49 protein-coding genes (2 of these 49 only partly in view) are annotated in these 57,671 nt (G+C 68.6%); 23 read left to right on the plus strand and 26 right to left on the minus strand.

Annotated elements, in window-relative coordinates; all coding sequences use genetic code 11:
- The 3 genes from OG972_RS10070 to OG972_RS10080 all read left to right on the plus strand — a co-directional run.
- Nucleotides 1-221: the end of a DUF4349 domain-containing protein gene (locus OG972_RS10070; RefSeq protein ID WP_266980244.1), read on the plus strand. 790 nt of this gene lie to the left of the window's left edge; 221 of the gene's 1,011 nt are visible here — the last part of the coding sequence; its start codon lies off the left edge, out of view; the stop codon is at nucleotides 219-221.
- Nucleotides 222-268: 47 nt separating this feature from the next.
- The gene (locus OG972_RS10075) at nucleotides 269-1,648 is read left to right on the plus strand and encodes an FAD-dependent oxidoreductase (protein WP_266980245.1); all 1,380 of its coding nucleotides are present in this window, start codon (nucleotides 269-271) and stop codon (nucleotides 1,646-1,648) included.
- Between the two features lie 83 nt (nucleotides 1,649-1,731).
- Complete coding sequence (locus OG972_RS10080) at nucleotides 1,732-2,223, plus strand: hypothetical protein (RefSeq protein ID WP_266980246.1); 492 nt, start codon at nucleotides 1,732-1,734, stop codon at nucleotides 2,221-2,223.
- 72 nt (nucleotides 2,224-2,295) lie between these two features.
- On the opposite strand, the gene hemE is transcribed toward OG972_RS10080, so the two are convergent.
- Complete coding sequence (gene hemE / locus OG972_RS10085; RefSeq protein ID WP_266980247.1) at nucleotides 2,296-3,369, minus strand: uroporphyrinogen decarboxylase; 1,074 nt, start codon at nucleotides 3,367-3,369, stop codon at nucleotides 2,296-2,298.
- Between the two features lie 91 nt (nucleotides 3,370-3,460).
- On the opposite strand from hemE, the gene OG972_RS10090 reads away from it, so the two are divergent.
- The 10 genes from OG972_RS10090 (at nucleotide 3,461) to OG972_RS10135 (ending at nucleotide 18,547) form a co-directional block, all read left to right on the plus strand.
- A complete protein-coding gene (locus tag OG972_RS10090; RefSeq protein ID WP_266980249.1) occupies nucleotides 3,461-4,120 on the plus strand; it encodes a DUF3000 domain-containing protein in 660 nt (219 codons plus the stop codon).
- Nucleotides 4,121-4,856: 736 nt separating this feature from the next.
- On the plus strand, nucleotides 4,857-5,519 hold the full coding sequence (locus OG972_RS10095) for a response regulator transcription factor (protein WP_024488613.1): 663 nt from the start codon (nucleotides 4,857-4,859) through the stop codon (nucleotides 5,517-5,519).
- Nucleotides 5,520-5,637: 118 nt separating this feature from the next.
- Nucleotides 5,638-6,912 (plus strand): ribonuclease D, encoded by a 1,275-nt coding sequence (locus tag OG972_RS10100; RefSeq protein WP_266980251.1) that lies wholly within the window; start codon nucleotides 5,638-5,640, stop codon nucleotides 6,910-6,912.
- A gap of 288 nt (nucleotides 6,913-7,200) precedes the next feature.
- The gene (locus OG972_RS10105) at nucleotides 7,201-8,421 is read left to right on the plus strand and encodes an acetyl-CoA C-acyltransferase (protein ID WP_266980253.1); all 1,221 of its coding nucleotides are present in this window, start codon (nucleotides 7,201-7,203) and stop codon (nucleotides 8,419-8,421) included.
- A complete protein-coding gene (locus OG972_RS10110) occupies nucleotides 8,418-10,547 on the plus strand; it encodes a 3-hydroxyacyl-CoA dehydrogenase NAD-binding domain-containing protein (protein ID WP_266980255.1) in 2,130 nt (709 codons plus the stop codon). Before OG972_RS10105 ends, OG972_RS10110 begins: the two co-directional genes overlap by 4 nt.
- A 486-nt stretch (nucleotides 10,548-11,033) precedes the next feature.
- Nucleotides 11,034-12,680, plus strand: a complete 1,647-nt coding sequence (locus OG972_RS10115; protein WP_266980256.1) for a stealth family protein — start codon at nucleotides 11,034-11,036, stop codon at nucleotides 12,678-12,680.
- Between the two features lie 9 nt (nucleotides 12,681-12,689).
- Complete coding sequence (locus OG972_RS10120; protein WP_266980258.1) at nucleotides 12,690-13,817, plus strand: DegT/DnrJ/EryC1/StrS aminotransferase family protein; 1,128 nt, start codon at nucleotides 12,690-12,692, stop codon at nucleotides 13,815-13,817.
- Nucleotides 13,814-14,836: a Gfo/Idh/MocA family protein gene (locus OG972_RS10125; RefSeq protein WP_266980260.1), complete on the plus strand. Its 1,023-nt coding sequence runs from the start codon at nucleotides 13,814-13,816 to the stop codon at nucleotides 14,834-14,836. The genes OG972_RS10120 and OG972_RS10125 overlap by 4 nt, the downstream gene beginning before the upstream one ends.
- 94 nt (nucleotides 14,837-14,930) lie before the next feature.
- Nucleotides 14,931-16,568 (plus strand): stealth family protein, encoded by a 1,638-nt coding sequence (locus OG972_RS10130; protein ID WP_266980262.1) that lies wholly within the window; start codon nucleotides 14,931-14,933, stop codon nucleotides 16,566-16,568.
- The gene (locus OG972_RS10135) at nucleotides 16,565-18,547 is read left to right on the plus strand and encodes a glycosyltransferase (protein WP_266980264.1); all 1,983 of its coding nucleotides are present in this window, start codon (nucleotides 16,565-16,567) and stop codon (nucleotides 18,545-18,547) included. Before OG972_RS10130 ends, OG972_RS10135 begins: the two co-directional genes overlap by 4 nt.
- A gap of 69 nt (nucleotides 18,548-18,616) precedes the next feature.
- On the opposite strand, the gene OG972_RS10140 is transcribed toward OG972_RS10135, so the two are convergent.
- Nucleotides 18,617-19,657 carry a hypothetical protein gene (locus OG972_RS10140; protein WP_266980266.1) on the minus strand — a complete coding sequence of 347 codons (1,041 nt, stop codon included), beginning with the start codon at nucleotides 19,655-19,657 and terminating at the stop codon, nucleotides 18,617-18,619.
- A gap of 430 nt (nucleotides 19,658-20,087) precedes the next feature.
- Here OG972_RS10140 and OG972_RS10145 point away from each other — a divergent pair, with 430 nt between their 5' ends.
- Both OG972_RS10145 and OG972_RS10150 read left to right on the plus strand, forming a co-directional pair.
- Nucleotides 20,088-21,176: an LCP family protein gene (locus OG972_RS10145; protein ID WP_266980268.1), complete on the plus strand. Its 1,089-nt coding sequence runs from the start codon at nucleotides 20,088-20,090 to the stop codon at nucleotides 21,174-21,176.
- A 38-nt stretch (nucleotides 21,177-21,214) separates the two neighbouring features.
- Nucleotides 21,215-21,625, plus strand: coding sequence for an NTP pyrophosphohydrolase (locus OG972_RS10150; RefSeq protein WP_266980270.1), 411 nt, complete (start codon nucleotides 21,215-21,217; stop codon nucleotides 21,623-21,625).
- 10 nt (nucleotides 21,626-21,635) lie between these two features.
- Here OG972_RS10150 and OG972_RS10155 read toward each other — a convergent pair whose 3' ends face one another.
- From OG972_RS10155 to ngcE, 9 genes are all read right to left on the minus strand, one after another.
- The gene (locus OG972_RS10155; protein ID WP_266980272.1) at nucleotides 21,636-23,147 is read right to left on the minus strand and encodes an amino acid permease; all 1,512 of its coding nucleotides are present in this window, start codon (nucleotides 23,145-23,147) and stop codon (nucleotides 21,636-21,638) included.
- Nucleotides 23,148-23,313: 166 nt separating this feature from the next.
- Nucleotides 23,314-25,242: a 1-deoxy-D-xylulose-5-phosphate synthase gene (gene dxs, locus OG972_RS10160; RefSeq protein WP_266980274.1), complete on the minus strand. Its 1,929-nt coding sequence runs from the start codon at nucleotides 25,240-25,242 to the stop codon at nucleotides 23,314-23,316.
- Nucleotides 25,243-25,455: 213 nt separating this feature from the next.
- On the minus strand, nucleotides 25,456-26,760 hold the full coding sequence (locus tag OG972_RS10165) for a sugar ABC transporter permease (protein ID WP_266980276.1): 1,305 nt from the start codon (nucleotides 26,758-26,760) through the stop codon (nucleotides 25,456-25,458).
- On the minus strand, nucleotides 26,757-27,545 hold the full coding sequence (locus OG972_RS10170) for an ATP-binding cassette domain-containing protein (RefSeq protein ID WP_266980278.1): 789 nt from the start codon (nucleotides 27,543-27,545) through the stop codon (nucleotides 26,757-26,759). Before OG972_RS10170 ends, OG972_RS10165 begins: the two co-directional genes overlap by 4 nt.
- A 252-nt stretch (nucleotides 27,546-27,797) precedes the next feature.
- Entirely contained in the window at nucleotides 27,798-28,913 is a 1,116-nt protein-coding gene (locus OG972_RS10175; protein ID WP_266980280.1) for a sugar ABC transporter substrate-binding protein, read from the minus strand.
- Between the two features lie 120 nt (nucleotides 28,914-29,033).
- Complete coding sequence (locus OG972_RS10180) at nucleotides 29,034-30,233, minus strand: ROK family transcriptional regulator (protein ID WP_266980281.1); 1,200 nt, start codon at nucleotides 30,231-30,233, stop codon at nucleotides 29,034-29,036.
- 201 nt (nucleotides 30,234-30,434) lie between these two features.
- Nucleotides 30,435-31,352 (minus strand): carbohydrate ABC transporter permease, encoded by a 918-nt coding sequence (locus OG972_RS10185; protein ID WP_266980283.1) that lies wholly within the window; start codon nucleotides 31,350-31,352, stop codon nucleotides 30,435-30,437.
- Complete coding sequence (locus tag OG972_RS10190) at nucleotides 31,352-32,275, minus strand: carbohydrate ABC transporter permease (RefSeq protein WP_266980285.1); 924 nt, start codon at nucleotides 32,273-32,275, stop codon at nucleotides 31,352-31,354. Before OG972_RS10190 ends, OG972_RS10185 begins: the two co-directional genes overlap by 1 nt.
- A 50-nt stretch (nucleotides 32,276-32,325) precedes the next feature.
- Entirely contained in the window at nucleotides 32,326-33,774 is a 1,449-nt protein-coding gene (gene ngcE / locus OG972_RS10195; RefSeq protein ID WP_266980287.1) for an N-acetylglucosamine/diacetylchitobiose ABC transporter substrate-binding protein, read from the minus strand.
- A gap of 502 nt (nucleotides 33,775-34,276) precedes the next feature.
- Between ngcE and OG972_RS10200 the strand changes: the two genes are divergently transcribed.
- Nucleotides 34,277-38,125: a GH92 family glycosyl hydrolase gene (locus OG972_RS10200; protein WP_266980288.1), complete on the plus strand. Its 3,849-nt coding sequence runs from the start codon at nucleotides 34,277-34,279 to the stop codon at nucleotides 38,123-38,125.
- Between the two features lie 73 nt (nucleotides 38,126-38,198).
- Here the strand turns inward: OG972_RS10200 and OG972_RS10205 are convergent, their stop codons facing one another.
- Nucleotides 38,199-38,498, minus strand: a complete 300-nt coding sequence (locus tag OG972_RS10205; protein ID WP_266980290.1) for a cupin domain-containing protein — start codon at nucleotides 38,496-38,498, stop codon at nucleotides 38,199-38,201.
- A gap of 179 nt (nucleotides 38,499-38,677) precedes the next feature.
- On the opposite strand from OG972_RS10205, the gene OG972_RS10210 reads away from it, so the two are divergent.
- Nucleotides 38,678-39,145: a hypothetical protein gene (locus OG972_RS10210; RefSeq protein ID WP_266980292.1), complete on the plus strand. Its 468-nt coding sequence runs from the start codon at nucleotides 38,678-38,680 to the stop codon at nucleotides 39,143-39,145.
- 15 nt (nucleotides 39,146-39,160) lie between these two features.
- On the opposite strand, the gene OG972_RS10215 is transcribed toward OG972_RS10210, so the two are convergent.
- Nucleotides 39,161-39,805 carry a histidine phosphatase family protein gene (locus OG972_RS10215; RefSeq protein ID WP_266990386.1) on the minus strand — a complete coding sequence of 215 codons (645 nt, stop codon included), beginning with the start codon at nucleotides 39,803-39,805 and terminating at the stop codon, nucleotides 39,161-39,163.
- A gap of 94 nt (nucleotides 39,806-39,899) precedes the next feature.
- On the opposite strand from OG972_RS10215, the gene OG972_RS10220 reads away from it, so the two are divergent.
- The 4 genes from OG972_RS10220 (at nucleotide 39,900) to OG972_RS10235 (ending at nucleotide 43,627) form a co-directional block, all read left to right on the plus strand.
- Nucleotides 39,900-40,802, plus strand: coding sequence for a helix-turn-helix transcriptional regulator (locus OG972_RS10220; protein ID WP_266980293.1), 903 nt, complete (start codon nucleotides 39,900-39,902; stop codon nucleotides 40,800-40,802).
- On the plus strand, nucleotides 40,786-40,992 hold the full coding sequence (locus OG972_RS10225) for a DUF397 domain-containing protein (protein WP_266980295.1): 207 nt from the start codon (nucleotides 40,786-40,788) through the stop codon (nucleotides 40,990-40,992). The genes OG972_RS10220 and OG972_RS10225 overlap by 17 nt, the downstream gene beginning before the upstream one ends.
- Before the next feature lie 53 nt (nucleotides 40,993-41,045).
- On the plus strand, nucleotides 41,046-41,387 hold the full coding sequence (locus OG972_RS10230) for a hypothetical protein (protein ID WP_266980297.1): 342 nt from the start codon (nucleotides 41,046-41,048) through the stop codon (nucleotides 41,385-41,387).
- A gap of 266 nt (nucleotides 41,388-41,653) precedes the next feature.
- A complete protein-coding gene (locus OG972_RS10235) occupies nucleotides 41,654-43,627 on the plus strand; it encodes an FUSC family protein (protein WP_266980299.1) in 1,974 nt (657 codons plus the stop codon).
- A 56-nt stretch (nucleotides 43,628-43,683) separates the two neighbouring features.
- On the opposite strand, the gene acnA is transcribed toward OG972_RS10235, so the two are convergent.
- Together acnA and OG972_RS10245 are read right to left on the minus strand one after the other, a co-directional pair.
- Nucleotides 43,684-46,410 (minus strand): aconitate hydratase AcnA, encoded by a 2,727-nt coding sequence (acnA, locus tag OG972_RS10240; protein WP_323135861.1) that lies wholly within the window; start codon nucleotides 46,408-46,410, stop codon nucleotides 43,684-43,686.
- Between the two features lie 322 nt (nucleotides 46,411-46,732).
- A complete protein-coding gene (locus OG972_RS10245) occupies nucleotides 46,733-47,554 on the minus strand; it encodes a hypothetical protein (RefSeq protein WP_266980303.1) in 822 nt (273 codons plus the stop codon).
- A gap of 739 nt (nucleotides 47,555-48,293) precedes the next feature.
- On the opposite strand from OG972_RS10245, the gene OG972_RS10250 reads away from it, so the two are divergent.
- Nucleotides 48,294-49,823, plus strand: coding sequence for a UDP-N-acetylglucosamine 1-carboxyvinyltransferase (locus tag OG972_RS10250; RefSeq protein WP_266980305.1), 1,530 nt, complete (start codon nucleotides 48,294-48,296; stop codon nucleotides 49,821-49,823).
- A 12-nt stretch (nucleotides 49,824-49,835) separates the two neighbouring features.
- Here OG972_RS10250 and OG972_RS10255 read toward each other — a convergent pair whose 3' ends face one another.
- The 9 genes from OG972_RS10255 to OG972_RS10295 all read right to left on the minus strand — a co-directional run bounded on the left by OG972_RS10255 (nucleotide 49,836) and on the right by OG972_RS10295 (nucleotide 56,505).
- Entirely contained in the window at nucleotides 49,836-51,113 is a 1,278-nt protein-coding gene (locus tag OG972_RS10255) for a site-specific integrase (RefSeq protein WP_266980307.1), read from the minus strand.
- A 74-nt stretch (nucleotides 51,114-51,187) separates the two neighbouring features.
- The gene (locus OG972_RS10260; RefSeq protein WP_266980309.1) at nucleotides 51,188-51,430 is read right to left on the minus strand and encodes a helix-turn-helix domain-containing protein; all 243 of its coding nucleotides are present in this window, start codon (nucleotides 51,428-51,430) and stop codon (nucleotides 51,188-51,190) included.
- Nucleotides 51,431-51,729: 299 nt separating this feature from the next.
- Nucleotides 51,730-53,271, minus strand: coding sequence for a YfjI family protein (locus OG972_RS10265; RefSeq protein ID WP_266980311.1), 1,542 nt, complete (start codon nucleotides 53,269-53,271; stop codon nucleotides 51,730-51,732).
- Complete coding sequence (locus OG972_RS10270) at nucleotides 53,268-53,648, minus strand: hypothetical protein (protein WP_266980313.1); 381 nt, start codon at nucleotides 53,646-53,648, stop codon at nucleotides 53,268-53,270. The genes OG972_RS10265 and OG972_RS10270 overlap by 4 nt, the downstream gene beginning before the upstream one ends.
- Nucleotides 53,645-54,535: a bifunctional DNA primase/polymerase gene (locus OG972_RS10275; RefSeq protein ID WP_266980315.1), complete on the minus strand. Its 891-nt coding sequence runs from the start codon at nucleotides 54,533-54,535 to the stop codon at nucleotides 53,645-53,647. The genes OG972_RS10270 and OG972_RS10275 overlap by 4 nt, the downstream gene beginning before the upstream one ends.
- Nucleotides 54,532-55,251, minus strand: coding sequence for a DNA methylase (locus OG972_RS10280; protein WP_266980317.1), 720 nt, complete (start codon nucleotides 55,249-55,251; stop codon nucleotides 54,532-54,534). The genes OG972_RS10275 and OG972_RS10280 overlap by 4 nt, the downstream gene beginning before the upstream one ends.
- Before the next feature lie 87 nt (nucleotides 55,252-55,338).
- The gene (locus tag OG972_RS10285) at nucleotides 55,339-55,689 is read right to left on the minus strand and encodes a hypothetical protein (RefSeq protein ID WP_266980319.1); all 351 of its coding nucleotides are present in this window, start codon (nucleotides 55,687-55,689) and stop codon (nucleotides 55,339-55,341) included.
- Between the two features lies 1 nt (nucleotide 55,690).
- Nucleotides 55,691-56,302, minus strand: a complete 612-nt coding sequence (locus OG972_RS10290; protein ID WP_266980321.1) for a hypothetical protein — start codon at nucleotides 56,300-56,302, stop codon at nucleotides 55,691-55,693.
- A 14-nt stretch (nucleotides 56,303-56,316) separates the two neighbouring features.
- Nucleotides 56,317-56,505 (minus strand): hypothetical protein, encoded by a 189-nt coding sequence (locus tag OG972_RS10295; RefSeq protein ID WP_266980323.1) that lies wholly within the window; start codon nucleotides 56,503-56,505, stop codon nucleotides 56,317-56,319.
- 186 nt (nucleotides 56,506-56,691) lie between these two features.
- On the opposite strand from OG972_RS10295, the gene OG972_RS10300 reads away from it, so the two are divergent.
- A complete protein-coding gene (locus OG972_RS10300; RefSeq protein ID WP_266980325.1) occupies nucleotides 56,692-57,228 on the plus strand; it encodes an SMI1/KNR4 family protein in 537 nt (178 codons plus the stop codon).
- On the opposite strand, the gene OG972_RS10305 is transcribed toward OG972_RS10300, so the two are convergent.
- Together OG972_RS10305 and OG972_RS10310 are read right to left on the minus strand one after the other, a co-directional pair.
- Complete coding sequence (locus tag OG972_RS10305) at nucleotides 57,225-57,476, minus strand: hypothetical protein (protein WP_266980327.1); 252 nt, start codon at nucleotides 57,474-57,476, stop codon at nucleotides 57,225-57,227. The genes OG972_RS10300 and OG972_RS10305 overlap by 4 nt on opposite strands.
- Before the next feature lie 140 nt (nucleotides 57,477-57,616).
- Nucleotides 57,617-57,671 carry the end of a cell division protein FtsK gene (locus OG972_RS10310; RefSeq protein ID WP_266980329.1) on the minus strand. Its footprint extends 2,168 nt past the window's final position, so only the last 55 of its 2,223 coding nucleotides appear in the window; the start codon falls outside the window, past its right edge; the stop codon is at nucleotides 57,617-57,619.

The raw sequence follows: 57,671 nt of genomic DNA on the forward strand, positions 1-57,671 counted from the left end.
GCGGCTGGCACGCGTTCGTGACCATGGTGAAGTGGATCGCGATGGCGGTGGGTGCGGCGGCGCCGTTCCTGGCGGCCGCAGCCGCGCTGCTGCTGCTCTGGCGGCTGGTGCGCACCCGGCTCACCCGGCGAGGCGCGCCCCGGGCGGCCGAGCACGCCCCCGTACCGACGGCGGCGCCCGAGCACGCCCCCGCACCTCCGGAGACTCCGTCCGCTCCCTGAGGGTCGTAGCGTGGACCCTTCGGACTCGACGCTCGAAGGGACCCGGCATGGCAGCGGAGCGACTGGTGGTCATCGGTGGGGACGCGGCGGGCATGTCCGCCGCGTCCCAGGCCCGCAGGCTCAAGGGGCCGGACGAGATGGGCATCGTCGCCTTCGAGCGCGGCCACTTCACCTCGTACTCCGCCTGCGGCATCCCCTACTGGGTCGGCGGGGACGTCGAGCAGCGGGACGACCTCATCGCCCGTACGCCCGAGGAGCACCGGGCCCGCGCCATCGATCTGCGGATGCGCACCGAGGTGACGGAGATCGATGTCGCCGGGCAGCGGGTGCGCGCGCTGGACCGGGAGACCGGCGGGACGTACTGGGCCGGCTTCGACAAGCTGGTGATCGCGACCGGTGCCCGGCCGGTGCGCCCCGCGCTGCCCGGCATGGACGCGGCCGGGGTGCACGGGGTGCAGACCCTGGACGACGGCCAGGCGCTGCTGGACTCCCTGGACCGGGCGCCCGGCCGGCGCGCGGTCGTGGTGGGCGCCGGTTACATCGGTGTCGAGATGGCGGAGGCGCTGCTGAAGCACGGCTTCGAGGTGACGGTCCTCAACCGCGGGGAGCAGCCGATGGCGACGCTCGACCCCGACATGGGGCGCCTGGTCCACGACGCGATGGACGGCCTGGGCATCACGACCGTGAACCGTGCCGGGGTCAGCAAGATCATCACTGCTGCCGACGGCCGGGTCACCGCGGTCGCCACGGAGGAGGGGACCTACCCGGCGGACGTGGTGGTGCTCGGCATCGGCGTCGAACCGGAGACGACGCTGGCCCGCGCGGCCGGCCTCCCGGTCGGCCCGCACGGTGGTCTGCTCACCGATCTGTCGATGCGGGTCGTCGGGCACGACAACATCTGGGCGGGCGGTGACTGCGTCGAGGTCCTCGACCTGGTGGCGGGCCGCACCCGGCATATCGCGCTGGGCACCCACGCCAACAAGCACGGCCAGATCATCGGCTCCAATGCGGGCGGCGGGTACGGGACATTCCCGGGCGTGGTCGGTACGGCAGTCAGCAAGGTCTGCGACCTGGAGATCGCCCGGACGGGGCTGCGGGAGAAGGACGCCCGCGCGGTGGGGCTGCGGTTCGTCACGGCGACGATCGAGTCGACGGGGCGGGCGGGCTACTACCCGGGCGCTCAGCCGATGACGGTGAAGATGCTCGCGGAGTACCGCACGGGCCGGCTGCTCGGCGTACAGATCGTGGGCCGGGACGGAGCGGCGAAGCGCGTCGACATCGCGGCGGTCGCACTCACCGCGGGGATGACGGTGGAGCAGATGACGGCGCTCGACCTGGGATACGCCCCGCCGTTCTCGCCGGTGTGGGACCCGATCCTGGTGGCGGCACGCAAGACGGTTCAGGCGGTGCGCGCGGCGGGTGTGTAAGGGCACTCCGTCATCAGGCGGACGGGCGATCACCCGTGGTCACCGGTTGCGGCGAAATGAACACGCTGAGTTAAATCGATCACATGATCCGACATTCTGTGCGTGCGCTCTGCGCCGCCTCACTCGTCATCGCCCCGCTCGTCATGAGCACCCCCGCCCACGCCGCGACGTCGTGCACGGTCAACGGCATGCCGGCTCCGGGCCCGACCGTGAACGGCACGGCCGGCAGTGACTCGATCAGGTGCTCGTCGGTCGACGCGGGCAGCTCGGTCAACGGGCTCGGCGGCAACGACACGATCGCCCTCACCGGCCCCGTCGACGGCAGCGTCAGCGGCGGCGCCGGCGAGGACTTCATCTCGGCCGGCTCGTCGTCCGCGGTCAGCGGCATCGTCTCGGGCGACGACGGCAGCGACTACCTCTCGGTGAGCGGCTCCGTGGCGCCCGGCGGGCAGGTGCTGGGCGGCAACCAGGGCGACTTCCTGCAGGTCGCCGTCAACGCTGGCACCGCCGACGGCGGTGCCGGTGCCGACTTCTGCCGGGTGAACTCCGGCAACCCGCCCATCAACTGCCCGTAGCACCCCCGAATGCACTGCTCGCCGCGGAACCCGAGGGTTTCACGGCGAGCAGGGTGCGTTTCGGCGACCGGTTCAGCGGGCCGTCTGCGTGTGGACGTACTCGACGAGCCGGGTCAGTGCGTCCGGGTCGGTCGTCGGCATCACGCCGTGCCCCAGGTTGAAGATGTGACCTTCCAGACCGGCGGCCGCGTCCAGAACCTCGCGTGCCTTCGCCTCCACCGTCGCCGTCGGCGCGAACAGCACCGCCGGGTCGAGGTTGCCCTGGAGCGCCTTGCCGGGTCCGACCCGGCGCGCACCCTCGTCCATCGGGACCCGCCAGTCGACGCCGACGACATCCGCGCCCGCCTCGCCCATCAGCCCGAGCAGTTCACCGGTGCCGACACCGAAGTGAATGCGCGGGACACCGTACGAGGCAACCGCGTCGAAGACCTTCGCGGAGGCCGGCATCACGGAGCGGCGGTAGTCGGTGGGGGCGAGCGCGCCGACCCAGGAGTCGAAGAGCTGCACGGCCGAGGCGCCCGCCTCGATCTGCACCTTCAGGAACGCACCGGTGATCTCGGCCAGCCGGTCGAGCAGCTCGGCCCAGAGCTCCGGCTCGCCGTACATCATCGCCTTGGTGCGCTCGTGGCTGCGGGACGGGCCGCCCTCCACGAGGTAGCTCGCGAGAGTGAACGGCGCACCGGCGAACCCGATGAGCGGCGTCGACCCGAGTTCCGCGGTGAGCATCCCGATGGCCTCGGTGACGTAGTGGACGTCCTCCGGTGTGAGGTCACGCAGCCGAGCCAGGTCGGCCCGGGTACGGATCGGGTCCGCGATGACCGGACCGATGCCGGGCTTGATGTCGAGGTCGATCCCGATGGCCTTGAGCGGGACGACGATGTCGCTGAAGTAGATCGCCGCGTCGACCTTGTGGCGGCGTACGGGCTGCAGCGTGATCTCCGTGACCAGCTCCGGCATCATGCAGGAGTCGAGCATCGCGATGCCCTCGCGCACCTTCAGGTACTCGGGCAGTGAGCGCCCCGCCTGACGCATGAACCAGACCGGCGTGTGCGGCACGGGCTCACGGCGGCATGCCTTCAGAAACGCCGACTCATGGGTGGCGGAGGTCTTTTTCTGCTGGCCCGAGGGGCTGTCGTTGGCGCTCACGCACAGAATCTTCGCATGAAGCGGTAAGGAGCCGAGTCCCGCAGGGTGTCCCTCCCTGCACGAGGCTCCGGTTCCGCCTACTCTTCCCCGCATGGCTCCGGCTCAGGGACAATTTTCCGAACATTCCGACAGCGCTGACGGCAAGGACAGTGCGGAGGGCAGTTCCGTCCCGCCCGCGTTCCGGTCGGCGGTGGAAGCGTTGCGCTCGGCGCGGCTCCGCCCCGAGCTGGAAGTGGAGCCGACTCGGCCGCCCCAACGCCTCGCTCCGCACGCGTACGCCGTGGAGGCGGCGGTCGTCGACGGCGAGGACGATCTCGCCGACGGCCGCCTCGTGCTGCTGCACGACCCGGCCGGGCATGACGCCTGGCAGGGCACATTCCGGCTGGTGACGCTGGTACGCGCCGAGCTGGAGCCGGAGATGGCGTCCGACCCGCTGCTGCCGGAGGTGTGCTGGTCCTGGCTGACCGGCGCGCTGGAGGCGCGGGGCCTGTCGTACGGGGAGGCGGGCGGCACGGTCACCCGCGCCGGTTCCCACTACTTCGGGGCACTGGCCGAGCGGCGCCCGGCCACCCAGATCGAGATCCGTGCGTCCTGGACGCCGCGCGAGGGGCGTGGCGGGGTGCCGGACATGGCGGCGCACCTGGCGGCGTGGGGAGATCTGCTGTGCCAGATCGCCGGTCTGCCGCCGTCGGGACCGGCCGACGCGGCGGTGGTGACACTGCCCCAGCGGCGCGGGCCGCAGGCGCCGTAGCGGGGATTGCGCGGGCGGGCTCCACGGGCCGACCCGGCGGCCCGGACCTGATGCACGGGCCGGACGCGCGGGCCGGATGCGCCATGTGGGTGCGTAGGCCGGATGCGCCGTGTGGGTGATCAGGCCGGACGCGGAGGCGGATCCGGCGTACGCCTGTTCCGTATCGCACGGATTCCGTTGTGCCGATTTCCTTCTCGCCGGTCCGGCACCGGATCCAGGACGCAGTTCCGGGCGCCGGCCGCCGGAAGGGGGTCCAGCACGCCGGTTCGGCACCCCGGCTTCTCACGCCGGCGCGGCCCGTCGCTCCGCAGCCGGACCCCGCACGCTCGATCGCGCCGCCGTAACCGCACATCCGGTCCCGCACGCCCGGTCGCGCCGCCGTACCCCCGGACACCCCCTCCTGCCTGCAGCGTCCCGCCGCCGGTGCCGTACGCCGGATCCCGGACGCTCGTCCCGGCCGCCGGAGCACGCGGCACCGGACTGCGCCGCTCGTCCCGGCGGCGGTTCCTGGCCGTGACGGTGCGTCACAGGCTTCGCACAGCTTTCGCACAGCCACCGGCATTATTTTCGTACAATCGATCACCCGTCCGATTTGCCCGAATTGTTACGCATGAAATCGTGATCTTCCTCTAAAGGAGGACGGGTCTGCTGCCGAAGAGGTCAATGACCCTTCAAGCACGGTTCGCCCCGGCTTCATCCCCGAGCCGGCCCGTCCCGCCACTCCCCAGGAGGCCTGGTGTCCGTTCTCCTAGAGCAGCCCGCAAGCCTGGTCGCCTACCGCCCGAACAAGCCGACGGCCATGGTCGTCGTGGCCGACCCCCGCGTCCGTTCCACCGTCACCCGCCACCTGTGGGCCCTCGGAGTACGTGACGTCATCGAGGCGTCGTCCATCGCGGAGGCCCGTCCCCGCGTCGGCAACCCGCGCGACATCTGTGTTGCCGACGTCCATCTGCCCGATGGTTCCGGGCTGACCCTGTTGTCCGAAACCCGAGCCGCAGGCTGGCCGAACGGCCTCGCCCTCTCGGCCGCCGATGACATCGGCGCCGTACGCAACGCCCTCGCGGGCGGCGTGAAGGGCTATGTCGTCACCGGCACGCGCACCAATATCGGCCACCCGACCCGACCCGGCGTCGCCCCCATCGGCGCCAATGCCGCCCGTATGCACCGCCGGCCCCCCGGCACCCCGAGCCACCCGGGCGGCTACCGCGAACTGTCCGGCCGCGAGGTGGAGGTGCTCCGGCTGGTTGCCGAAGGCCAGTCCAACAAGGCCATCGGCGTCTCCATGGGGCTCTCCGCCCTGACGGTCAAGAGCCACCTCGCCCGCATCGCCCGCAAGCTCGGCACCGGTGACCGCGCCGGAATGGTCGCCGTGGCCCTGCGCACGGGCATCATCCACTGACCCCCGCACGCCGGCCGGCGTGTACCGAGATACGGACCCGGCTGGTTTACATTCATCGGCGCCCGTCGACGGAACGTTCCGTCGACGGGCGCCGTACATACACAGATACCCTTGACACGTGACCGACGCCCAAGAGACCGCAGCAGACACTTCACTGCGAACCACCGGGGGCGCTCCCCCGGACGACGTCGCCCCGGCGCCGATCCCCTTGCTCGAACCTCGCGAGGGCATTCCCCCGGTGGTGACCTCCGACGACGCCCTCGCCCGGGTGGTCGCGGCCTTCGCCGCGGGCACCGGCCCCGTCGCCGTCGATGCCGAGCGCGCCTCCGGCTACCGCTACGGCCAGCGCGCCTATCTCGTGCAGCTGCGCCGCGAGGGTGCGGGCAGCGCGCTGATCGACCCGGTCGGCTGCCCCGACCTGTCGTCGCTCGGCGAGGCACTGCACGGCAGCGAGTGGATCCTGCACGCCGCCACCCAGGACCTGCCCTGTCTGCGCGAAATAGGGATGACCCCCACCGGGCTCTTCGACACGGAGCTCGCCGGGCGGCTTGCCGGATTCCCGCGGGTCGGCCTCGGCGCGATGGTCGAGAGCGTGCTCGGCTACGCGCTGGAGAAGGGGCACTCCGCCGTCGACTGGTCCACCCGCCCGCTGCCCGACCCCTGGCTCCGCTATGCCGCGCTCGATGTCGAGCTGCTGATCGATCTGCGTAACGCCCTGGAGGGGGAGCTCGACCGTCAGGGCAAGCTGGAGTGGGCGCAGGAGGAGTTCAACGCGATCGCCGCGGCGCCCCCCGCTCCCCCGCGCAAGGACCCGTGGCGCCGCACGTCCGGTATGCACAAGGTGCGCCGTCGCCGCCAGATGGCGGTCGTACGGGAGCTGTGGAACGCCCGCGACCAGGTCGCGCAGCGCCGCGACATCTCGCCCGGCAAGGTGCTCGGCGACGCGGCGATCGTCGAAGCGGCCCTCTCGCTGCCGGCCAATGTCCAGGCCCTGACCGCCCTGCCCGGCTTCGGTCACCGGATGGGACGGCGTCAGCTGGAACAGTGGCAGGCGGCCATCGACCGGGCCAAGGCGCTGCCCGAAGCCGAGCTCCCGCAGCCGGGCCAGCCTCTCGCGGGCCCGCCGCCGCCGCGTTCCTGGGCGGACAAGGACCCGGCGGCCGCCGCCCGGCTGTCGGCGGCCCGCGCCGCGGTGTCGGAGCTCGCCGAGCGGCTGCACATGCCGCAGGAGAACCTGATCACGCCGGACACAGTGCGCCGCGTCTGCTGGGAGCCGCCGAAGAGTCCGACGCCGGGCGCGGTCGAGGACGTGCTCACCTCGTACGGGGCGCGGCGCTGGCAGGTCGAACAGGTGGCGCCGCTGCTGGTCCGCGCGCTGACCGAAGCCGCCTGAGCGGTTTCCCGAGGTCGAATTCGGGCCAGGTTGCGCGGCCCGCGGCCGCGCCGTCTCGTCCATCGCCGGGCGGGCTCATCGCGAGCCCGCCCGGCGATCGGCATTTCCGGCCTGTCCGGCAATGGAGGGTGAAACGGCCGCGCGCCCGCCCCGCCCGCATGTGACCTTCGCCGCTCCCGCCGTGGGGGGTGGGCAGTCTGGTTACTCGCAAGTAGCATGAGGGAGTGCGGCACGCCTCTGGGGCGTGCTCCGCAGCAGTGCCATCCCGCACCCTGGAGGAGAGCCATCGTGCCTCGTACCATCCGGGACGTCGTCTTCGTCGACGGCGTCCGCACCCCGTTCGGCAAGGCGGGCCCGAAGGGCATCTACCACGAGACCCGCGCCGACGATCTCGTCGTGAAGGCCATCCGGGAGCTGCTGCGCCGCAACCCGGACCTGGACCCCGCCCGTATCGACGAGGTCGCCATCGCCGCGACCACGCAGATCGGCGACCAGGGCCTGACGCTGGGCCGGACCGCCGGAATCCTGGCCGGTCTGCCGCAGTCGGTGCCCGGCTACTCCATCGACCGCATGTGTGCGGGCGCCCTGACCGCCGTCACGTCGACGGCCGGTTCGATCGCCTTCGGCGCGTACGACGTCGTCGTCGCCGGTGGTGTCGAGCACATGGGCCGCCACCCGATGGGCGAGGGCGTGGACCCGAACCCGCGCTTCGTGTCGGAGAAGCTGGTCGACGAGTCCGCCCTCTTCATGGGGATGACCGCGGAGAACCTGCACGACCGGTACCCGCAGATCACCAAGCTCCGCGCCGACGAGTACGCGGTCCGCTCGCAGGAGAAGGCCGCCAAGGCGTACGCCAACGGCAAGATCCAGCAGGACCTGGTGCCGGTCTCCGTACGCCGCACCAACGCCGAGGCCGGCGAGACGGGCTGGGGCCTGGTCACCGCCGACGAGCCGATGCGTCCGGGCACCACGCTGGAGTCCCTCGCCGGTCTGAAGACCCCGTTCCGCGCCCACGGCCGGGTCACCGCCGGTAACGCCGCGGGACTCAACGACGGCGCCACCGCCTCGCTGCTCGCCGCCGAGGACGTCGCCCGCGAGCTCGGTCTCCCGGTCAAGATGCGCCTCGTCTCGTACGCCTTCGCGGGTGTCGAGCCGGAGGTCATGGGTTACGGCCCGATCCCGTCGACCGAGAAGGCCCTCGCCAAGGCCGGTCTGTCGATCGGCGACATCGGTCTCTTCGAGATCAACGAGGCGTTCGCCGTCCAGGTGCTCGCCTTCCTCGACCACTACGGCATCGCCGACGACGACGCGCGCGTCAACCAGTACGGCGGCGCCATCGCCTACGGTCACCCGCTGGCCTCCTCGGGTGTGCGTCTGATGACGCAGCTGGCCCGCCAGTTCGAGGAGCAGCCGAGCGTCCGCTACGGCCTGACCACCATGTGCGTCGGCTTCGGCATGGGCGCGACGGTCATCTGGGAGAACCCGAACTTCGACGGAGGCAACAAGTGAGTTCCACCACTGAGCTTCTGAAGGGCGCGGCCGAGCTGTTCCCGGGTGAGGTCGTCACGCAGGCGCACGTACGCCACCTCGACCTCCCGGCGGGTGCGGGCAGGTTCGCCCTCATCACGCTGGACAACGGCCTGGACCACACCAAGCCGACGACCTTCGGACCGCAGTCGCTGGCGAACCTGAACGCCGCCGTCGACCAGGTCGAGAAGGAAGCCGCCGAAGGCGCGATCACCGGGATCGGTATCACCGGCAAGCCGTTCATCTTCGCGGTCGGCGCCGACCTCAAGGGCGTCGAGCTGCTGAAGAACCGCGACGACGCGCTCGCCATCGGCAAGGGCGGCCACGACGTGTTCCGCCGCCTCTCCGGTCTCGCGGTCCCGACGTTCGCGTACTACAACGGCGCGGCGATGGGCGGCGGTGTCGAGGTCGGTCTGCACTGCTCCTACCGCACCGTCTCCAAGGCGCTGCCCGCGTTCTCGCTGCCCGAGGTCTTCCTCGGTCTGGTCCCCGGCTGGGGCGGTTGCGCCCTGCTGCCCAACCTGATCGGTGCCGACCGCGCGGTCTCGGTGATCATCGAGAACTCGCTGAACCAGAACCGTCAGCTGGGGGGCAAGCAGGTCTTCGAGCTCGGGATCGCCGACGCCCTCTTCGAGGGTGCGGACTTCCTGGAGCAGTCGCTGATCTGGACCGCGAACGTGCTGAACGGCACGGTCACGGTGGAGCGCCCCGAGATCGACCGCGGTGACGCCTGGGACCAGGCCGTCGCCCGTGGCAAGGCCATCGCCGACTCCAAGGTGCACGGCGCCGCTCCGGCCGCGTACCGCGCGCTGGAGATCATCGCCGCGGCGAAGGACGGCGACCTGAGCGCCGGCTTCGACGCCGAGGACCAGGCCCTCGCGGACCTGATCATGGGCGGCGAGCTGCGCTCCGGGATCTACGCCTTCAACCTGGTCCAGAAGCGTGCCAAGCGCCCGGCCGGTGCCCCGGACAAGTCCCTGGCCCGCCCGGTCACCAAGGTCGGCGTCGTCGGCGCCGGTCTGATGGCCTCGCAGCTGGCGCTGCTGTTCCTGCGCCGCCTGGAGGTGCCGGTCGTCCTGACCGACATCGACCAGGAGCGCGTCGACAAGGGTGTGGGCTATGTCCACGCCGAGATCGAGAAGCTGCTCGGCAAGGGCCGGATCAACCAGGACAAGGCCAACCGCCTCAAGGCCCTGGTCACCGGTGTGCTGGACAAGGCCGAGGGCTTCTCCGACGCCGACTTCATCATCGAGGCCGTCTTCGAGGAGATCGGCGTCAAGCAGCAGGTGTTCGCGGAGGTCGAGGCGGTCGCCCCGGCGCACGCGATCCTCGCCACCAACACCTCGTCCCTCTCGGTCACCGAGATGGCCTCGAAGCTGCAGCACCCGGAGCGGGTCGTCGGCTTCCACTTCTTCAACCCGGTCGCGATCCTCCCGCTGCTGGAGATCGTCCGCGGCGAGCAGACCGACGACGCCTCACTGGCCACGGCGTTCGGTGTGGCACGGAAGCTGAAGAAGACCGCGGTGCTGGTGAAGGACGCCCCGGCGTTCGTCGTCAACCGCATCCTCACCCGCTTCATGGGCGAGATCCAGAACGTCATCGACGAGGGCACCCCGGTCGATGTCGCCGAGAGGGCCATCGAGCCCCTCGGTCTGCCGATGTCCCCGCTGGTGCTCCTGGAGCTGGTCGGCCCGGCCATCGGTCTGCATGTCTCCGAGACCCTGAACCGCGCCTTCCCGGAGCGTTTCACCGTCTCCGAGAACCTCGCGGCGGTCGTCAAGGCCGGTAAGCGCGGCTTCTACGTGTACGAGTCGGGCCGGCCGGAGCTGGACCCGGAGGTCGCCGCGCTCCTCAAGCAGGGCGATGTCGTCCTGTCCGAGGAGCAGGTCCGCGACCGCGTCCTGGACGCAGTGGCGCAGGAGATCGGTCTGATGCTGGACGAGGGCGTCGTCGCCGAGGCCCAGGACATCGACCTCTGCCTGATCACCGGTGCGGGCTGGCCCTTCCACCTGGGCGGCATCACGCCGTACCTGGACCGTGAGGGCGTCTCGGAGCGGGTGAACGGCAAGAAGTTCCTGGCGCAGGGCGTGGCGAGCGTTCCGGCGTAACACGTCCGCACGCATCTGACGCACCTTCACAAAAAAGCGGACAAGAGCCGCCATGGCGGGCCATGCGATTTTGTCGTATGGCCCGCTTTTGCGCACCAAAAGTCCGGAACGTAGCCGGATCGGAATCTTTTATTGTCGACTTCAACCTTACTTTGTTGTTAATCTTCACCTCTACGACATGCTGGTTTCACTCGGCTGCACTGAACGGTGGATGCACCACCCCCACACTCCGCCGGACCGAGCGAACCAACGCGTCGCTGTCACAGGTACTGGTTGCTCGCCGAGAGGCCGAGCGGGGGGACAAGAGGTTATCGAGCGATGGGCAACCCCGAGACATCTACGCTCGTGCGCCTCTATCGGCGCCTGCTTCCGCACGCATTGCGGCAGCGGATGGTAAGGATCTTCCCGGCGGACAGCCGACTGTTCCTGCAGCACGCGTTGGCAGGTCTGGGTAGCGCGTGGCGGGGCCTGCGCAAGCACGTGAGCGTGCGACTCAGCAAGCGGCTCCGTCACGACGCGCGTCGTGCCGGCGTGCGGCTCGTCTGGTCCGGGCGCAAGGTCCGTGCCGCCGAGGTCACCGAGGGCCTCACCCCCTCCGTCGCCCGCGCCACCAACCTTCTGCGCGTCTGCGACGTTCTGGAGCGGCATGGCATTCCGCACTTCTGTGTGCGCAGCAATTCCGTCACCATGACCGCCGTCGCGGTCCCCGCGAGCGAACGCGCCCGGGCGGAGCGGGCGCTGCGGGTGAGTGCGCTCGCCGAGGGTGCGCTGCTCGCGGGCGGCACAACGGGGGGACGCCCGCTGCACGCCGATCAGCGGGGCTCCTGGTCGCAACTCGGCGAAGAATCGATTCTGCGCATCTGGTGGCTGCTCACCGACCCCACGGGACGTTGGACGCTGGGGCCCAATCACGCCTGCGTCATCGAATTCTGGGCCGAGCAGGGCGGGCTGCTCATCGCCCCCGTGCCCAATCTCACAGCCACGGCCGTCGTCGCCGCCGAGAATCCCGTACAGGTACCGGTCAGCCACTTCACCGGCCCGATCAGCGGCGCAATGGGCGCCCTGCCCCAGGTGGACACCCGTTCGGAGTTCACTCTCTCCCTCCCGGACGAGGTCACCTTCCCGGTGGACGCCGTCTACACCTGGGTCGACGGGGCCGACCCGGAGTGGATCCGCCGTCGGGCCAACGCGCTGGGCCAAACCGACTACCACGAACAAGCCATCAGTGCCGCCCGCTTCACCAGCCGCGACGAACTGCGTTACTCCCTGCGTTCACTCCACCAGTTCGCCCCCTGGCTGCGCACCATTTACCTGGTCACGGACGGGCAGGTGCCGGCCTGGCTGAACAGCGCCCACCCCGGCATCAAGGTCGTCCACCACCGCGACATCTTCACCGACCCGACCGCGCTGCCGACTTTCAACTCGCACGCCATCGAGAGCCAGCTGCACCACATTCCCGGACTCTCCGACCACTTCCTGTACTTCAACGACGACGTCTTCCTCGGCCGCAGCGTCACGCCGGGCGAGTTCTTCCACGCCAACGGGCTCTCGAAGTACTTCCCCTCGAACGCGCTGGTCCCCATGACACCGCCCTCGCCGGAAGACCCTCCGTCGGAAATCGCCGCGAAGAACAACCGCGTCGTCATCGCCGGGACGTTCGACCGGGTGCTGACCCAGAAGATGAAGCACGTGCCGCACTCGCTGCGCCGCGACATCCTCCAGGAGATCGAGGAGCGGTACGCGGCCGAGCACCGGCTGACGCAGCACTCGCACTTCCGCAGTCCCAGTGACCTGTCGATCACCTCCTCGCTGCACCACTACTACGGGCAGCAGACGAGCCGTTCCGTGACGGGAAAGATCCGCTACACCTACCTGGATCTGGCCGCGCCCAATACCGGGCGGCACCTCAACCGCTTGCTCGCCCAGCGCGATTACCACACCTTCTGCATCAACGACACGGTCGATGACCCCGATACCGCGGAAGCCCGCACGGCGATGCTCAAAACCTTCCTGGAGAGCTACTTCCCCGTACCCAGCCCCTACGAGCAACCCGGACCGGGCTCCTCGCGGCCTCCTGCGAACCAGGTCGACGCCTACCGGCCCGCGCAGTACCCAGCACCCCGACCTTTGTGAAGTGGAACGATGACTAATGACCAGCGCATGATCCGCGCAGCAGCTCCGGTGATCGGAGAGGACGAGATCGAGGCCGCCGTGCGCGTACTGCGCAGCGGCATGGTCGCCCAGGGGCCCGAGGTCGCTGCGTTCGAGGAGGAGTTCTCGAAGTTCGTCGACGGCCGGCACTGCGTCGCCGTCAACTCCGGGACCAGTGCGCTGCACCTGTCACTGATGGCGCTCGGTATCGGTCCCGGCGACGAAGTGATCGTTCCTTCCTTCACCTTCGCCGCCACCGCCAACGCTGTCCGCCTCGTCGGCGCGACCCCGGTCTTCGCGGACATCGAGCCCGACAGCTTCTGCCTCTCCCCGCAGGCCGTCGAGGCCGCGATCACTCCGCGCACTGCAGCGATCATGCCCGTGCACCTCTATGGGCACCCGGCGGCCATGGGTCCGTTCACCGCGCTGGCCGAGCGACACGGTCTCGCGATCGTCGAGGACGCCGCACAGGCCCACGCCGCCTCCCTGAACGGAACGCCGGTGGGCGCGTTCGGTGCGGCCGCCTGTTTCAGCTTCTACCCGACCAAGAACATGCACAGCCTCGAAGGCGGCATGGTCACCACCGGCGACGCCACGGTCGCCCGGACGCTGCGCCTCCTGCGCAACCAGGGCATGGAGCAGCGGTACGCCAACGAAATCGTCGGCTTCAACGTCCGGATGACCGATGTCGCCGCGGCGATCGGCCGCGTACAACTGCGCAGCCTGGACACGTGGACGCAGCAGCGCCGCGCCAACGCGGCCGCGCTCGACTCCGGTCTGCGCGGGGTCGTCACGCCGCCGGTTGCCGAGGGGGCGGAGCATGTCTACCACCAGTACACGATCCGGGTGAGTGCCGCGAGCGGCAAGGACCGAGACACCGTCTCCCGCGAGCTCCAGGAACGGGGCATCGGCAACGCTGTCTACTACCCCACCCCGGTGCACCGTCTGGCACCGTTCCAGACCGGCGAGAAGGTCCTCGGCTACGCAGCCGGGGATCTGCCCGAGACCGAGCGGGCCGCGGCGGAGGCTCTCTCCATTCCCGTCCACCCGATGCTCACGCCGCAGGAGCTCGACCGTCTGACGGCCACCGTCAACGAGGTCGTGGAGGTCCTGGCATGAGCACGCAGAAGCCGCTTCGGGCCGGGCTGATCGGTCTCGGCTCCATGGGCCGCAATCACGCCCGCGTCCTGCAGGGCCTCGATGGCGTCGAACTCGTCGCCGTGGCGGACCCGGTGGCCGCCGCGGACAGCGCCCCCACAGGCGTGCCCGTCGTGCGCTCGGTGACGGAGCTCATGGACCAGGGGATCGACTACGCGGTCGTCGCCTGTCCCACAGCCCTGCACGAGGAGGTCGCACTCGGCCTGGCCGAACGCGGCATCCACGCCCTCATCGAGAAGCCGATCGCACCCTCGGTTGAGTCGGCCGAGACGATCAGCCGAGCCTTCGACGAGCGTGGCCTGGTGGCCGGCGTCGGCCACATCGAGCGCTTCAACCCCGCCCTTCGTGAACTGCGTACGCGCCTGGATCTCGGCGAACTCGGCGATGTGTACCAGGTAGTGACGCGGCGCCAGGGACCGTTCCCGGCCCGCATCGCGGACGTCGGCGTGGTGTACGACCTGGCCACCCACGACATCGACCTGACCGCCTGGCTCACCAACAGCCGTTACGAGTCCGTGAGTTCTGCAACGGTGTCGCGCAGCGGCCGGGCGCACGAGGACATGGTGGCCTTCGTCGGGCATCTCTCCAACGGCGTGGTCACCAGCCACCTCGTCAACTGGCTGTCCCCGCTCAAGGAGCGGGTCACCATCGTGACGGGTGAGCACGGCTGCTTCGTGGCCGACACTCTCACCGCCGACCTCTGGTTCTACGCAAATGGCTCGCAGCCCACCGAGTGGGAGGGACTGCGGCAGTTCCGGGGCGTTTCCGAGGGCGATGTGACGCGATACGCGATCGTCAAGCGCGAACCGTTGCTGGTCGAGCACGAGAGTTTCCGTGACGCCGTGCTCGGCAAGGAAGCCGACATCGTGACGTTGGAGCAGGCCACCGGGACTGTCGCCGTTGCCGAGGCCGTACTCGCCGCGGCCGCGGGCAGGACCGCGATCGATCTGACGCCCGGCCAGCCGCTGGCCACCGTCTGACCCGTCCGGTGCCCGGGGTCCTGCCCGGCAGGGCCCCGGGCCCGACGGAGTCGTTCCGGCGTCTTGAGGACGCACTGATGTACTGGAGTATTCGGTGATCCACCCGATCAATGCCGCGGTCGACCGTCCGCAGCGCCCCTTGGCACCGGGCCTGCACGAAGTCCCCGTGGGCATGCACCGCCGCCTGGCGCACGTGCAGCCAGGCCTCACACCGCTCGCGGTCCGCGCCCAGCACCTCCAGCTGGTGTCCGCGGCGCTGACGCGGGCCGGCGTCGAGCACTTCGTGGTGCCCGGAACCGAGGACACCTCGTCCGCAATCGGTGTCCGGGACACCCAGAAGGGCCGGGTCGCCCAGACAATGCGGTCGCTCTTCAACGCGAGCCCCGGGTACATCCAGCGCAAAGTGCCCGTCCAGCGCACCAGTGAGTTGCTGCACCTCGGCTCCCGTGAGGCGTCCTGGCAGGGGCTGGAGACCGTCGACGTGCTGCGCGCAGTCTGGTTCCAGGCCGACCCGTCGGGCGATCTGGTGTACGGCACCGAGTACGGCTGCGACATCGAGTTCTGGCGGGAGGAGGAAGGGCGGTTGCTTCCGCCGCGGATCAACCGGGGCGCGAGTTTCCTCCCCGTGCACGGGGAGATGACCCTCGTCTCACCCCACCGCTTCTCCCGCCTCGCGCCCCCGGAGGCGGAGGTCTTGCACAAGCAGCGCCGCTGGGGCCGGAAGCCGGCACGGATCGGGCTGCCCACTCGCCAGGAGTTCGTCTGCACCGGTGCCGACGAGATCACCTTCCCCATCGACGTCGTCTACACCTGGGTGGACAGCGACGACCCGGCCTGGCAGCGCCGCCGCGCCGAGGCGTCCGGGGACGTCTTCCACGAGGAATCGGCGAGCGCCGGTCGCTACATCAACCGTGACGAGCTGCTCTACTCGATGCGCTCGCTGCACATGTACGCCCCCTGGGTACGGCACATCTTCCTGGTCACCGACGATCAGGTTCCGCACTGGCTCAATGAGGCTGCAGAGGGCATCACCGTGGTCTCGCACCGGGAGATCTTCCGGGAGACCAGTCGGCTTCCGGTCTTCAACTCCCACGCGATCAGCGCCCAGTTGCATCGCGTTCCAGGGCTTTCGGAGCACTTCATCCACTTCAACGACGATGTGTTCGTCGGCCGGCCGATCACTCCGCACGAGTTCTTCCTGCCCAACGGGGCCTCGAAGTACTACCCGGACACCGTCCGTATCCCCATGGGTCCTGTCCAGCCGGAGGACCTGCCGCACGAGGTGGCCCGCAAGAACGTCCGGGCTCTGCTCGAGGACCGGTTCGGCCGCACCATCATCGACGCGATGAAGCACACCCCCGTGCCGCTGCGACGCAGTGTCCTGGAGGAGATGGAGCGGGAGTTCGCGGAGGTGTTCCGGGCGACCGCGGCCGCGCGATTCCGCAGCCGGACCGATATCGACGTCGGCACCTGCATGTATCCGTACTACTCCTACTTCACGGGGCGCGGAGTGCCCGACACCATTCCGTACGCCTATCTTCATCTCTCCATGGTCCAGCTCTCCAAGAAACTGGACCGATTGCTCAAACGCCGGGACGCGGCCGTCTTCTGCGTGAACGACTCCTTCACCACCGAGGACGATGTGGCCGATCAGGAAGCACTGATCCACCCCTTCTTCGAAGCGTACTTTCCGCTTCCGAGTCCGTACGAGAAGTCCACAGCGTCGCGATGAAGATCGAATTCCTGATTCAGAACGCCTATGCCGCGGACGGCTCCACCCGCGCCGTGCTCAATCTCGCGGGCGCCCTCGCCGATACGCACGAGGTCCGGATCATCTCGGTGTTCCGCTGGCTCGACCGGCCTGCCATCGCACCCGCCCACGGGGTGAAGGTCGTCTCGCTGCTCGATCTGCGCGAGGGCCGTCGTCCCGACAAGCAGGACATCCGCAGGCTCACTCCGTCCCGGATCATTCCGCGTACTCAGGAGATGTCCTGGCGCTACAGCCAGCTGACGGATGACAAGGTCGAGGAGTACCTGTCCGCCACCCAGGCCCAGGTGGTGGTAGGCACCAGCCTCGAGCTGGCCGCCTACGTCGCGCGCTGGGGCCGGCCTCGAGCGCTGCGCCTGGGCCAGCTGCACCAGCTGAGCACCGTGCTGTCCCCGCAGGAGCAGAGCCGCGCCTGGGCGGGGCTCGGCCGGCTCGACGCGGTCGTGGTGCCCAGTGCCGACGAGGCCGAGGCGGTGACCAGGGCGGGGCTGCCGGGTGATATCGCGGTCTACGCACATCCCGACTGCGTACCCGATCCCCGGGTTCGTCCCGCCGACGGGCGTTCTCGAGTGGTGATGGCGGCCGGGCGCCTTGTTCCGGAGAAGCGCTTCGACCTGCTCATCCAGGCATTCGCGCAGGTCGCGGGAGTTCGCCCCGACTGGCAGCTGCGGATCTTCGGGACCGGTCCGGAGTACGGCCAGCTCCGGGCCCTGATCGCCGAACTGGACATGTACAACCACGTGTTCCTGATGATGGAGGAACCACGACTGGAGGCCCAATGGGCCGCGGCCGCCATCGCCGCCGGGACATCGGAGCGGGAGTCCTTCGGCCTGGCGCTCGCCGAGGCCATGCGCTGTGGGCTGCCCGTCGTCTCCACCGCCTGCCCCGGCGGGCCGCAGGAGATCGTCCGTCACGAGGTCAACGGCCTGCTCACCCCGGTGGACGACAGCGGCGCTTTCGCCGCCGCGCTACTGCGCCTGATCGAAGACGAACCGGGACGCCTCGCGCTGGGCCGCCAGGCGCGGGAGGATGCCCGTGCCTACGGTCCGGAGGTCTCTGCGGGACGGTTCGAGAACGTCATCAGAATGGCCCGCCGGACTCGTCGTGAGGGCCGACCCGCTGCCGAGGTCACCGTCTCCTGTGCGGTGGCTCAGAGCGGGCTGATCAACCTGCGCCTGGAGGGCGTGCGTGAGGGCCGCAACGACCTCGAACTGGTGCTGCGCAAGCGGAAGGCGGCACGCAACGAACGGCCCGTCAGGCTCCCGCTGCTGCCGGCCGACGGGCCCTTCCCGCATCTGTACGAGGCGCTCGTTCCGTCGGATCCCGGGGTTCTTGCCGAAGGCCGCTGGGACGTCCATCTGGACACCGGCGACGGCAAGCCGACAAAGGTCCGGCCGGGCACCCTGGATCTGCGTGGCTTCGGTCCGGTGGCCACCGGACCCGCCTATACCGTTGTGCAGCTTCCCTACGCCACCGAGAGCGGCCATCTCGCGCTGCGTACGTGGACCCGTGACCGGCACGCCGAGGCGACCGAGGTCTGGGTCGACGGGGGAGTCATGCATCTGCGGGGACTGCTCTACGGCTCCGACTTCGGTTCTGCGGAGCCTCTGCTGCTGATGCGCAGGCGCGGTGTCGAGGAATCGGGCTTCTGGCTGCCCGGCGTCTCCTCGGGCGGCGCCGACTTCGCTTTCTCGCTGCCCGCATCCGATCTGGCCGAGCAACTGGTGTCCCGGCACGAGCTGTGGGACCTGTGGGTGGGGCTACGCCACGACCCTGTCGTTGCGCGACTGGGCCGCTTTCTGACGGACGTGGTGGACGTGAAGAGCGTGTTCGGCTACCCCACCATGGTGGTGCCCACCGGCGAAGGCCAGCCGGTCACGGTGAAGCCGTACTACACGGCCGGCACCGAACTGTCGGTCCGGGTCTCCGAGAAGGCCGATTGACGGCGGCGCGTGAACATGACTCGTACATCGGGCGTACAGGGGAGCCGGGCGCGGACCACCGGCACCGGCTCACAGCCGGAGCCAGCCCTCCAGCGCCATTCCCTGCTGGTCGGCACGTTGCCTGGTGACCTTCATCCGGCCGTCCCTGCCGATGACCGCGACGACCAGCCGCCCGTCGCGGTCCAGAGCAAGCGCCGGGGTGCCCTCACAGGGTTCGCGGGTGTCCGCCCACCAGGCCCCGGCGGATTCCAGTTCGGTCGGGTAGGCGGTGAGGGCGAGGGTGCCTGTCTCCTCCGTCTGGGCCAGGACGGTGCAGTCGTAGCCGTCGACGAGGCACCGACTGAGGGCGAGGGGACCACGCCCCGAGTGGCCGCCCAGCGGGGCGGGCGCGATATCGGGGACGCCTGCCGTCGGGAGGCGGTAGGCCACGACCTCGCCGGACTCCTCGTCACGCCAGTAGTGGGTGACCCTGCCTTCGTAGGTCTCGGTGCCGGAGGCCGTGTCCGGCCGGGCGATGAAGACCAGATTGGGGGCGCGGTCCAGCGGGCCTCCCGGGGTCTCCTGCCGCCAGACGTACACGCCTTTGTCTGCGGGCATGAAGAGCTCGATGCGGCCGGAGCGGGTGACAACGGCGGACAGCCCCTCACGTACCCGCTTGCACGGCATGGACGTCCACTTGCCCCACACGCCGTTCGCGTCACGTCTGCGCGCGGACACTCCCCCCAGGGCATTGCGGACGAACACGTGCAGGGCGTCGGCGCCGTCGACGACGGCAACGGGGGCGCCGATGGCCGACGCCTTCGCAGCGTCCTTGCCGTGCGGGTTACCGACCGAGTGCCAGCCGGTCATCGGGCGGCCGGCCTGGTACTGGGAGGCGTAAACGATCTCGAGGGGGGACTGGGGGCTGTCGCCCGTACGCCTCAGGCCGAACAGGTCGACAAAGCCGCTCGGACCGTTGGCCACGCACGCATACGGCAGCAGCCGGGCATCGGACAGGAGGAGTTCGGGGGCCGCCCAGCCGTCGCGGCCCGTGGCGGACTCCGTCCAGCGGACGATGCCTCCGGTCCTGGCCGGGGCGTATGCAGTGAGGCGGCCATCGGGTGCGGACACCAGCCAGCCCGTCTTCAGCGGTGGCGCGGCCAGGACTTCGGAGTGCCTCGCAACGTGCTGGGCCGATGCGGCAGAGGCCCTCCCGGCAGGAACTGCGGCACGCCGACGCCCAGTACGCAAACTCATCGTTCCCCGACCGTTCTCACTGAATGCCTTCTCCGGTGCCGAACGGCGTTGGGCGGAGTCCCATGTGTCTCTATTGAGCGCCCAGTTTCGCCTTAACGGCAACAACTGGTGTCACAATAATACTCGACAGGGTCGATTTCCGAGTGATTCCTGTCGCACAATGCGACTTTGAGGCACGAATCATGCCTGGGCAGAAGCGCGGTACCCCACGGAGCGACTTCGGCACAACATGGCCCGCCCACCACCCATTCCTCCCCTCTCGCACGCGTTCTGGCGTGTCCCGACGGAAGAACTAGACGAGCCCATGACAGATCAGACCTCCGGCACCGAATCGCGCACGCCCCTTGTACCCCCGTCAAGACGAGCGCCGCGCAAGCGCCGCCGCGGCCTCAAGATCACGCTCAGCATCGTGCTCGTGCTGCTCCTCGCCGCCGGTGGCACCCTCTGGTGGCTGTACAGCAGCCTCGACGGGAACATCAAGGGCGTCGACATCAACAAGGCACTGGGCGACGACCGGCCCGAAAAGCTGCCGACCAGCGGGCAGAACCTGCTGGTCCTCGGTTCGGACTCGCGGGCCGGCGCCGAGAACAAGGAACTGGGCGGCGGCGGCAGCGTCAGCGGTGCCCGGTCCGACACCGCGATGGTGGTGCACATTCCCGAGGGCCGCACCAGGGCCGTCGCCGTGTCCATACCGCGCGACACCCTCGTCACCCGGCCCGAGTGCACGAAGGCCGACGGCTCGGCCGTACCGTCGGCGAACCGCGTGATGTTCAACTCCGTCTACTCGCAGGTCGGTCCGGCCTGTGTGGTCAAGACCGTCGAAAAGATGTCCAAGGTGCGGATCGACCACTACCTGGAGATCAACTTCGCCGGGTTCAAGGATCTGGTCGACGCGATAGGCGGCGTCACCGTCGATGTTCCGCAGGACATCCACGACACGTCGTCCGGCCTCGACCTCACCGCGGGGCCGCACAAGCTCGACGGCACCCAGTCGCTCGCGTACGTGCGCACCCGGCACGGCATCGGGGACGGCAGCGACCTCGGCCGGATCGGGCTGCAGCAGCAGTTCCTGCTGGCGCTGCTGGGCGAGGTCAAGTCGCAGGATCTGCTGAGCAGTCCGACGAACACGTACAAGATCGCCAACTCGGCGACCAAGTCGCTGACGACCGACGACGGTCTCGCCTCGCTGACGTCGCTCTCGAAGTTCGCCCGCTCCATGCAGGGCGTCGATCCTGCCTCGATGGAGACGATCATGCTCCCGGTGGCATACGACAAGGTGGATCCGAACCGGGTCGTGGCGGTGCAGCCGCAGGCCAACACGTTGTGGAAGGCGATCCGCGAGGACGCCACGATCCCGGAGTCCGCGAAGAAGTCCCCCGCCACCGGCGGATGACGGACAGCGCCGTGGTCGGTGCATGACACCCTTCGGGGATGTTGAGCGAACCGGCCCTGGTGATCGTCGACGCGGCCAATGTGGTCGGGTCGGTACCGGACGGATGGTGGCGGGACCGGCGCGGCGCGGCCGAGAGGCTGCGGGATGCGCTGGTCCCGTTCGCCGCGGACGGCCTGGACGGCTTCCCCGGTCCCGTCGAGCTGGTCCTGGTCGTCGAGGGCGCGGCCCGGGGCGTCGAATCGCGTCCCGGGGTCGGGGTGGAAGCGGCGCCCGGAAGCGGTGACGACCGGATCGTCGAACTGGTCGCCGATGCCGTGTCCCGTCCGGCAGCCCGCACCTGTGTCGTCGTCACCGCCGACCGGGAGCTGCGGCTGCGGGTGGAGGCGTACGGGGCGCGGTGCGTGGGCCCCCGTACGGTGCGGCCGGTGCCGCCGTCGCGTACCGAATGATCCACGTGAACTATGGCCGGCTGACGGGCTGGTTGATCCGGCTGTGACTGCGTCCGTACGTGAAGTAGATGATCACGCCGATGGCCATCCAGATGGCGAACCGGAGCCACGTCTCGGCCGGCAGATTGAGCATCAGCCACACCGACGCGGCCACCGAGAGGATCGGGAGCACCGGCACCCACGGGGTGCGGAACGCGCGGTGCAGATCGGGGCGGGTGCGACGCAGCACCATGACGCCCAGCGCGACGACGACGAACGCGAAGAGCGTGCCGATGTTCACCAGCGTCGCCAGCTCGTTGATGCTGGTGAAGCCGGCGACGATCGCGATGATCACGCCGAGCAGGATGGTCGGGCGGTACGGGGTGCCGAACTTCGGGTGTGTCTTGGAGAAGAACCGCGGGAGCAGCCCGTCGCGGCTCATCGCGAAGAACACCCGGGTCTGACCCAGCAGCAGGATCATGCACACCGTCGTCAGGCCGACCGCCGCGCCGAAGCTGATGAATCCGGCGTAGACGGGGTGGCCGACGGCCTTGAAGGCATCGGCCAGGGGGGCGCTCACCGACAGTTCGGTGTAGTGCTCCATGCCGGTGACCACCAGCGAGACGGCGACGTAGAGCACCGTGCAGATGAAGAGCGAAGCGAGGATGCCGCGTGGCACGTCTCGCTGCGGGAGCTTGGTCTCCTCGGCGGCCGTCGCGACGACGTCGAAGCCGATGAAGGCGAAGAAGACGACGGAGGCTGCGGTGAAGATGCCCATGACGCCGAAGTTCGTGGGCGCGTAACCGAAGATCAGCTGGATCAGCGGCGCGGTCAGTCCGGAGCCGGCCGGCTGCGGCTGCGCCGGCGGGATGAAGGGCGAGTAGTTGGCGGCCTTGATGAAGAAGAGCCCCGCGATGATCACGATCATGACAACGGCCAGCTTGATGGCGACCACGACCGTCGTGACCCGGGCGGAGAGCTTCATGCCGAGCACCAGGATGACGGTCAGGACGACCACCAGGACGAAGGCCAGAACGTCGAAGCCGAATCCTGGTGCCGCATCCGGCCCGGAGAGCACGTCGGGCATGTGCCAGCCGACGTTGTCCATCAGCGAGCGGACGTAGCCGGACCATCCGACCGCCACCACCGCCGTGCCCAGGGCGAACTCCAGCACCAGGTCCCAGCCGATGATCCAGGCGACCAGCTCGCCGAGCGAGGCGTACGAGAAGGTGTAGGCGGACCCCGCGACCGGCACGGTGGAGGCGAACTCGGCGTAGCAGAGCGCGGCCAGGGCGCAGACGATGCCCGCGGCCACGAAGGCGAGGGACGTGGCGGGCCCCGCGGTCTCCTTCGCCACCTTGCCGGTGAGGACGAAGATGCCGGTGCCGATGATGACACCCACCCCGAAGACCGTGAGGTCCAGGGCGGAGAGTGACTTCTTGAGCGCGTGCTCCGGTTCCTCGGTATCGAGGATGGACTGCTCGACCGTCTTGGTCCGGAACAGTCCGCCCTTCCTGGGTGGTGTGTCCTGCTGGGCAGTCACCGGCGTACCTCCACGCACTCGTCGTGTACGCCATGATTGGGACTTCATCGGTCGCGGGAGGCTCCGCACCGGGCGATTTCACGCAGATGGGCCGGTCGAACCACCCGTACAGGGTGGCCGACCGGCCCATCTGCCGTATCGGTCGCGGGGACCGTGCTCGAACAGGTCAGTCGCGCGCGGGTTCGATCACGGAGCGGCTGTCGGCGCCGCTGTCGTAGCGGCCGTCCAGCTTGGCGACGAGCCCGGTGACCTGACGGGCGATGTCCGGCGCGGTCAGCCCGATCTCGGCCATGACCTCCTTGCGGGAGGCGTGGTCGAGGAAGCGCGGCGGGATACCGAAGTCGCGCAGCGGTACGTCGACCCCGGCGTCGCGCAACGCCTGGGCGACGGCGGAACCGACACCGCCGGCCCGGCTGTTGTCCTCGACGGTCACGACGACGCGGTGCTGCTCGGCGAGCGGCGCCATGGCCTCGTCGACGGGCTTGACCCAGCGCGGGTCGACGACCGTCGTCGTGATGCCCTGGGCGTCCAGCAGATCGGCGATCTCCAGGCACATCGGGGCGAGCGCGCCGACGGAGACCAGGAGGACGTCCGGGCGGGCCGTGTCGGCCCTGCGGAGGACGTCCATGCCACCGACCTTGCCGACGGCCTTGACGGACGGGCCGACCGCACCCTTGGAGAAGCGGACCACGGTCGGGGCGTCGTCGACCTCGACGGCCTCACGCAACTGGGCGCGGACCTGGTCGGCGTCGCGCGGAGCCGCGATCCGCAGGCCCGGCACGCACTGCAGGATCGACATGTCCCACATGCCGTTGTGCGAGGCACCGTCGGTGCCGGTGATACCCGCCCGGTCCAGGACGAACGTGACGCCGCACTTGTGCAGCGCGACATCCATGAGGACCTGGTCGAAGGCCCGGTTGAGGAACGTGGCGTACACCGCGAAGACGGGGTGCAGTCCGCCGGTGGCGAGGCCCGCCGCGGAGACCGCGCCGTGCTGCTCGGCAATGCCGACGTCGTAGATCCGGTCCGGGAATTCCTTCTCGAATTTGGTGAGGCCGACCGGCTGGAGCATGGCCGCGGTGATCGCGACGATGTCCTTGCGCTCCTTGCCGAGCTTGACCATCTCCTCGCCGAAGACGGACGTCCAGTCGAGGCCGGAGGTGGCGATGGGGAGGCCGGTGTCGGGGTGGATCCTGCCGACGGCGTGGAAGCGGTCGGCCTCGTCGAGGAGGGCGGGGGTGTAGCCGCGGCCCTTCTCGGTGAGGCAGTGCACGATGACCGGGCCGCCGAAGCGCTTGGCCCGCTGCAGCGCGGACTCCAGGGCTTCGATGTCGTGGCCGTCGATCGGGCCGACGTACTTCAGACCGAGGTCCTCGAACATGCCCTGCGGGGCGATGAAGTCCTTCAGCCCCTTCTTGGCGCCGTGCAGCGTCTCGTACAGCGGCTTCCCGACGACGGGGGTGCGCTCCAGGATGTCCTTGCCGCGGGCCAGGAAACGCTCGTAGCCGTCGGTGGTGCGCAGGGTGGCCAGGTGGTTGGCGAGGCCGCCGATGGTCGGGGCGTAGGAGCGCTCGTTGTCGTTGACGACGATGACGAGCGGACGGTCCTTGGCGGCGGCGATGTTGTTCAGCGCCTCCCAGGCCATGCCGCCGGTGAGCGCGCCGTCACCGATGACCGCGACGACATGGTCGTCCTTCTTCAGTACCTCGTTGGCCTTGGCGAGACCGTCGGCCCAGCCGAGGACGGTGGAGGCGTGCGAGTTCTCGATGATGTCGTGCTCGGACTCGGCGCGCGAGGGGTAACCGGACAGGCCTCCCTTGCTCTTGAGCTTCGAGAAGTCCTGGCGACCGGTGAGCAGTTTGTGCACATAACTCTGGTGGCCGGTGTCGAAAAGCACCTTGTCCTTCGGCGAATCGAAGACCCGGTGCAGGGCGATGGTCAGCTCGACCACTCCCAGGTTGGGGCCGAGGTGGCCACCGGTCTTGGAAACGGCGTCGACGAGGAAGGTCCGGATCTCTCCGGCGAGCTGGTCCAGCTGCTCGGGAGTGAGCCGGTCCAGGTCACGCGGTCCACCGATGCGGGTCAGCAGAGCCACCCGTGCCTCCTTGCGTTTCGAGCTGGTCGAGCATGCCGATCCGATGAGTCTAATGTTCCGTCTGCGCGCGAGGTCATCGGGCGGCGTGTTCGGGACCGGATCGGCTGCGGACGTGCGCTTTGATGCGTACATGCCCTTTGATGCGTACGTGCCTGCGTACGTGCGTGTGCCCGGCACCGCGATGGGTGCCGGGCACACGCGCGGGTTCCGCGGTCAGGCGCGGCCCGCCGTCTTCTGGGTCTTGCGGGTGACTGCGTCGATGACGACCGTGGCGAGAAGCACACCACCGGTGATCATGTACTGGATCGGCGAGGCGATGCCCTGCAGGGCGAGGCCGTACTGGATCGAGATGATGACCAGCACACCGAGCAGCGCGTTCCAGGTGCGGCCGCGGCCGCCGAAGAGGCTGGTGCCGCCGATGACGGCCGCCGCGATGGCGTTCATCAGAAGCTCACCGCTGCCCGCGCCCTGGTTGGCGGAGGTGATCTTGGAGGCGATGAAGAGTCCGCCGATGGCGGCGAAGGTGCCGGAGATCGCGTAGACCGAGGTCCGGATCATCACCACGTTGATACCGGCGCGGCGGGACGCCTCGACGCTGCCGCCGAGCGCGAAGACCTTGCGGCCGTAAGAGGTGCGGCGCAGGACGAAGTCGGTCGCCACCAGCATGACCAGGAAGATCACCACGGCGAGCGGCAGACCCTTGTACTGGTTGAACATGATGGCGACGGCGAAGGCCACCACGGCCAGCGCGACCGTGCGCACGATGATCTCGCTGAGCGGGCGGGACGGGACGCCCACCGCCTCACGGCGACGGTTGTCGAAGAAGGACGACAGGAAGTACGCCGCCACGGCGACTGCGGCGAGGCCGTAGCCGGCCGCGACATCGCTGAAGTAGTAGCTGGTCAGCTTGGCGACCAGACCCTCGGAGTCGAGGTTGATGGTGCCGTTGGAGCCGAGGATCTGGAGCATGAAGCCGTTCCAGAACAGCAGACCGGCCAGGGTGACGGCGAAGGCAGGGACGCCGATCTTGGCGAAGACGTAGCCGTGGATCGCGCCGGCCGCTGCGCCGGTGAGGATCGCCAGGATCAGGGCCAGCCACTCGGACATGCCGTGGGTGACATTGAGCACCGCGAAGGTGGCGCCCGCGACACCGCTGACCGAGCCGACCGAGAGGTCGATCTCGCCGAGCAGCAGGACGAAGACAATGCCGACCGCGATCATGCCGGTGCCGACCATGGCGACCGAGATGTCCGAGAGGTTGCCCGCGGTGAGGAAGTTCGAGTTGAGGCTCTGGAAGATCGCCCAGATGATGATCAGGCCCAGGACGACGGGGATCGAGCCCAGGTCGCCGGCCTTCATCTTGCGCTTGAACTCGCCGAGGTATCCGGAGAGGCCCTGCTCGCGGACGAGCAGCCGGGGGTCGACAGCGGTGACGGAGCCGTCCGCCGCGGCGGGGTTCTCGGCGGGCGCGTCGGCAATCTTCGCCAGTATCGGCTTGGAGGTGTTGTCGGTGCTCACTTCTGGGCCTCCCCGTTGCGCGCCGCGCGGCGGGTCACGGCATTGTCCGTGGCGCCCGTGATCGCGGAGATGATCTCTTCCTGCGAGGTGGTCGCGACGTCGAAGACGCCGTTGTTGCGGCCCAGCCGGAGCACGGCCACCTTGTCGGCGACCGCCTTGACGTCGGCCATGTTGTGGCTGATGAGGATCACCGCGTGACCGCGCTCGCGCAGCCGCTCGACGAGGTCGAGGACCTGAGCGGTCTGCTCGACGCCGAGGGCCGCGGTCGGCTCGTCGAGGATGACGAGCTTCGGCTCACCGAGCATCGAACGGGCGATGGCCACGGTCTGGCGCTGACCGCCGGAGAGCGAGGCGATCGGGATACGGACGCTGGGTATGCGGATCGACAGCGTGCTGAGGAGCTCGCGGGAGCGGCGCTCCATCTCGACCTCGTTGAGGACTCCGAACTTACGGAGCTCCCGGCCGAGGTAGAGGTTGCCGACGACATCGATGTTGTCGCAGAGCGCCAGGTCCTGATAGACGGTCGCGATGCCCAGGTTCTGGGCGTCGTGCGGCCGGTTGATCTGGACGCTCTTGCCTTCCCACTCGATGACTCCGTCATCGATGGGGTGGACCCCGGCGATCGTCTTGACCAGCGTTGATTTACCGGCGCCGTTGTCGCCGACCAGGGCGACCACCTCGCCGGCGTGGACCTCGAGCTCTACATCGGTGAGCGCCTGAACGGCACCGAATCGCTTGGAGACCCCTCGCAACGCCAACACGGGCGTAGCGGACACGTGAACCATCTCCTTCGCCGCCTGACCGGCGGGGATGCCGCGCCGGGGGAGGGCGCGGTGGTCGAGCAGAAGAGAACAAAAGAGTGCGGAAGCGTTCCGCCCGGCGCCCCGCCCGATAGCGGGACGGTTGATGTGCGGGGCGCCGGACAGGTTTCCATGGATGCAAGTCGCCGAGGAATCAGCTGACTTGCTGCCGAAGCAGGGGCAACTCGCCTTGTGCGTAAGGCCATTGCCCGGCCGTGCTTACGGCGAGGGTGCGGCCTACTTCAGGCCGAGCTTGTCACAGGCGGCCTTGTAGTTGGCCGTGCAGATCTCGTCCAGCGTGTAGACGCCGTCCTTGAGGACGGTGTCCTTGATGTTGTCCTTGGTCAGCGAGACGACCGGGACCAGGAACGTGGGAACGCCCTTGTTGGTGGGGCTGTCGACCGTGGACGTGGCGATCGAGTCGAGCTTCTTGCCCTGGGCCAGCGCCACGGCCATCGCGGCAGCGGCCTCGCCCTCGGGGCCGTACGGCTTGTAGACGCTCATGAACTGCTCACCGGCGACGATGCGCTGCACGCCGGCCAGCTCGGCGTCCTGGCCGGTCACCGGCGGGAGCTTGGAGAGACCGGCGGCCTTGAGGGCGGTGATGATGCCGCCCGCCATGCCGTCGTTGGCGGAGTAGACGCCGTCGATCTTGCCCTTGCCGAGGGCCGAGATCGCCGCCTCCATGTTGGCGTTGGCGTTCTCCGGCTTCCACTCCTTGGTGTCGTACTCCTTGCCGACCTTGACCTTGCCGTCGAGCTCCGCCTTGGCGCCCTTCTTGAAGAGCGCGGCGTTCGGGTCGGTGATCGCGCCATTCATCATCACGATCGTGCCGCCGTTGGCCTTGGAGCCCATGGCCTCAAGCAGGGCCTTGCCCTGGACGTGGCCGACCTCTTCGTTGTCGAAGGAGGTGTAGGCGTCGATCGGGCCCTCGGCGAGACGGTCGAAGGCGACGACAGGGATGCCCGCGTCCTTGGCCTTCTTCACCGCGCCCGCGATGGCCTTGGAGTCCACCGAGTCGACGATCAGCGCGTCGACCTTGTTGGTGATCATGGTGTCGACCTGCTGCGTCTGCAGCGTGGCGTCCTGCTTGGCGTTGGCGTAGATGACCTTCGCCTTGCCGCCGGTGAGATCGCTGATCTTCTTCTCGATGATCGGCTTGTCGAACTTCTCGTACCGGGCCGTCTGGTTCTCGGGAAGGAGCAGACCGATCTTGAGATCGTTGCCCTTCTTCGCGGAGCCGGTGTCCGTGGCCTTGTCGCCGGACTCCTTGGCGCTGCCGCAAGCGGCGAGCGAGACAGCCATCGCGGTGGCGGCAACGGCAACGGCGGCACGACGCATACGCGTGTTCATTCTCGAACCTCCCTGACGAGGCCGCGACGTTGCGGCCGAGGTGGCTGGAAGTCAACTCGGCCGCGACGTCAGCGTCAAGGAGTAAATCCTTAACGAGATGACAACGGTGCCATTCGTTATCTAAGTGAAGGCAGGTGTGGCCGTGGGCAGGGCGCTCTCCAAAAGGGTCGAATCCCCCATTTCGCTCAGCACGAGAGCCAGCGCACCGAGCACCTCGGCCCGCCCGCCGAGGGCCCCCGGAAGGACCGAGAGCTGCCGGGCGGCGCTGGGGATGGCGTAGCGCGACACCGAGTCGCGGATCGGCCCGAGCACCAGCTCCCCCGCCTCGGCGAGGGAGCCGCCGAGGACCACCCGGCTGGGGTTGAGCAGGTTGCACAGGTTGGCGACGCCGCTGCCGATGTGCCGCCCGACGTCCCCGATCACCCGGCGGCAGCCCGGATCGCCCTCCCGGGCCAGCTGGACCACCCGTTCCATCGTGAGATCGGGCCCGTGGCTGGGCTGGAGCAGGGGCAGGACGTACCGCGCGGCCGTGAAGGTCTCCAGGCATCCGCGGTTGCCGCAGCGGCAGACAGGACCCGACTCGTCGAGCGTGATGTGGCCGATCTCGCCGGCCGTGCCGCCCGGCCCCCGGTAGATGTGCCCGTCGATCACCAGACCGGCGCCGACACCGCTTGCGACCTTGATGTACGCGAGGTCCTTCACCCCCCGGCCGCTCCCCCAGACCAGCTCTCCCAGCGCCCCGAGGTTGGCGTCGTTGTCGACGTACACCGGCACGCCCAGCCGTGCGGCGAGCTCCTCGCTCGGGTTGATGCCCGTCCAGCCCGGCAGGATCGACGTGGAGCCCAGCGTGCCGGACTCCACATCGATCGGACCGGGAACGCCGAGGCCCACTCCGATCACCTTGTCCGGGCCGATCCCGGTCGTCTCGATCAGCCGCTTGACCAGCTGTTCCGCCCGGCCGAAGCCCTCCGCCGATGAGGCATCCACGTCCAGCGGCTCGGACTCCTCGGCGAGCACCTGGTGGGCAAGGTTGCCGACCGCCACCCGCAGATGCGTATGTCCGAAGTCGACGCCGATCACGATGCCCGCGTCACCGCTCAGGGAGACGCTGCGGGCCCGGCGGCCGCCCGCCGAGGTGGGGGTCACCTCGACCGTGCCGCCGTCCTTCAGTTCGCGAACGATATTGGAGACCGTGGCCGCGGAGAGGCCGGTGCTTCTGGCGATCTCCGCCTGGGTGAGCGAACCCGCCATACGTACGGCACGCACGACCCGCTCAAGGTTGGCGCGATGCAGAGATGTCTGCGACCCCGGAGTCTCCATCGACTCTCTCACTCCTACCGTTTTCTCTAACATGTGAACTCTAAGCTGAGCGTTTTGGGGCACTCCCCGTCAAGACCTTGAGCAGTCCGAGCCTCGGATGAGCGGACAGGCCCCGATGGGCGCACACGAAGAACGGACGAACCGCCCGTCGGCACAGGGCCGACGGGCGGTTCGTCCGTCCATGCGGTGTTCGGCGGGCCGCTACTTCACGGCTCCCGCGGTCAGGCCCGCGACGACCTGACGCTGGAAGATGATGTAGGCCGCGAGGACCGGCAGCATCGCCATCACCAGACCGGCGAAGAGGCCGGACCAGTCACCCTTGTATCCCTGACTGGTGGCCAGTTCGACCAGGCCCTGGGAGAGCACCCGGTGATCCGGTTCGGTGTTCAGCACCGTCGGCAGCATGTACTGGTTCCACTGCCCCAGGAAGTTGAAGATACCGACGCTGATCAGGCCGGGCTTCGCCATCGGCAGCATGACCTGGAAGAACGTCCGGGTGTGCGACGCCCCGTCGAGCATCGCCGCTTCCGCCACCGAGGTCGGCAGCGTCCGGAAGAACGAGGTGAGGAAGAAGACGGTGAAGGGCAGGGAGTACGCGATGTAGACCAGGATCAGTCCGTGCACCGTGTTCAGCAGTCCCATGTTGTTCATCACGAAGAACAGCGGGACCAGCGCCAGGATGATCGGGAAGCTCATCCCGCCGATGAACAGGAAGTACAGGAAGCGGTTCCCCGGGAAGTCGAACCGCGCCAGTACGTACGCCGCCATGGAACCGAGCAGCAGCGTGCCGATGAGCGAGCCGCCCACCACGACGATCGTGTTGAAGAAGTAATCGCTCATGTGCGCCTGGCTCCAGGCGCGCGACCAGTTCTCGAAGTGCAGCTTGTCGGGCAGCGACCACGGCGTCGACAGGATCGAGTCGTCCGTCTTGAAGGACGCCATCACCGCCCAGAGCAGCGGCAGGACGACCAGGATCGCCCAGATGATCAGCACACCGTGCGAGAAGACGTTGAGGACGGAGCCCTCGCTGCTCTTCTCCTTCTTGCCGCCGGGCACGGTCACCGTCGACACGGGCACGCGGTCCGCCGCAGGCGCGGGAGGGGTGTCAGTGGTCTTCATCAGAACTCCAGCCGCTCGCGCCGGCCCAGTCGCATCACGATGGCCGCGAAGGCCATGGTGACGATGAGCAGTCCGACACCGATCGTTGTTGCGTATCCTGCCTGGCCGTCACGGAAGGCCGTCTGGTACACGTACAGCGGCAGGACCGTGGTCGAGTAGTCGGGACCACCAGGACCCACGGTCATGACCTGTACGGCCGTGAACGCCTCCACGCCGAGCGCCAGAATTCCCATGTAGACCCAGCCCGACTGCACCGTGTCCCAGAGCAGCGGCAGGGTGATCCGGAAGAACGTCGTGATGCGGTTGGCGCCGTCGAGGAGCGCCGCCTCGTAGAAGTCCTTCGGAATGGACGCCATTCCGGCGGAGAACAGGACAACGAAGAATCCGACCGTCGACCAGATCAGCACCGACATGACGCAGATGAGCGCGAGGCTCGGATCGCCCAGCCAGTCCGGCTGGATGGAGCCGAGACCGATGCCCTTCAGGGTCGAATTCAGCATCCCGTCACTGGGGTTGAACGCGAACTGGAAGAGCAGGGCGACGATCACGATCGAGAGAACCTGCGGGAAGAAATAGGCGATCTTGTAGAAGCCCGAGCCCCGCACGCCGGCGACCGTGGCGTTCTTCCGCCGCCGGCCGCCGACATTGAGCATGAAGGCGAAGAAAAGCGCGAGGCCCAGCGTCACCAGCGGCAGCAGCAGCACAAGCAACACGCTGTGCTGCAAGGACTTCCAGAAAATGTCGTCCTTCAGCATCCTGGTGTAGTTGTCGAAGCCGACCATCTTGAAGTCCGGGCTCAGACCGGTCCAGTCCGTGAAGGAATAGTAGATGGACTGGATGAACGGCCAAATGACGAAGACCGCGTACAACGCCAGTGGGGCTGCCAAGAACCCCACAATGAACCGGTACTTGCCGTGCTGCATCGTTTACCGACCCCGATCTTTCCGCGGGTGCCGCCGCTGGTGACGGTTGCTCACTGGTGCTTGTAGTGCTTGATGGACTGGTCCTTGGCCGCCGCGTCCGCGAAGGCCTGGATCTTCTGGATGGCCTCGGCCGGGGTCGCGCGGCCCGCCATCATCTCGCCGATGCCGGCAACGCCGATCTGCTCCTTCTGGAGCTTCACGTACCAGTCCTGCAGGCGCGGGTTCACCACGTTGTCGCCGGCCTTCTTCAGCGCGTCGACGCCGGCCTGCATGGCCGTGGACAGGGTCAGACCGTCGGTGCCACCGTTGAAGGCGCTGAGGGACTTGACCTGCTTGGTGAAGTTCTTCGAGGACTCCTCGGAGAGCATGATGCGCAGCTGCTCCATGCCGCCCTCGGGGTTCTTCGCCTTGGCCGGGACGACGAAGGGCTCACCGCCGGAGGCCCAGATGGTGCCGAACGGCATCTTGTCGGACGCGTCCAGGCTGGACGGCGCCGAGACCATCATCTTGAAGTCCTTGGGCGTGGTGGGCGCCGCCTCGTTCTCCACCCACGAACCGTTCGGGATGAAGAGCGCCTTGCCCTTGGTCCACGCGGTCTGCGACTGGATGTGGGTCATGCCCGGGGTGCCCTTGAGGATGTACCCCTTCTTGTACAGCTCGTAGTACGCCTCGAACGCCGCCTTGACCGCGGGGTCCTTCCAGGCGTTCGGCTCCAGGTTGTCGATCTTGTCGAGAACCTCCCGGCCACCGATCTTGGCGATGAACGGGTAGAGCGAGAACGGCAGGTAGTACGGGTACTTACCGGCGTACGTCCAGCCGGCAATGCCCTTCTTCTTCGCCTTCTCGCAGAGGGCGAGCATGTCGTCCCAGTTCTCGGGGTACTGCGCGTCGAGGTTGTCCAGCGCGGTCTGCGAGTACCAGACACCGTAGACCGTGTACGCGTAGTACATGATCCAGACCGGGTCGCCGTCGAACTGGCCCATTTCCAGGACACCGGGGCGCAGCGTGTCGCGGACCTTCTTGCTCGGGTCGTCGATGGACGGGGCGTCCATCAGCGGCGTCAGGTCGAGCAGCTGCTTCTTGCCGACGAGGACACCCATGTCCATCTGCTCGGCGCCCGAGTTGTCGATCAGGTCCGGCGGGGTGCCACCGTTGAAGCGCGGCTGCAGCTGCGACTGGATCTTCTGGGTCGCGGTGTGCTTGACCTTCGGGGCCTTCGGGAAGGCCGCGTTGTACTTCTTCTCCGCGTCGATCGCGTACTGCTGACCGAAACCGCCATCGAAGATGACGACGTCGAGGGCAGCGGTCTCATTGACGCCGAGCGGGTTCTTGGCGCTCGTCTTGCCCTTCTTGACCGAGTCGTCGGTGCCGCTGTCGCTACTCGCACACGCCGACAGGAAGCTCATTGTCGGAACGGTGATCAGACCGAGTGCGGCAGACCGCTTGATCACGTCGCGACGGCCAAGGCCCTCATTCGTGTGGCCGGAGGTGGATCCCATGCTCAAGTCCTCGCCTTCTCCAGGACTCAGGCGGTGTGTACCGGTCGCCCGTCGAAATTCGCCTCAGGCGAAGGGCCCCGCCACCGCGGTCAGTTGCGCTTGGGTCATGCTGATTTTGCAGGCTAGCCGGATGCAGTGGGGGTTTCGGGAGATCGAGCGGCGGATGCACCTCGCGGCATCCCCTCGACCGTTCCCCCGGCCCCCTTGTCCGCCCGCACGGAAAACGGCGGGGCAGACGCCGACAGGTATAGTCCACTTGCGGCCAACTGAGCAAGATCGAATGCAGCTTTGGACTGCAGTCTTTCCCGAGTTGAGACCTCGCGGATACATGGGCCCCGTGCGCCCTCGTCCGGGTGTAACGATTTCCGCAATACGGTCGATTCGCCCGACCGTTCGCGCCCAACACCCTTGACACATCCAGCCACTTGGCTCCCTACTGGATCCTGCGCATCGCTCTGACAACGTTGTCCTACGCGCACTTCCTCGGGAGGAATGGCTCGGCATGCAGCCCCGACATGGTTCTCGCAAGAGACAAAGCCGCACAGCCGCACTCATTGCGGCCTCACTGGTCCTGGTCGTGACCGCCCCGACAGCGGCCGTCGCCCAGTCGGCACATTCCCTCGAAAGGGGTGAAAAGCCCACAGCCGACCAGACGTTCACCTCCTCGTTCGAGGCAGATGAAAAGCAGCCGGACTGGCGCAATACCGTGGAGGAGGGATCTGACGGGACGAAGCGGTCGTCGGGCATCGATGGCGGCTTCTCGTCCGGAATACCGGGCAATGTCACGGACAAGGTCACGGATGTCCGCGCCAGTGACGAGAACACCGGCGGTGGTGAGGTGAAGGAGAACCTCATCGACGGGGAGTCCGCCACCAAGTGGCTGACCTTCGAGCCCACCGGCTGGCTGGAGTTCGATCTCGCCGAACCGGTCAAGGTCGTGACCTACGCGCTCACCTCGGCCAACGACTACGACGAGCGTGACCCGAGGAACTGGACGCTCCAGGGCTCCGCCGACGGCAAGACGTGGAAGGACCTCGACTCCCGGACCGACCAGTCCTTCAGCGAGCGCTTCCAGACCAAGTCGTACGACATCACGGCCGACACGGCCTATCAGCACTTCCGTCTGGACATCACGAAGAACAACGGCGCCTCGAACATCACCCAGCTCGCCGACGTCCAGTTCTCCGACGGCAACACCAGCACGCCGGCGCCCGACGAGATGCGCAGTCAGATCGACCGCGGTCCGTCCGGCTCCCCCACGGCCAAGGCCGGCGCGGGCTTCACGGGCAAGAAGGCTCTGCGCTACGCGGGCACGCACAAGGCGGACGGCCGGGCGTACTCGTACAACAAGATCTTCGACGTCGACACGGCCGTCACCCGGGACACCGAGCTCTCCTACCTCGTCTACCCGCAGATGGGCGAGACGGACCTCTCGTACCCGGCCACGCATGTGGCGGTCGACCTCGCGTTCACCGACGGCACGTACCTGAGCGATCTGGGTGCCACCGACAGCCACGGCGGTCCGCTGACCCCGCAGGGCCAGGCCGACGCCAAGCGGCTGTACGTCAACCAGTGGAACAAGGTCGCCTCGCGCATCGGCACGGTCGCGGCCGGGAAGACCGTCGACCGGATCCTGGTGGCGTACGACTCCCCCAAGGGCCCAGCGAAGTTCCAGGGCTGGATCGACGACATCAAGCTCGCCCCGAAGGCCCCGGAGAAGCGCCGGGCGCACCTGTCCGACTACGCCTCGACGGTACGGGGCACCAACTCCAGTGGCGGCTTCTCGCGTGGAAACAACTTCCCCGCCACCGCTGTCCCGAACGGCTTCAACTTCTGGACGCCGGTCACCAACGCCGCTTCGACGAGCTGGCTGTACGACTACCAGCGCGCCAACAACGACGACAACCTGCCCACGCTCCAGGCATTCAGCGCGAGCCATGAGCCGAGCCCGTGGATGGGCGACCGGCAGACGTTCCAGCTGATGCCGTCGGTGGCCAAGGACATCCCGGACGCCTCCCGCACGGCGCGCGCGCTGCCGTTCAAGCACGAGAACGAGAAGGCAAAGCCGCACTACTACGGAGTGACGTTCGAGAACGGCCTCAAGGCCGAGATGACGCCGACCGACCACGCGGCGCGGATGCGGTTCACGTACCCCGGTGACGACGCGTCCGTCGTCTTCGACAACATCTCCAACGACGGCGGACTCACTCTCGACCCGGGGACCAGCTCCTTCACCGGCTTCTCCGACGTGAAGAGCGGCCTCTCCACCGGCGCCACCCGGCTCTTCGTCTACGGCGTCTTCGACGCCCCGGTCACCGCGAGCGGCAAGCTCAAGGGCGGCGGCGGTGACGACGTGACGGGCTACCTCCGCTTCGACGCCGGCAAGGACCGTACGGTCAACCTCCGTCTGGCCACCTCGCTGATCAGCATCGACCAGGCGAAGCGGAACCTCGCCGCCGAGATTCCCGCCTCCCGCTCCTTCGGCCGCGTCGAGGACCAGGCACAGCACGCCTGGGACGACATCCTGGGCAAGGTGGAGGTCGAGGGTGCGGACGCCGACCAGCTGACGACGCTCTACTCCAGCCTGTACCGCCTGTACCTCTACCCGAACTCCGGCTTCGAGCAGGTCGACGGCAAGGACCGGTACGCCAGCCCGTTCTCGCCGCAGATCGGCCCGGACACCCCCACCCACACGGGTGCGAAGATCGTCGACGGCAAGGTGTACGTCAACAACGGCTTCTGGGACACCTACCGGACGACATGGCCCGCGTACTCCTTCCTCACGCCGGACAAGGCCGGCGAGATGGTCGACGGCTTCGTCCAGCAGTACAAGGACGGTGGCTGGATCTCCCGCTGGTCCTCCCCCGGTTACGCCGACCTGATGACCGGCACCTCGTCGGACGTCGCGTTCGCGGACGCGTACGTCAAGGGCGTGAAGTTCGACGGTGAGGCGGCGTACGAGGCGGCCCTGAAGAACGCCACGGTGGTTCCGCCGTCGTCGGGTGTGGGCCGGAAGGGGATGGAGACGTCCCCGTTCGCGGGATACGCGAACACGTCGACGCACGAGGGTCTGTCCTGGTCGCTGGAGGGCTACCTCAACGACTACGGCCTCGCGCAGATGGGCCAGGCGCTCTACAGGAAGACGAAGAAGGAGCGGTACAAGGAGGAGTCGGAGTACTTCCTGAACCGGGCTCGCAACTATGTCGAGCTGTTCGACTCCAAGGCGGGCTTCTTCCAGGGCAGGAATGCCAAGGGTGACTGGCGGGTCGCCTCCGACACGTACGACCCGCTCATCTGGGGCTACGACTACACGGAGACGAACGGCTGGGGCTACGCGTTCACGGCTCCGCAGGACAGCCGCGGTCTGGCCAACCTGTACGGCGGCCGCGACGGCCTGGCGAAGAAGCTCGACACGTACTTCTCCACCCCGGAGACGGCCGGTCCCGAATTCGTCGGCTCGTACGGCGGTGTCATCCACGAGATGACGGAGGCCCGTGATGTACGGATGGGCATGTACGGCCACAGCAACCAGGTCGCGCATCACGTCACGTACATGTACGACGCGGCGTCGCAGCCCTGGAAGACCCAGGAGAAGGTCCGCGAGGTTCTCGGCCGCCTCTACACGGGCAGTGAGATCGGCCAGGGCTACCACGGCGACGAGGACAACGGCGAGCAGTCGGCCTGGTACCTCTTCTCCTCGCTCGGCTTCTACCCCCTGGTGATGGGCAGTGGCGAGTACGCCATCGGCTCGCCGCTCTTCACGAAGACCACCGTCCACCTGGAGAACGGCCACGACCTCGTGATCAAGGCCCCGAAGAACAGCGCGAAGAACATCTACGTGCAGGGTCTGAAGGTCAACGGCAAGAAGTGGACGTCCACGTCGCTGCCGCACGAGGTGCTCGCCAAGGGCGGCGTCCTGGAGTTCGACATGGGCGCCAAGCCGTCGGCGTGGGGCACGGGCAAGAACGCGGCCCCGACGTCGATCACCCAGGACGACAAGGTGCCGTCGCCGAAGAAGGACGTCCTGAAGGGCGAAGGCGCGCTGTTCGACAACACGTCGGCCACGACGGCGACGGTGACCGGCGCGGTGGAGCTCCCGGTCGGGTCGGCGACGAAGGCGGTCCAGTACACGCTGACCTCGGGCGCCGCGGCGAAGGCGCCGACGGGCTGGGTCCTGCAGGCCTCGACGGACGGCACGACATGGAAGGACCTCGACAAGCGGTCCGGGCAGTCGTTCGCCTGGGACAAGCAGACCCGGGTGTTCTCGGTGGGCACGGCGGGAACGTACGCGCACTACCGCCTGGTGCCGGACGGTGAGGGGACGCTGGCGGAGGTGGAGCTGATCTCCTGACGGCAGCACCCTTTTCGCACCGGCGGCCGGTACCTCGCGACGTGGTACCGGCCGTCGGTGCACTCCTCGCCGGTCACCCGAGGGAGGCAGCCTTGAGCTCGATCTCGACGAAGGCCAGCCAGGCACTGCCGGTATTGACGACATCGTGCTCGCCACCGGCCGGGCGGGCGTACGACTCGCCGGCCCGCAGCCGCGACTCGGTCACCGACCCGTCGGGCGCGAAGGCACTGATGACACCGTCGACGACCGGCACGACCACATAGTCGTACGCATGGACATGGCGGCCGGTACGCGTCCCGGGCTCGAAGTCCCAGCGGGTGACCCGCACCCGGGCGTCCTCGTGCTGCACGCTCGGGCGAGCGGTTGTCGTCATCGACCTGCTCCTCACTGTTGGTTCGTACTCGTTCTCCGGGCCGCAAAAGCCCACGTCACAGGCTTGATCGCCGTGTCGCACCAGCCGAATATACGTGCCGCCACCAGCGCCGCACCGGCATGCCGGGATCCGGCAGGAGGGTCTGTTCAGGGGGCCCGCCCCTCTCCTACGCTGCCGCGATGAGCTGGATAACGGTCGTCAGCACGGTCGCAGGCGCGGTCATCGCCCTCAGTTCGGCGCTGGTGATCGAGCGCCGCCGGGATCTGCGGGAGACCAGGCGGGAGTGGCGGACGAGCCGACGGGACCTGTACAGCGCCTACTTGTCCGCTCTGGCCAAGGCGCGCAGTGAGCTCTGGTCGATCGCGCGGGACAGGTCCCGGTCCGCGGAGGAGCGCTCCCGGGCCGCCCGTGCCTGCTTCACGGACTGCTACGAACTGCGCTATCAGTTCGAGGTCTTCGCGCCACGAGCAGTCGTCGAACCTGCGCTTCTGTACTTCCGACGGGTCCGTGACCTGCGCGACGCGGTCGCCGACGGTCTCCTCCACGGAATGCCGGAGTACGAGCACCATGCGGCCCAGGTGCTGGAGGCGCTGACCCGGGTGCGGGACGCGATGCGTGCCGACATGGGGACGGACGCGATGGACTGAACGGCGTGGACCTGCTCAGGCCTGCTCGGGCGACTCCGGGACGGCGGCGTGGAAGAGACTCTCGGGCAGGGCCAGGTTCAGGGCGGTGATGACGGGCTGCCCATGCTCGGTGCCGAGCCGCGAGACGGCGCCCGTGACGAGCTGGAACATGGCGCCCCCGGCCGGAGCCAGCCCCAGATAGCGGGCGGTGAGCACGCGCAGGAAGTGGGAGTGCGCAACGAGAGCGATGTCCGCGTCCCCCACCTGTTCGGCGGCCGTCCGAACCTCGGTGAGCACGCGGTCGGCGCGCTTGCCCACCTCAGCCGGCGTCTCCCCGGGGTGCGCCTCAGGGCCGGGGGTGACGCCATCGGTCCACAGGTTCCATGAGGGCCGGGTCCGGTGGATCTCGACGGTGGTCACGCCCTCGTAGCCGCCGTAGTCCCACTCGCGCAGGTCAGGTGTGACACGGGGCGAGTCAAGGCCGGCGAGTTCGGCGGTGCGCCGGGCGCGCAGGGCCGGGCTGACCAGGGTGAGCCCGATCTTCCGGTCGGCGATCAGCGGCACGAGAGCACGGGCCTGACGCTCACCGAGGTCGGTCAGGGGCAGATCGGTGTGGCTCGTGTGCCGCCCGTTCCGGGACCACTCGGTCTCGCCGTGCCGGATAAGGATCAACTCGCCCATGGGTGCCATCCGCTCTCTGTACTGTTCGCGCCGCGTGTTGCAAAGGTTGCAAACCCGCTGATCCACGATCGCATTCCGCGCCGTCCACGATGGGGTGGCCGGTACGTCGTTTCCGAATCCGGCGACCTGGTGTCCGGCTACATTCCGCCACATGCCGCAACCCAAGGAACTGGACCCGTACACCAATCCGCGAGCCTTCTACGGCTGCGAGTTACGCCGCCTGCGCGAGGCCGCCGGGCTGTCCCAGGAGCAACTGGGCGAGCGGGTGTTCTGCTCGGGCTCGTACATCGGGCAGTTCGAGTCGGCGAATCGGCGGCCGCAGATCGACATGTCCCGCGTCTTCGACCAGCTTTTCGGTAGCGGGGAGCATCTGGAACGGTTGTGCCGTCTGGCCCGCAAGTCCAAGGTCGCAAGCTACTTCGCCGATGCTGCGGAGCTCCAGGAGCGTGCCAAGTCGATCGAGGAGTATTCGTCCTTGGTGGTGCCGGGACTTCTGCAGACCGAGGCGTACGCACGGGCTCTGACTCAGGCCGCTCAGCCGTTCACCACGTCGTCCGTCATCGAGGGGCACGTCAGGACCCGAATGGATCGGGCACAGCTGCTCGATTCCCCAACGGCTCCCATCCTGTGGGTCATTGTCCACCAGGCCGCTCTTCGCGTACTGGTGGGCGGAAGCGCCGTCATGGCTGAACAACTCACGCACCTCGCTGAGCAGAACCGGTCACGCACGCGCATCGTCGCTCAGGTGCTTCCGTTCTCCGCCGGGGCGCCCCCGTTCCTGGACACCTCGGTCACACTGATGCGCTTCACCGATGCTCCACCTGCCGTGTACACCGAAGGCGCTTACGGCGGCCAACTCATCGAGGAATCAACGGTGGTGGACCAGTTCCGTTCCGCATACGATCTGGCCAGGGCTGCCGCGCTGTCGCCGGAGGCATCCCTGGCCCTGATCGAATCGGCGGCGAAGGACTATACGACCGATGACTACCGCAGCTGATCTGACCACGGCAACCTGGCGTAAGTCCTCCTACAGCAATGGGGACGGCGGCAACTGCGTGGAGGTGGCCGACGGCGCTCCGGACCTCGCCCCCGTGCGCGACAGCAAGATCACGGACGGCCCGGTGCTCGTCTTCCGCGCGGCCGGCTGGATGTCCTTCATCAAGGGCGTCAAGAGCCGTGCGTTCTGAAGCAGTTCAGTAGGCATATCTGAGGTTCGGCCGGTCGCCGCACGGTCGTCTCCGTGATCGCGCGGGCCACCGCCACCCGGATCCGTACGCCACCGGCCACCGGTCGTCTGCCGGCCGATCCGGGCCACCACCCGCGGCGCGAGCACCCGCAGCACGCCGGAGCCGCCGCCGGGGCGCTCACCACGGCGCAGCAGGTGGGCGGGGCGCTCGGGGTCGGCGTCGTCGGCATCGTCTACTACGGCAGCCTCGCCGACGGTGTGCCGACCGCCTTCCGGCACGGGCTGATCTACCTGGTCCTGGTGGCCCTGGCGCTCGCCGGTCTCGTACAGCTGCTGCCCCGGACCGCCGCGAGGACGAAGGCCGCGCCCGTCGCACGAGAAGGAGCCCACGCATGAACCGCGGGCACCGCCCGCCTTCGCGCCGTCGCGCGCGGGGCACGGCCGTAGGGAGCCGGCGGAGCGGGTCGCCGAGGCCCATGAGCGGTGGTGGACCGAGCCGGGGGTGCCCATCTTCCGGTCGGTGCCGGGCGGTGATCACATCGCTGAAACCTCACCGTCGCCCGATCGACAAATCACCCTGTTACGGTCGCTCGTATGCGGCCGCCGTTGCCCGCCCCGACAGCCCCGGATCTGTGTCCGGCCGGTGTACGAGGAGGTCAGCCGTGCGTGTCCCGGCTCGTAGAGGTGTCCGGTCCGGCCGACGGCCCGCGCCCGCCTGGCTCGCCCACGTCGTGAGCCGGCGTGCGGCCCCTGTCCCCCGGACCGCGATGGTGCGCGGTGCGCTCGGGGCGGGGCCGCTGCTCGGTGCCGGTATCGCCACGGGACATCCGGGGCCGGGGGTCCTCGCGGCACTCGGGGCGATGCTCGCCGGGGTCAACGACCGTCCGGGGACCCGGCGCAAGGGGATGGTGGGCATCGGTTTGCCTGCCGTGGCCGGATCGCTCGGGCTGCTCGTCGGGGCCCTGGTTGCCGACAGTGCCGGGCGCTGGGCCGCGGTGCCCGTGCTCTTCCTGGTCGGGTGGGTCTCCGGTGCGCTGAGCGCGGTGGGTGCGCTGTGGTCGGCGGCGGCCCTCCAGATGCTGGTCACCACCACGATCGGCATGGGGATGCCGATGCCGGGGCCTGCCTGGTTCAAGGCCCTCTGCTTCCTCTCCGGCGCGATCTGGCTGCTGCTGTTGCGGCTGGTCCTGCGGGCGCCCGGGCACGGCGGGCCCGCACGGTCGAGCGGCGAGCACGAGGCGGTCGCCGCCGTCTTCGACGCCCTGGCGGACGCGCTCCACGCGCTCGGCGGACCGCATGCCGCCGCTGCGCGTCGCAGGCTGGTCGCCGCGCAGCAGCAGGCGGACGAGGCGCTGCGTCTCATGCGGCTGCTGCCCTGGCCCGGCCGGGGCGGTGCCGCGGGCCATCCACTCGCCGAACGTTTCGGCGCGGCGGTCGCGCTGTGCGAGGCGAGCATCGCGCTGCTGTGGGAGGGGCGGGCCGTCCCCTGCGAGGTCGCCGACGGGCCCCGTCGGCTGGCCGCCGCCGTGCGGACCGGCGGTCCTGCGGGGCTGTTGCCGAGCCCGGTGTCGGACTCGGTCGAGCGGGCGGCGTTCGACCGTGCGCTGCTGGAGGCCGCCGTCGTCTTCGACCGTACGCTGCACGGCGCTGCCGCCCCGGGCACGCGGAACACCGCCGCGCCGTCCCGGTCCTGGCGGAGCATGCTCTCGCCGGCGGGACGGGAGTACGGGCTGCGGGTGGCACTCTGCGTCGCGGTCACCGGTGCGGTCGCCCTGATCCTGCACGAGGTCCACTGGTACTGGCTGCCGGCCACCGCCGCGTTCCTGGTGAAGCCGGACATGGGGCCGTTGTTCTCCCGGGTGGTGAACCGGTTCGCGGGAACGGTCGCCGGAGTCCTGGCGTTTCTGTTGTGCACCACGGTTCTCGGCGGGCTCGGCGCTCCGGCCACGGTGGCGCTGGTCGTCGTGGGCGCCGCGCTGGTCCCGTTCTCCGTCCGGCACTTCGGTCTACAGACCGCCGTGATCACGGTGCTGGTGCTCTCCTTCGTCCGCACGGCAGGTGACACGGAGGCCGCGCCCGCCCGGCTGCTGGAGACCGCGCTGGCCTGCGCCATCGTGCTGCTCGTCGGGCACCTTCCCCGGCTGGCCGATCCCGGAGTGCGGGTGGGGCACCGATACGCGGTCACCCTGCGCTGCACGGAGCGGTATCTGCGCCATGTGCTGGCCGGACCGGGTGGGGCGCACGACCCGCGCAGGTCGGGCACAGAGGGTCTGGCCCTGCGGAACGCCGCGTACCGCGCGCTCGCCGAGGCACGGGCGGCGGCCGAGACGGCGGCGGCCGAACTGCCGGGCCCGTACGGCGGGAAGAAGCGCGACTGGGCGGCCGTGACGGCCTCCGCCGAACTGATCGTCGACGCGGCGACCGTGTGTGCGCTGCGGGTCGAGCTCGGCGTGTCCCGGCCGTCGCCGGCCGAGGTGGAGCAGGTGACGAGTGCGCTGTCGGCGACGGCCGACGCACTGGAGGACGGTCAGGGCGCGACGCGGCCCGCGCCGGGTGCGGGGCCGCGCAACTGCCGCTCGCTGCGGGACGTCATGACGCAGCTGCACGGCATTCACACGCTCACCACCGCCGCGTGACGCCGAAGGGCCGCACCCCGTCACCGGGATGCGGCCCTTCCTGCTGCTGCCGGACCTTACTTGCGGATCAGGCTGCGGAGCACGTACTGCATGATGCCGCCGTTGCGGTAGTAGTCCGCCTCACCGGGGGTGTCGATGCGGACGACCGCGTCGAACTCCACACCGGTGTCGGTGGAGACCTTCACCGTGCGCGGCGTGGTGCCGTTGTTCAGCTCGGTCACGCCGGTGAAGGAGAAGGTCTCCTCGCCGGTGAGGCCGAGGGCCTCGGCGGTCGCGCCCTCCGGGAACTGGAGCGGGAGGACGCCCATGCCGATGAGGTTCGAGCGGTGGATGCGCTCGTACGACTCGGCGATGACGGCCTTGACGCCGAGGAGCGCGGTGCCCTTGGCGGCCCAGTCGCGGGACGAGCCGGAGCCGTACTCCTTGCCCGCCAGGATGACCAGCGGGGTGCCGGCGGCCTGGTAGTTCTGCGAGGCGTCGTAGATGAACGACACGGGGGCATCGCCCGCAGACGCAGCCTGGGTGAAGTCGCGGGTGTAGCCACCCTCGGTGCCCGGGGCGATCTGGTTGCGCAGGCGGATGTTCGCGAACGTGCCGCGAATCATGACCTCGTGGTTACCGCGGCGCGAGCCGTACGAGTTGAAGTCGCGGCGCTCGACGCCGTGCTCCGTCAGGTACGTGCCGGCCGGGGTGTCGGCCTTGATCGCACCGGCCGGGGAGATGTGGTCGGTGGTGACCGAGTCGCCCAGCTTCGCCAGCACGCGGGCGCCGGTGATGTCGGAGACCGGGGTGGTCTCCATCGTCATGCCCTCGAAGTAAGGGGGCTTGCGCACGTAGGTGGACTGCGGGTCCCACTCGAAGGTGTTGCCTGTCGGGATCGACAGCGCCTGCCACTGGGCGTCGCCCGCGAAGACGTCCTGGTAGGACTTGTTGAACATGTCCTCGCCGATGGAGTTGGCGACGACGTCGTTGACCTCGGCCTCGGAGGGCCAGATGTCCGCGAGGTAGACCGGCTTGCCGTCCTGGTCGATGCCCAGGGCGTCCTTGGTGATGTCGACCTTCATCGAACCGGCGATGGCGTACGCGACGACCAGCGGCGGGGACGCCAGGTAGTTCATCTTGACGTCGGGGTTGATCCGGCCCTCGAAGTTACGGTTGCCGGAGAGCACCGAGGTCACGGCCAGGTCGTGCTCGTTGACCGCCTTGGAGACCTCCTCCGGCAGCGGGCCGGAGTTGCCGATGCAGGTGGTGCAGCCGTAGCCGACGAGGTTGAAGCCGACCTTGTCGAGGTACGGGGTCAGGCCCGCCTTGTCGAAGTAGTCGGTGACGACCTTGGAACCCGGGGCGAGCGTGGTCTTGACCCACGGCTTGCGGGTCAGGCCCTTCTCGACCGCCTTCTTGGCCACGAGCGCCGCGGCGACCATGACGTACGGGTTCGAGGTGTTGGTGCAGGACGTGATCGCGGCGACGGTGACGGCGCCGTGGTCGATCTCGTACGTCGTCCCGTCGGGGGCCGTGACCGTGGTGGGACGGCTCGGCACGCCGTTGTGGCAGGCCGGGGAGTCGGAGGCCGGGAAGGACTCCTTGCCGGACTCCTCGTCCTCGGAGACGTAGTTGCGGACGTCCTGCGCGAACTGCTCCTTGGCGTTGGCCAGGATGATGCGGTCCTGCGGGCGCTTCGGGCCGGCGATGGAGGGGACGACCGTGGAGAGGTCGAGCTCCAGCTTCTCGGAGAAGTCCGGCTCAGCGGCCGGGTCGAGCCAGAGGCCCTGCTCCTTGGCGTACGCCTCGACGAGCGCGACCTGCTGCTCGTCACGACCGGTCAGACGCAGGTACTTCAGCGTCTCGTCGTCGATCGGGAAGATCGCGGCGGTGGAGCCGAACTCCGGCGACATGTTGCCGATGGTGGCGCGGTTCGCGAGGGAGGTGGCGGCGACGCCCTCACCGTAGAACTCGACGAACTTGCCGACGACGCCGTGCTTGCGGAGCATCTCGGTGATGGTCAGCACCAGGTCGGTGGCGGTGGTGCCGGGCTTCAGCTCGCCGGTCAGCTTGAAGCCGACGACGCGCGGGATGAGCATGGAGACCGGCTGGCCGAGCATCGCGGCCTCGGCCTCGATGCCGCCGACGCCCCAGCCCAGCACGCCGAGGCCGTTGACCATGGTGGTGTGCGAGTCGGTGCCGACGAGGGTGTCGGGGTACGCCTGGCCACCCCGGACCATGACCGTGCGGGCCAGGTGCTCGATGTTGACCTGGTGGACGATGCCGGTGCCCGGGGGGACGACCTTGAACTCGTCGAAGGCGGTCTGGCCCCAGCGCAGGAACTGGTAGCGCTCCTTGTTGCGGCCGTACTCCAGCTCGACGTTCTGCGCGAACGCGTCGTTGGTGCCGAACTTGTCCGCGATGACGGAGTGGTCGATGACCAGCTCGGCCGGCGCGAGGGGGTTGATCTTCGCCGGGTCGCCGCCGAGCTCCTTCACGGCCTCACGCATGGTGGCGAGGTCCACGACACACGGAACACCGGTGAAGTCCTGCATGATCACGCGGGCCGGCGTGAACTGGATCTCCTGGCTGGGCTGGGCCTGGGAGTCCCAGCCACCCAGCGCCCGGATGTGGTCGGCGGTGATGTTCGCGCCGTCCTCGGTGCGGAGCAGGTTCTCCAGCAGCACCTTCAGGCTGTAAGGGAGGCGCGCGGAGCCCTCGACCTTGTCCAGCTTGAAGATCTCGTACGACTCGTCGCCCACGCGCAGCGTGCTGCGGGCGTCGAAGCTGTTCGCCGACACGACAGTCTCCTTCATCAATGTGCGCGTACTACCGCGCCGCGCCTCATTACGGCGGGCGCCGCGTGGTGCCGCCTACGGCTCCTCGACCATCCGCTAAGGTAAGGCTTAGTTAGGTAACCCTTACCGTTCGGCGGCTGCGGTGCACCTTCGGCAGATATCTCGATGTCGAGATAACTCTAGTACATCACCGCTGGACGGTCATGCCCGGCTGCCCGGACGATGCCGCCCTCTTCCACACGGACCCCCTCGGCGAGGCGCCGCGCCGAGGCAGTCGTGCGCCCGGCAACGCATGGCAGCCGCCCGACCCGGCTCCCGGCCGCGCTCAGGAGTCCTCGGCCAGGACCTCGTTGCGTGGCACGGCGCTCCTCCGCTCCTGCACACGGGCATGGGTCACGAGGCCGAAGAGGAGCGCGAGGAGCGCGAGCGACGAGCCCGCCGTCCCGAGGTCGAGACCCCCCTTGGCGACAGGCTTGGTGAGGAAGTCGCCGACAGTGGCCCCGAGCGGGCGCGTGAGCACGAACGCGATCCAGAACAGCAGGACGTTCGGCACGACAGGCACCCGCATGAGTGCGAGAAGCACCATGAGCAGCCCGGTGACGAGAAGCGCGCCACCCGCATAGCCGAGTCCGGAGCTGTCGGACAGGAAATCACCCATGGAAGTGCCGAGCGTGTTCGAGACGAGAATCGCCGACCAGAAGAGAGCTTCCCCGCGGAAAGTGACGATGTCGCGGATGGAGAACGTCAGCCCGGTGAATTTCCAGATGACGAAGACGGCAATCAGGATCGAGATCAGGATCGCGGCTCCCGTGGGGTACCCCAGTCCCAGGCCTTGCGGCCCCCAGCCCAGCGACGTGGTCCCGCCGGAAAGGTATGCGGCGCTGGCGTCACGGTTCATGAAGTCGGACATCGTGGTGCCGGCCATGCTGGTGGACAGGATGACGGTCCAGTAGAAAAAGGGGTTGTAGTGGGTGGACCTCAGCTGCACGACCAGCGTGACGACGAAGATCAGGAACAGCGCGACCGTGGTGAGGAAGTAGCCGAGTCCGAGGGTCTGGGCGAACAGGTCGCCGGCGGTCTCGCCGAGCGTCGTCGCGGCGATCTTCATGATCCAGAAGGCCAGGGTGACCTCCGGCAGTTTCTTCATCACAGAGCGATCGATGCCGGCGTTCACGTCGGTAAGCAATTCAGACTTTTCCAATGTCAATCACTCCTGGTCGGCCGATCGGCGCCTCGCTCTCCCGGAGTGAGCACCTTCCACGTCGCGGATGAGTGGACATCACAGTGTTGCGGGCGCAAGGCATCCCCTTACTCGGTGGCGCTGCGTGTCCGCAGGTATTTATTACTTCTTTGAATACGGAGACGAGCGTGCCACCTTCGGCTCATTCGAGGACGCGGTGGCGGTCTTTGTTTTCGGCGCCATGGAAGCCGACCGTTCCTGCCCGGCACATCACCCAGGCGCCGGGCCGCGGTGCCGACGCCCGCGGGGGCGGGAACAGGCCGCCGGATGCGCTGCGCCCTCCCGCTGTCGCGGCGGACGAGATGCGGACACAGGCGCTCGCCCCGCCGGGGCGCACCGACTCGGCGAGACCCGCCCCGCCACGGCAGGATCGCGCTGTTCCCGTGGTGTGGCACCCGCACGGACGCGCGCAGCGCGCTCCGGTGCCACCCGCACGGACGCACCCCGCGTGCCGGATCGCCGCACCGGGCGGACGATGGGAACGGCCGACAGGTACCCGGAATCGGAGACGGGGCCGGCCACCGTCATCGCCCACCTCCCCCACCATCCCCCACCCTTCCCCTCCTCACCTGCTCTCACCACACCCGTCACCCGAATGCCACACCCCCATCCGATCTTCATCTCATATCTGAGATAACCTGGCGCCATGTCAGACGACTACCTCGTACGCATCGGCAAGCTCATACGTGACGCGCGTCAGCACCGGGGCTGGACTCAGAGTCAGCTCGCGGAGGCGCTCGCCACCAGCCAGAGCGCCGTGAACCGCATCGAGCGCGGCAATCAGAACATCAGCCTTGAGATGATTGCCCGTATCGGTGAAGCACTCGACAGTGAGATCGTGTCGCTCGGCTACGCCGGGCCGATGCATCTGCGGGTCGTCGGCGGGCGTCGGCTCTCCGGCTCGATCGATGTCAAAACCAGCAAGAACGCCTGCGTGGCCCTGCTCTGCGGCTCGCTGCTCAACAAGGGCCGTACGGTGCTGCGCCGGGTCGCCCGGATCGAAGAGGTCTACCGCCTCCTCGAAGTGCTGAACTCCATCGGTGTGCGCACCCGATGGATCAACGACGGCACCGATCTGGAGATCGTCCCGCCGGCCCGGCTCGACATGGCCGCCATCGACGCGGACGCCGCCCGGCGGACCCGGTCCATCATCATGTTCCTCGGCCCGCTGCTGCACCGCATGGACCAGTTCAAGCTGCCGTACGCGGGCGGCTGCGACCTCGGCACCCGGACCATCGAGCCGCACATGATCGCGCTGCGCCGGTTCGGCCTGGAGATAGCCGCGACCGAGGGTCTCTACCACGCCCGGATAGACCACTCGGTGACCCCGGACAGGCCCATCGTGCTGACCGAGCGCGGCGACACGGTGACGGAGAACGCGCTGCTGGCCGCCGCCCGCCACGACGGCACGACCGTCATCCGCAACGCCTCGTCCAACTACATGGTCCAGGACCTGTGCTTCTTCCTGGAGGCGCTGGGCGTACGGGTCGACGGCGTCGGTACGACGACGCTGACCGTGCACGGTGTGCCGCACATAGATGTGGATGTCGACTACTCCCCCTCCGAGGACCCGGTCGAGGCGATGAGCCTGCTCGCCGCCGCCGTGGTGACGGAGTCCGAGCTGACGATCCGCCGGGTACCGATCGAGTTCCTGGAGATCGAGCTCGCGGTGCTGGAGGAGATGGGCGTCGACTGCGACCGCACGACGGAGTACCCGGCGGACAACGGCCGTACCCGGCTGGTCGATCTGACGGTCCGGCCCTCCAAGCTGGAGGCCCCGATCGACAAGATCCACCCGATGCCGTTCCCCGGTCTCAACATCGACAACGTGCCGTTCTTCGCGGCCATCGCCGCCTCGGCGCAGGGCAAGACGCTCATCCACGACTGGGTCTACGACAACCGCGCGATCTACCTGACGGACCTCAACCGCCTGGGCGGCCGGCTCCAGCTCCTTGACCCGCACCGGGTCCTGGTCGAGGGCCCCACCCGGTGGCGCGCGGCCGAGATGATGTGCCCGCCGGCGCTGCGGCCTGCCGTGGTCGTACTGCTCGCGATGATGGCGGCCGAGGGGACCTCCGTACTGCGCAATGTGTATGTGATCAACCGTGGTTACGAGGAGCTGGCGGAACGGCTCAACTCGGTGGGCGCGCAGATCGAGATCTTCCGCGACATTTGATTCAGCCGCAGGTCAGGATGCCTTTCCTTCCTCCTGGGCCGTCTGTGGGCCGTCGTCGGTGTCTCCGCCCTCGCGGAAGACGCTGTCGACGGCCCGCCTCGCTCGCGCCTGGCTGTTCGGCATGAGGTGGGTGTAGGTCCGCAGGGTGAAGCCCGGATCGCCGTGGCCAAGGTACTCCGACAGAGCCTTGACGTTCTCGCCCGCGTCCAGCAGTACGGAAGCGTAGAAGTGCCGTAGCGCGTGCATCCCGTGCTCGCGCGACTCCGCGAACCGCTGCCCCGGCTTGCGCGCCGGGATGACGCCGGCGGCAACCAGCGCGGGCTTCCAGACGCGCATGTTGAAGTAGTTCCGGTTCACCGGCTTCCGCTCCCGCGAGTAGAAGAGAAGCGACGCCGTGACCGGCGGCCCGTCCGGCGCCTTCCACGGCAACGTGACAGTGAGCGGCGGTCGCTGAGTGATGTGCTCCGCGACAGCGAACGCCACAGAGTCCGGAAGCGGAACATCACGGAGCTTTCCGCCCTTGGGCGGAGCGAACACCAACTGCGCCTTGACCAACTTCACCTGCCGCACGACGTGCACCACTCCTGCAAGGAAGTCGACTTCGTCGACCGCCAGCCCGAGAATCTCGCCCTGTCGCAGACCACACCCAGCGCCAATGTCCACCACCTTGCGATAGGGCGCCGGCAGCGCTTCGCGCACCGCGAAAACACGCTCCTGCGGCCACGGTTTGAGCTTCCTCGCGTCCGCCCGAGGTGGCCGAACCGAATTCGCACGACAAGGGTTCCGGGGGATGACGCCGTCATCAACGGCCGCGCCGAACACGGCCGAGACATTCGCGAAGATGACTCGCTGGTAGGAAGGCGCAAGGCCTGCGTCTTGTAGGACGCGTCCCCAGGCTCGAATGTGCGCCGGTAGGAAGGCGCTCATGGAGCGCGACCCGATGTGCGGGAAGATGTGCAAACGGAAGCGCTGGTCGATGGCATCGATCGTCGATACGTCGGTCGTCTGGGACGCAAGCCACGCGGTGGCGTAGGCCTCGAACGTGACTTTGCCCGCTGAGGGGTCTACGTACTGCCCACGCGACATGTCGGCGGCAATCTGCGTCAACCACACCTCCGCGAGACGCTTCTGCTTGTCAGGGAATGACCTGCTCTTCTCGGTACCGCTGGGAGTTACGTAACGGGCCCGGTAGCGCATTCCCGTTCCGTGCCGGTCGCTCTTGATGCGTGTCGTCTTGCCATCGATGCCGGTTTCGGTCTTGTACCAGCGGTCTTGAATGTGGCCAGCCACGTAGGGCTCCTTCGAGGTATGACAGGGCTGGGGCCCGACCCGCATGGTCGGGCCCCAGCGTGGTGATGGATGGGTCAGGCTGCTGCGTCGGCCTTCCGGCGACCGGCGACGTAGGCGCGTACGTCGGCGGGGTCGTAGCGGAGGTGCTTGCCGATGCGGAAGCCGGGCGGCCCGGTGCGCTTCTTGCGCCACTGGTAGACGGTCTCTTTGGGGACGTCGAAGATCTCGGCGATGTCGTCGGGGGTGAGGTAGTGGTCGGGGAGACCGGCGCGCAGCGTATTGAGCGCGTCTGGCTGCTCGGGTCGGGCGGTGGTCACCGTGGCTCCTCGGGCAGATCGAATGGTGCGGAGGGGCTGGGATCGCTGACAGAACTGACAGAACCTCGCCGATATCCCACTGACCTGCTGTTTCTCCGGTTTTGAGTGCTCTGACAAAACCGCGAAAAACTCTGACAGAACCTCCGGGCGGGGGGTTCTGTCAGAGCGCCCAGATTTGGGCGGGGAGGTTCTGTCAGAGTTTTCGGAGGTTTTGTCACAGCCGTGATCACGGCTGTTTGTGCAGGTCAGCAGTCTGGCGCAGGGGTTGTGTCAGTTCTGTCAGCGGGTTGGGGGTTCTGTCACGCGTTCATGCGCGGCGGGGTGAGGGACGGGTGGGTGTCGTACCGGGGCGACGGCGGCCGGCCACCTCGCCCGGAGCGCGGGGGCAAGGGCAGCTGTCGTACCCATCCGTGCTCTTCGAGCAGGGCCAACGCGGGGTCCAGGTCTCCCATGGCGGGGAAGTCGCCGCGCGACAGACCCCGGAACAACTCCCGCTTGGTGAAGCCGGTCAGCCGGTTGTCTCTGATGTAGGTGAGGACCTGGTGGGCGGCTTCCTGGGCGGGGTCGGCGCCCATGGCGTCGAACACCTCCAGGGCATGGGCGGTGAAGTAGTCCCCGATCTCCGTCGCCGCGGCCATGGTGGCCGCCTCGATGGGGAGGCTCCATCCGTTGTCGGGGTGGGTGGCGAGGTGGAGCAGTCCAGCGATGCGGGCCACGGCACCATCTCGCTTGGATGCCCATTTCACGATCGGGGCGAGGCTGCCGCCCTTCCCGAGACGTGATTCGGTGACCTTCTGGTAGGCCAGCATCACCGCGTCGGCCTCGGGGCTGAGGGTGAGGACGGCCGGGTCAGTCCAGTCCGCCAGCACCATCGTCAGACCACCGAGACGCTTGGCGTAGGTGGCGGCGGTTTCCTCGCTCAGCAGGGCGGGAGTGAGGTTGCGGCTGCCGACGAGGGATACGGGTTTGGCATACAGGAACCGTGCCAGCAGCCCCCGGCCGTCTGCGCCTTTGACCCTGCCGATGGCGTCGAGGACTTCCGGCTGGATGGCGAGGCCCATGGTGACGGCGGGTGCTTCGATGTGCTGGGCGTCGCGTCCCTGTCGGTTGACGCGGGTCATGTCGCCTGCGTGGCCTTTGAGGAAGATGCCCATGTTGGGGGTGCCTGAGTAGCGTCCGGCGATGATGTCGAAGATCTCGCCTTCGGCCGACATGACGCTGATCCGGCCGTCCTGCTCGGCCAGGAGTGTGGCCAGACTTTCCGGGGTGACGTCGTCCGCGACCAGTTGGGGCTTGGCGGGCTCGGTGAGTTCGTCGGCCTGCTGGGCGAGCTGGACGGCCTCGGCGGTGAGTTGGTCCCTCAGGCCGGGTTCTGCGGCTGCGGCCTTCTGGGCGGCTTTGTCCGCGGCTGCCCTTGCCAGACGGGCCGTTGTCTCGGCTTCGGCCCGTACCGGGCCGGAGAGCTCCACGAGCGTCTTCTCGACGGCGAGCAGGGGGCCGGTCATGAGGGCGAACACTGCGGACTTGCGGTTGCCGGGCGGCAGGGCGACAGCGGTGTAGAGGTTGACCGGCTCGCGCCAGTGCCCGCGGACGCAGACGGTGGCCCGGCCGCCGGCCGCCGTGGCGATGACCCCGAGGGCGAGGCACCCGGCCAGGTCTACGGGGGTCTGTGTCTCCTCCGCGACGCCTGCCACCATGTCGCCCAGCCACAGCGGGAGGGTGTGTACGGGGAAGGCGGGGAGGGCGCGACGCGGGTTGAGGGGTACGGGTTCGTCCCACATGGGCCCGGTGATGGTCTCGGGGTCGAGGGCGTCGAAGCCCTCCCACAGATCGGCGGTCATGCGGCCTTGCTCCCTTCGGCGGTGTAGAGCAGCGGGCAGTGTTCGGGGTGGTTGGTGTGGGCTTCGATCAGGGCCAGGACCCCGGCCCTGCCTCTGGCCGTGCGGTCGTATCCGCACTGGCACCAGGACCGGGCCGACGGGGTCGCGTCGTAGGACGGCGGGGCCACGATGTGCAGCCACCGGACCGGATGCCGGGGCTGGTCGGGCTCCGTGGTGGCGTGCGGGTCAGGGCGGACAAGATGAAGGGGACGGCCTTCGGTCGACGTCTTCCGGGCAACTGCCGCACGCGCCGTTCGGGGCTGCGGTTCGGGGGCGTCCGGGAGCCCGGCCAGTCCGAGCTGTTGGCATTTCAGAGGGAGATCGGGTTGGGCGCTCATGCCGTCTCCCTTGGCCGGCAGTTCCGGATGGACCAGTTCAGGACGCTGCGCAAAGTGGCGCGGCACTGGGATGCCGGGAGTCCTGCCGACTCACCCGCAATCTGAAATGCCTGCTCCACCTCGTGCCGGGTGAGGTCGCCCCATCCGACGAAGCGGGCCACCTTGCGGGCGCTCTCGAACAACTGGGCTTCGCGGTTGCCCTCTTGGGCCGATGCGACGGCTGCGGCCTCCCGCGCGAGGGCGGTATCCGCAGCCCGGTTCCCGTGCTTGGGCAGAGACAGCCGTAGCGGCCGTGCGGGGCGCTCGGTGGGCTTGAGAGCGTCTAGCAGCCATGCGGGCAACTGAGCTACTGGAGCCGGGTCGAGAATCTCGTAAGCGGCCGTGTGCACGGTGCTGCCCGCGGCGACGACGTATCCGCCCCATGCCCGGGTGTCGACCAGCGGTGCGAGCCGCCCCGCGGTGTTGCCGAGCCGGACACCGTCCGGGGCGGTGAAGAAGAGGTGCTGTCCGCCGCTCGCGGTCCGGGTCCGGTAGGTGGTGGGGACGGCGTTGCCGGTGCGCTCGCAGAGCGCTTCGAAGGTCGTCACGCCGGAAGGCGTGTCCTCGCTGCTCTTCTGCTTGGGAATGTCCAGGTCCACCACGACCAGCCCGGACGGGCCGGTCGCAATGCCGATATTGAACGGTCCTGCGGACCAAGCCCGTTGGATGCGGCCAGGATCGGTGGTGGCCCTGCTCTCCCACTTGCGGTGACCCGTGACGCAGTCCCCGGTGCGGGGGCACTGCTCCTCTCCGTGCAGGGCGGGCCGCTTGGTGCCGGGGCGGAGCGGGAAGACGTGCCAGCCACGTTCCGCCGCGTCCAGGGCGGCTCTCAGGAGGTGCGTGCTCATGCGGCGACTCCCAGCCCGGATACCTGGAAGGCGTTGGCGATCCACTGGGTGTAGGCCGGGGGGATCGCCTCGGTCAGTTCCTCGCGGACGTCGGTCCACGTGATACCCATCGCTTGCTGCATCTCGGGAACGGTGGCCATGCCTCCGCCCGCGCCATACGCGGCGACGTAAGGGCCGTCGCGGTAGACCCCGTGCCGATAGCCACGCACGTAGCCGCGGTGCTTCGGATGCGGCGGCTGCTGGGCGGTCCACCCGCCCAGCTCGAACGTGCGGTGGCGCAGGACTCCGAGGCCGAACATCTCCCCGCACAGCCGCAGGTCGGCGCGTACGGGGGCACGGCCATTGGGCTGCTCGATGATGTACGGCAGGCCCGACGCATCGAGCAGGCACCGAAGTTCAGGGATGAGCTGGACATGCTCTCGTCCCCACCCGCGCGAGGCGTTGGTTCCGACGGTGAGGGCGCATCCTGCCTGGCACGGCGGGGACGCGTGGACCATGGCGTACCGCTCGATTTCGCCGGTAGTGATGAGTGCGGCGAGGTGTTCGAGCGCGTCGGCCCGGTGGAAGGTGAAGGGGTAGTTCGGACGGTCGGTGATGTCGACACCATCGATGTCGAATCCCGCGTCCGCGTAGCCCTTGCCCGCGCCGCCGGAGCAGCAGAACAGATCCAGCACCCGCGGTAAGCGGTCTCGCCGGATCGGGACAGGTTGAGTCATGCTGGAGGTCTCCAGTTCTGTGAAAGGTGCTGGCAGACGAGGGCGGCCCGCATTCATTGGCGTGAGAGGGGGCCGCCCTCGGCGCAGCTACTGGTGGTGGGTCCAGCGGGCGTACTGCTGGCGGGCGTAGTGGCGCGGGTCGCAGATGACGGTGGTGTCGTCCAGGTCCATCAGGCGTCGGGCCGCCTCGGTGGCCACCTCGCTCGCGTCGCCCGGGGCTCCCTCGCGTTCGTCGGCGAGGGCGATGCGGTCGAGGACGGCGGCCTTGCGGAGCCAGAACTCCCGGCCCAGTGCCGTGCCGAACGGCTTGTCGGCGGCGGTCTGTGCGGTCCATCCGATCTCTCGGATGATGCTCGGGGCGAGCGCGTAGGCGGTCTCCGGTGTCGGCCAGTTGCCCGGTTCTGGGTGGTGCTCGGTGCTGGGGTGCAGCTTTTCCATGTCAGTGCTCCTTGGTGATGTCGATGGCGGGGAGTTCGGGAAGTCCGGCGCGGGTGAGTGTGGCGGGGTCGAAGCCGGGCAGTGCCTCGCGGTGGATGAGGGCTTGAGCCAGCGCGGTGGCGTATGCGGCGCCTTCGCGGGCGACCTCGATCTGCGCCCCGGCGCGTAGGGCTTCGACGCGTTCGGTGTGGGCGTGCCCCTCGCGGCGAACGACGCTCTGCCGCTCGTACGCCACGGTGTCGCGACGGTCGGTACGCCAGTAACGGGCAGCGATCCCGTACGCGACCGCGGTGGCGAGCACCCACAGCAGCAGGGGCAGCGAAAGACCGTCCGCGTATCCGGCGACCCCAGCCAGCGCGAGCCCGCCCGACGTGGCGAACGCCGTTGCGGCGAGCACTCCGTCACCACCACCCCGGCCCGCGGCGGCGAACGCGCCGGCCGTTGCGGCACCTGCGGCGAGGACGACCATCAACGCGGCGTTGCCGGTGCTGTGTTCGGCGCCGTTGGCGTTCCAGATCCGTCCCAGGATCAGCACCGTGGATGTGGCGACGGCCGGTGCCACCTTCGGGGCCGCGAGCGCGACCCAGTGGCGTTGGACGAGGGGTTCGTTCATAGCGGGGGTCCTCCTTACAGGTTCGGGATGGCGTCGATGACGGCGGTGGTGAGTTCGTTGATGGGTCCCGAGGCGCCGGTGGAGGCGAGGAAGAACCCGAACATCACGGCGATGAACGCGGAGCCGTAGCCGAGGGTGTTGGAGCGGAGCAGGAAGAACAGGACCAGTCCGAACAGCAGGACCAGCGAGACGGTGACGGCCACGACGGGCCCCTTTCCGGTGTGGTGGTGCGGGACGGTTGGCGGGTCAGGGCCGGTCCGGCGGACCTTGCAGCGGTCGCGGGCCCTGGCACGCCCATCTGCGGTGAAGAGGTGACGGCCATCCGTCGGCGGCCTGATCCGCCGGACAGGCCCTAGCCAGCTCCCTGATGGACGCACGAAGATCGCTAAGTGACTGATGACGAACTGTTCGAGGCCGTCCGCGCTCGCGTGAAGGCGGGACGGCCCACCGACTCGACCTCAACATTGACGACGCCCGAACCAGCCTCGCTGGACACGGTCGAGGACGCGGAGCGCACTATCGGCTTCCGGCTGCCGCCGCTGGTCCGTCGTCTCTACCTGGAGATCGCCGACGGCGGCGTCGGCCCGTTCCGCGGCTTCTCGCCTCTGAACGACGAAGAGCTGGCCATGGTCAACGGCTATCTCGACTACCTGAACGACGAGTTGGCCCCAGAGGATCCGCCCGCCCCGCCGCCAGGCGTGCTGTTCTTCTGCGACTTCGGCGGCATCATGTGGGTGCTGCTCGACTGCCGTCATCCCGAGGGCCAGATGTGGTGGTGGGAGGAAGGCGACCGCCACAAACTCGACCTGACCTTCCCCCAGTGGATGCAGGCATGGCTCGACGGGCACCTCACCCACACGTACATGGAGGCAAGGAAGCTGCGGGACGAATCCTGGGTCGGACCGTGGGCCGACGAGCAGCCTTAGCGGGTGCCGTCGCGGTGGAGGCGGGCGGCGACGTTGTAGAGGTGGCGTCCGACGCGTATGCGCTTGCCGGTGGCCTTGCAGCGGCGGCAGTCCTTGCCGCGCTTGGTGCGGCCCTTGCGGTCGGTCTTGATGGCGTGGCCCATCCCGCGGCACTTGCGGCAGTTCCCGAACGGCGAGGCCGCACACAGGGACGCGTAACCCAGGGTGACGGACAGGAGGAGTGTGCTAGCGAGTAGGGCAGGGGTCATGAAGGGCCTCCTGGGCCTGTTTCAGGGGTTTTCGCAGGTGGGGTGCTAGTGGCTAGCTTCCTGATCAATGCGGGTTTTGGGCGCTAGCGGTGCCGCTAGACCTAGCGGGGTGTGCTGCTAGGTCTAGCGGCGAACCGGTGTCAGCCCGCGTCCCGGTTTCCGTCACGCTCCGCAATCGCGGTGAGGATGCGGGAG

Origin of the sequence: Streptomyces sp. NBC_01669 (assembly GCF_026339735.1) — a bacterium.
Lineage (GTDB): Bacteria > Actinomycetota > Actinomycetes > Streptomycetales > Streptomycetaceae > Streptomyces > Streptomyces yanii.

What these genes read in the sequence shown, in the direction of transcription:
- OG972_RS10075 (WP_266980245.1), top strand. Translation starts at nt 269, where the DNA reads ATGGCAGCGGAGCGACTGGTGGTCATCGGTGGGGACGCGGCGGGCATG.
- OG972_RS10080 (WP_266980246.1), top strand. Translation starts at nt 1,732, where the DNA reads ATGATCCGACATTCTGTGCGTGCGCTCTGCGCCGCCTCACTCGTCATC.
- OG972_RS10090 (WP_266980249.1), top strand. Translation starts at nt 3,461, where the DNA reads ATGGCTCCGGCTCAGGGACAATTTTCCGAACATTCCGACAGCGCTGAC.
- OG972_RS10120 (WP_266980258.1), top strand. Translation starts at nt 12,690, where the DNA reads ATGACTAATGACCAGCGCATGATCCGCGCAGCAGCTCCGGTGATCGGA.
- OG972_RS10125 (WP_266980260.1), top strand. Translation starts at nt 13,814, where the DNA reads ATGAGCACGCAGAAGCCGCTTCGGGCCGGGCTGATCGGTCTCGGCTCC.
- OG972_RS10135 (WP_266980264.1), top strand. Translation starts at nt 16,565, where the DNA reads ATGAAGATCGAATTCCTGATTCAGAACGCCTATGCCGCGGACGGCTCC.
- OG972_RS10145 (WP_266980268.1), top strand. Translation starts at nt 20,088, where the DNA reads ATGACAGATCAGACCTCCGGCACCGAATCGCGCACGCCCCTTGTACCC.
- OG972_RS10150 (WP_266980270.1), top strand. Translation starts at nt 21,215, where the DNA reads ATGTTGAGCGAACCGGCCCTGGTGATCGTCGACGCGGCCAATGTGGTC.
- OG972_RS10170 (WP_266980278.1), bottom strand. Translation starts at nt 27,545, where the DNA reads ATGGTTCACGTGTCCGCTACGCCCGTGTTGGCGTTGCGAGGGGTCTCC.
- OG972_RS10175 (WP_266980280.1), bottom strand. Translation starts at nt 28,913, where the DNA reads ATGAACACGCGTATGCGTCGTGCCGCCGTTGCCGTTGCCGCCACCGCG.
- OG972_RS10180 (WP_266980281.1), bottom strand. Translation starts at nt 30,233, where the DNA reads ATGGAGACTCCGGGGTCGCAGACATCTCTGCATCGCGCCAACCTTGAG.
- OG972_RS10185 (WP_266980283.1), bottom strand. Translation starts at nt 31,352, where the DNA reads ATGAAGACCACTGACACCCCTCCCGCGCCTGCGGCGGACCGCGTGCCC.
- OG972_RS10190 (WP_266980285.1), bottom strand. Translation starts at nt 32,275, where the DNA reads ATGCAGCACGGCAAGTACCGGTTCATTGTGGGGTTCTTGGCAGCCCCA.
- ngcE (WP_266980287.1), bottom strand. Translation starts at nt 33,774, where the DNA reads ATGGGATCCACCTCCGGCCACACGAATGAGGGCCTTGGCCGTCGCGAC.
- OG972_RS10200 (WP_266980288.1), top strand. Translation starts at nt 34,277, where the DNA reads ATGCAGCCCCGACATGGTTCTCGCAAGAGACAAAGCCGCACAGCCGCA.
- OG972_RS10205 (WP_266980290.1), bottom strand. Translation starts at nt 38,498, where the DNA reads ATGACGACAACCGCTCGCCCGAGCGTGCAGCACGAGGACGCCCGGGTG.
- OG972_RS10210 (WP_266980292.1), top strand. Translation starts at nt 38,678, where the DNA reads ATGAGCTGGATAACGGTCGTCAGCACGGTCGCAGGCGCGGTCATCGCC.
- OG972_RS10215 (WP_266990386.1), bottom strand. Translation starts at nt 39,805, where the DNA reads ATGGGCGAGTTGATCCTTATCCGGCACGGCGAGACCGAGTGGTCCCGG.
- OG972_RS10225 (WP_266980295.1), top strand. Translation starts at nt 40,786, where the DNA reads ATGACTACCGCAGCTGATCTGACCACGGCAACCTGGCGTAAGTCCTCC.
- OG972_RS10245 (WP_266980303.1), bottom strand. Translation starts at nt 47,554, where the DNA reads ATGAAGAAACTGCCGGAGGTCACCCTGGCCTTCTGGATCATGAAGATC.
- OG972_RS10250 (WP_266980305.1), top strand. Translation starts at nt 48,294, where the DNA reads ATGTCAGACGACTACCTCGTACGCATCGGCAAGCTCATACGTGACGCG.
- OG972_RS10265 (WP_266980311.1), bottom strand. Translation starts at nt 53,271, where the DNA reads ATGACCGCCGATCTGTGGGAGGGCTTCGACGCCCTCGACCCCGAGACC.
- OG972_RS10270 (WP_266980313.1), bottom strand. Translation starts at nt 53,648, where the DNA reads ATGAGCGCCCAACCCGATCTCCCTCTGAAATGCCAACAGCTCGGACTG.
- OG972_RS10275 (WP_266980315.1), bottom strand. Translation starts at nt 54,535, where the DNA reads ATGAGCACGCACCTCCTGAGAGCCGCCCTGGACGCGGCGGAACGTGGC.
- OG972_RS10280 (WP_266980317.1), bottom strand. Translation starts at nt 55,251, where the DNA reads ATGACTCAACCTGTCCCGATCCGGCGAGACCGCTTACCGCGGGTGCTG.
- OG972_RS10285 (WP_266980319.1), bottom strand. Translation starts at nt 55,689, where the DNA reads ATGGAAAAGCTGCACCCCAGCACCGAGCACCACCCAGAACCGGGCAAC.
- OG972_RS10290 (WP_266980321.1), bottom strand. Translation starts at nt 56,302, where the DNA reads ATGAACGAACCCCTCGTCCAACGCCACTGGGTCGCGCTCGCGGCCCCG.
- OG972_RS10305 (WP_266980327.1), bottom strand. Translation starts at nt 57,476, where the DNA reads ATGACCCCTGCCCTACTCGCTAGCACACTCCTCCTGTCCGTCACCCTG.